Here is a 56,359-nt window from a genome sequence, read left to right as displayed (position 1 = left end):
GGTTCAGAAGGCGATTGACGGCCTACTCGACCAGACAAAGAGCATCCAGCGCGTCATCGCTGCTCTCGATCTCGGCACGATCAAGCTCGAAGGTTCGGACAGCCTGGACAATCCGAACTCCGTCTTCAAGAAGAAGTAATAAGGGAGGGTGGCAGCGCGACAAGGCGTTGCCGCCCCGACACCCATGACACGCATTCCGGCCAATCGCGCCTTTTTGCCCGCCATCGCTGCGGCTTTTTTGGTTTTTTCCATCGCGCTCGCCGCCGCGGACATCCCCGACTTTCCGAGTAACCGCACCGACCTCTCCGCTGAGGAGTTGAAGCGCGTGCGCGACGTGACCCGCGCGACCAGCAATTTTCTCAAGGCCGAACCCTATGAAACGATGCAGGGCGGCGGCCTGACCTCGATCGACAAGGTCACGCGCGATATCTTCTCCCAACCCTCGGCCAAGCTAGACCAGGCGCAGGGGCAGGACTTTCATCTCGGCAATGCGCTTTTCCGCAAGCTCTGGGTCTCCGCCCCCTCCTCCACCCAGGCCTCCGATGGGCTGGGGCCGCTGTTCAATGCCCGCTCCTGCCAAAGCTGCCATATTCGCGACGGGCGCGGCCATCCGCCGGAGGAAGCGGGCGCGGCCGCGACCTCGATGGTCTTGCGCCTGGCAAGGGCCGCCATCACGCCGGAAGAGAAGCAGGTGGTCAGGGACCATCATGCGCTCAATTTCCCGGATTCGACCTATGGGGCACAGCTGCAGGATCTTGCCGTCCCCGGTCTTGCCGCCGAAGGCAAGGTGACTGTGAGTTATAGCGAGGAGACGGTGACGCTTACCGGCGGCGAGACCGTGACCTTGCGCAAGCCGACATACGGGGTGAGCGATCTCGCCTATGGGCCGATGGACGTCAACACCAAGCTTTCAGCGCGCATCGCGCCGCCGATGATCGGCCTCGGCCTGATCGAGGCCATCCCGGATGCCGATATTCTCGCCAATGCCGACCCGGACGATAAGAAGGGCACCGGCATTCGCGGCCGCCCCGCCATCGTCCGCGATCATCGCACGGGTCAACTCGCGCTCGGGCGTTTCGGCTGGAAGGCCCAGAATGCAACCGTGCGCGACCAGGTGGCCGACGCCTTTTCCGCCGATATCGGCATTTCGACGCCAGACCGACCGAACCCGTACGGCGACTGCACCGCCAAAGAACCGCAATGTCTGACCATGCCGACCGGCGTGCAGAAGCGCCTGGGCGACACAGAAGCGCCGGACCCGGTGCTTCCGCTCGTCACCTTCTATTCCGAAAATCTTGCCGTGCCCGCCCGCCGCTCGACGAGCCAGCCCGCCGTGCTGCACGGCAAGGACATGTTCTATCGATCCGGCTGTGCCGCCTGCCACACGCCGAAATTCGTGACACGCGACGGCCTGAAAAGCAGCGACGGTAAGGTTTCGCCGCAGGCGTTCCAGCTGATCTGGCCTTACTCCGATTTCCTGCTGCACGACATGGGCGAAGGCTTGTCGGACGGGCAGCAGGTGGGCGTGGCATCCGGTCGCGATTGGCGCACGCCGCCGCTCTGGGGTATAGGCCTGACACAGACGGTGAGCGGCCGGCAGGCTTATCTGCATGACGGCCGCGCCCGCACATTGACTGAAGCCATCCTCTGGCATGGAGGAGAGGCGGAAAAAGCCCGCAATGCATTCGCCGATCTTTCGAAGGACGATCGGCAAGCCCTCATCAACTTTCTGGAGTCCCTCTGATGCGCCACTGGAAACGCCCGGAGCATTTCCGCTCTAAACAGAGTCACGCAAATGCTCCGTCCCATTGTTTTCACGCAATTCCAGCAAAACCGCTGGGCACTTTTGCTGGAATTGCTCTGGCCGCAAGCCTACTGCTTACCGCTGCCGCCCTGCCTGCCCACGCCGATGATGCGACGACCAATGGCGCCGGTCTGAACGAGGCCGCCGTGCCGGCCGTACTGCAGAAAGCGGTGGATGACGTGATCCGCCCCGGCTACCGCGCCATGCACGACTCCGCCTCGAAACTGAATGTCGCGATGAAGGCGCTTTGCGCCGATCCTACGGACGCCACCCTTTCCGGCGCCAAATCGGCTTTCGGTGACACTGTGAAGAGCTGGTCGCGCATCGAGATCGTCGATACCGGCCCTATCATCGAAAAGAACCGCTTCGAGCACATCCTCTTCTATCCCGACCGCAAGGGTGTCGGCCTCAAGCAGGTGCAGGCGCTGATCGCCAAGGCGGACGAGCAGGACACGACCGTCGAGGCCGTCGCCGGCAAGAGCGTGGCGCTGATGAGCATGACGGCACTGGAATATGTACTCTTCGGCAACGGCTCCAATGTCCTCGGGAAGGATAAACAGAGCTTCCGTTGCCGTTATGGCGCGGCTGTCGCCGGCAATATCGAAAACACCGCCAAGGAAATCGCCGACGAATGGGATGCGCCAGATGGCGTGCAGAAATCCTGGAAGTTTCCCGGCAAGGACAGCAATGACTTCATGGACAACAAGGAGGCCGTCACCGCATTGCTTGGCATCCTCGTACATGGCGCGGCCAATGTTCGCGACCAGCGGCTGGAAACCTTCTACAAAGGCGATCCGGCAACGGCGCGGCCGAAGATGGCGATCTACTGGCGCTCGGCCAATACGTGGACCTCGTTCACGGGCAATATCGAGGGCCTGAAGACGCTCTGGGAAAAAGCCGACATGGCAAGCCTGCTGCCGGTGGACAAGCGCGCGGTTGCCACCAAGATCGACGGCCTGCTGAACGAGCTTGCGACGACGGCACCGACGATCAATCCGGATATCGAGGCGGCCATCGGCAACGACGCTGAGCGCGCCAAGATCGACACGCTGCTCGCCGTCAGCCGCGATCTCGCCACCAGCTTCAGCGATGAGTATGGCGGTGCCATCGGTCTTTCGGCCGGCTTCTCCTTCGCCGACGGAGACTAGAACATGATGCGCAGCGGCTTGATCGATCGCAGGGCCTTCGTCAAGGCAGCGGGACTGACCTTCCTTGCGGCGCTCAAGCCCAGTGCCTTGATGGCGCTGGAGCGGGCCGATGCGGTCTATGCCTCCGGCATCCGCGCCGCCGACGGCTCCTTTGCAGTGGCGACGGTGACCGAACAGGGGCGCATCATCGATCAGGTCGCGCTGCCCGCCCGCGCCCACGGCATGGCCTTTTCGAAGGCGACCGGCAAGACTGTCGCCTTCGCGCGCCGGCCCGGCACTTACGCGATGATTTTCGATCCCTGGAACAAGGCCGAGCCGATCGTCATTTCCGCTAGAGAAGGCCGACATTTCTACGGGCACGGCACGTTTTCGCCAGACGGCAGGCTGCTCTATGCCAGCGAGAACGACTTTGACAACAATCGCGGCATCATCGGGCTCTATGACGGCAGCAACCGCTTCGCCCGCATCGGCGAATACGAGACCTATGGCGTCGGCCCGCATGACATGACGGTTTCGGATGACGGCCGGTTCCTGATCGTCGCCAATGGCGGCATCGAGACCCATCCGGATTTCGGCCGTACCAAGCTCAACCTCGACCATATGGAACCGTCGCTGACGCTGATCGACGCCGCCAGCGGCCAGCTGATCGAGAAGCACACACTGCCGTCGCAATATGCTCAGGTTTCGACACGCCATGTCGATATCGACGCCAGCGGCCGCGTCTGGTTTGCCTGCCAGTACGAAGGTCACCGCAACGACCTGCCGCCGCTTATCGGCCATTTCGCCAGGGGCGAGGACCTGACCTTCATTACCCTGCCCGACGAGACGACGCGGGCGCTCGGCAATTATGTCGGCGCCATCGCAGTCAACCGTGCCGAGAATCTCGTTGGTGTCACATCGCCGGTCGAAGGGACTTCGGTGACGCTGGATGCGAGAACGGGTAAGGTACTGAAGGTGGAGAGCATCGCCGATGCGGCAGGCATCGCACCGGCTCGGCATGGCTTTGCCGTCTCGTCCTATGACGGCAACTTTCTGAGCGAACACAACGATGTCGCCTGGGACCAGCACATCGTCCGCATCGCCCGCGGCTGATCCGGACTTTGGCTGGACTGCTTAAATAAGCTTGCTGGCTTCGATGAAGCGCCGCAACGCCGTCGCTGCATTGAGCATATGTGCTCGCATGCGCCGCGCCGCCATTTCCCCGTCTCCCTCGGCTATCGCCTGCATAATGGCTTCATGCTCCGCCCGCGATCGCTCGAGCCGCTGCTCCTGCTGCAATTGAGCCCGGCGGAAGGCCGCCAGGCGATTGCGGATCATGATCGCCTGCTCTGCAAGAAAGCTGTTGTGGGTGGCGTGATAGATCGCCTCATGGAAGGCGCGATTGAACACATCGTAAGCATCGAAATCGCCTGTTTTCACAAGCGTTTCAGATGAATCGTGCAGTTCGATCAGGTGGCTGCGCTCGAGCGGCGTCATGCGATAAGTGGCGAGCCTTACACACATCGATTCGATTTCGGCAACCGTCTCGAACATATCCATGATGCGTTCAGGCGTCATGCGGGCAACGACCACCCCGCGCCGCGCTCGCATTTCGACCAGACCGCTTACCGACAGCTGCCTCAGTGCCTCGCGAACCGGCGTGCGCGAGGCACCGAAACGATCGGCCAGTTGCTGTTCGTCCAGTGCTGCGCCCGCCTCAAGCTTGCCGGTCGCGATCTCATCTTCCAGCGCGTTGCGAATGCGGTCGGACAACAACTCGCGATCGTCGGCCGCACCATCTAGTCCATCCATCGTTCCCAATTCTCCGACATCCGTTGCGACTTGTATGCAAAATATCACTTCAATCCGATATTTGCATACAATTTATCTATCACACAACCGTTACACATACAATTATTGACGGAATTCGATATGAAGAATACAAAAATAGGCATTGAGCTTGCTTTTGCATACACAAAGCAAGCTTGACGCTGAATCGGGATGCAGAGGGCTTTTGATCCGTAGGATCCGGGCAGGTGCCGTCCCCGAGACATACAAAATTTCAGAAGCTTTACCGTTCCGGCATCCGGCACGACTGCTTTCTGGTGCTAATTTATCTCTAAACGATAGGTATCACGATGATGATGACCAGACGAAATTTCGCGACCGCCATTGTTGCCGGTGCCGCCGCCACCCTCATGTCCACGCGTGGCATGGCCGCCGTCAGCTCGACCACGGGCGCGGCTGCCTCCGCGCCGTTAAAGGTCCGCAACGTCGTTCTTGCGCATGGACTTTTCGCAGACGGCTCCTGCTGGACGGAGGTCATCGCCCGCCTGCAGGCCAAGGGGCTGAACTGCACGGCCGTGCAGAACCCGTTGACGACTCTCCTCGAAGCCGTGGCGGCGGTACAGCGCGTGCTCGACCGCCAGGACGGCCCGACCGTCCTTGTCGGCCACTCCTTCTCCGGCATGTTAGTGACGGAAGCCGGCGTTCATCCGAAGGTTTCGGCGCTCGTCTATGTCGCAGCCCGCGCACCGGATGCCGGCGAAGATTATACGGCGCTCGCCAAGACATATCCGACGCCCCCTGCCTCGGCCGGTATCATCTTCGACGGCGACGAAGGACGACTCACCGAGGAAGCCTTCCTGCGCGACTTCGCCGGCGACCTGCCCAAGGCCAAGGCCGAAGTGCTTTATGCCGTGCAGCAGCCCTTCCAGAAGGCTTTGCTGACCGGAAAGACCACTCAGGCCGCCTGGCGCAGCAAGCCAAGCTGGTATGCCGTTTCCACCGAAGACAGAACGATCAATCCGGATCTGGAACGCTTCATGGCCAAGCGTATGGGCGCGAAGACCATCGAAGTGAAGGCAAGCCACCTCTCGCTGATCTCGCACCCCGATACGATTGCCCATCTGATCTTGGAAGCCGCGGGGCACTGATCGACCAGATCGGCAGCGAGCTGTGTCCGCATCCAGCTCTCATCGGCGGCCGCGAATTGCCCAATCGTGGTCATCTGTGTCCTCACGACAAGCTTCATTGCGTCGGGTAGCACGGCGAGTTGATCGGGGAAATTCGGTGCCGGCGCAGCAGCTTGGGGCGCTTTCCTTTTTCCACCGGATAACCCTTGTCCAAATGGCCTCTCCATGCCAATTTCGCACCCGCGAAAGAAGGGGACGGCATGACAGGGGCAGATGACACGGGGACCGGCGGCGATTTTCGGACCCGCATCAGAACGAGCTTCGCGCGACAGGCGGCGATGGCAACGATCGGTGCGGAACTGACCCGCGTCGAGCATGGTACGGTCGAAATCGAGCTGCCGTTCGATGTGAAGCTGACACAGCAGCACGGCATCCTGCACGCCGGGATCATTGCCGCCGCGCTGGATTCCGCCTGCGGCTTTGCGGCCTACAGCGTCATCGATCCCTCCGCGTCGATCCTCACGATCGAATTCAAGGTCAACCTGATGTCGCCCGGGCGCGGCGAGCGCTTCCTGTTTCGGGGCGATGTCACCAAGCCTGGCACGACGATCATCGTCGCCGACGGCCGCGGCTATGCCATCGGCGACGGACCGGCCAAGCTGATCGCCTCGATGACGGGAACGATGATGGTCATCCGGGGCAGAGAGGGAATTAGCGGATGAAATTCGAACTGAAACGGGTATCGGGCAAATCGATCCTGTTCGTCATGGCCGCCGAGGCCGAATATGGACCCTTCCTACGCTCGCGCATCGATCCACTGATGACAGGCGTCGGCCCCGTGGAGGCCGCGATTGTGCTCACCCGCGCCTTCGCGCAGCTCGAAGCGCAGGGCGACCTTCCCGATCTCGTGGTGTCGCTCGGCTCGGCCGGCTCCGCCAAGCTGGAGCAGACGGAGGTCTACCAGGTCACCTCGGTTTCCTACCGCGACATGGATGCCTCGCCGCTCGGCTTTGAGAAGGGCCGCACGCCCTTCCTCGATCTGCCTGCAACGATCGAATTGCCACTGCGTATTCCTACCATTGCCGAGGGCAGCCTTTCGACGGGCGCCAACATCGTCTCCGGCTCCGAAGCCTATGAACGCATCGGCACCGACATGGTCGACATGGAAACCTTCGCCGTGCTGCGCGCCTGCCAGACCTATGGCCTGCCGCTGATCGGCCTGCGTGGCATTTCCGACGGAAAGGTCGAGCTTCAGCACATTTCCGACTGGACGGAATATCTGCATGTGATCGACCGCAAACTCTCCTACGCGGTCGATGGGCTGTTTACGGCGCTCGAAGACGGCGTATTCTGGTTTTGAGGGACTGGAAACCACTGAAGCAATTCCAGGAAAAGTGCATGGCGGTTTTCCGTCCGGAATTACGAGAAAAGACAGAGAATGTAGGACAATCGGGACAATAAAATCGCCGTTTGTGTGATTTGCCCGATTGCCAGGGAAAGCGCTTTTCATTAAAGGCTCGCCATGACCCAGACAGCACATCCAGATACCGTTCTCATCGTCGATTTTGGCAGCCAGGTGACGCAGCTCATCGCACGGCGTGTGCGCGAAGCGGGCGTCTACTGCGAAATCGTCCCCTTCCAATCCGCCGAAGCCGGCTTCAAGCGGCTGCAGCCGAAGGCCGTGATCCTCTCCGGCAGTCCGGCCTCGACCGTGGACGAAGGCTCGCCGCGGGCGCCGCAGATCATCTTCGACAGCGGCATCCCGGTCTTCGGTATCTGCTACGGCCAGCAGACCATGTGCATGCAGCTCGGCGGCAAGGTCGAGAGCGGCCACCACCGTGAATTCGGCCGCGCCTTCCTGGAAGTCGACAAGAACTGCGCCCTCTTCGAAGGTCTGTGGTCGAACGGTTCGCGCCATCAGGTCTGGATGAGCCACGGCGATCGCGTCACCGCGCTGCCTGATGGCTTCGAGGTGGTCGCCACCTCTTCGAACGCACCTTACGCCTTCATCGCCGACGAGAAGCGCAGATATTACGGCGTGCAGTTCCATCCGGAAGTCGTGCATACGCCCGATGGCGCCAAGCTGATCGGCAACTTCATCCACAACATCGCCGGCATCAAGGGCGACTGGTCGATGTCGGCCTATCGCGCCAAGGCAGTGCAGGCGATCCGCGATCAGGTCGGCGACAAGCGCGTCATCTGCGCTCTGTCAGGCGGCGTCGATTCCTCCGTCGCCGCGCTTTTGATCCACGAGGCTGTCGGCGATCAGCTGACCTGCATCCTCGTCGACCACGGCCTGATGCGCAAGGACGAGGCGGCAAACGTCGTTGCCATGTTCCGCGAGCACTACAATCTGCATCTGATCCATGTCGATGCTTCCGACCGCTTCATCGGCGAGCTCGAGGGTGTTTCCGATCCCGAGACCAAGCGCAAGATCATCGGCCGGCTCTTCATCGAAACCTTCGAGGATGAAGCCAAGAAGCTTGGCGGCGCCGATTTCCTCGGCCAGGGCACGCTTTATCCCGATGTCATCGAGAGCGTTTCCTTCACCGGCGGCCCTTCGGTCACCATCAAGTCGCACCATAATGTCGGCGGCCTGCCGGAACGCATGAAGATGCAGCTCGTCGAGCCGCTGCGCGAACTCTTCAAGGATGAAGTGCGCGCGCTCGGCAAGGAGCTCGGCCTGCCCGACAGCTTCATCGGCCGCCACCCGTTCCCCGGCCCCGGCCTCGCCATCCGCTGCCCAGGCGGCATCACCCGCGAGAAGCTGGAAATCCTGCGCGAAGCCGATGCGATCTATCTTGATGAAATCCGCAAGGCCGGCCTCTATGATGCCATCTGGCAGGCATTCGCCGTGCTTTTGCCGGTCCAGACCGTCGGCGTCATGGGCGATGGCCGCACCTATGAATTCGTCTGCGCGCTGCGCGCCGTCACCTCCGTCGACGGCATGACCGCGGATTTCTATCACTACGACATGGAATTCCTTGGCCGCGCCGCCACCCGCATCATCAACGAAGTCCGCGGCATCAACCGCGTGGTCTACGACGTCACCTCGAAGCCGCCCGGCACGATCGAATGGGAGTGAGGGGGAACGGTGGTGATCGCGCAGTCCAAGCGCCAATTTTCGCTGCCGCGCCTGCTTCGTCCATTTGAGCGGCGCTTGAATGGCGTCGCCCAAAAAAAGCGGGCGTTATTGGTTACGTCACCGTCCTTCACGGCCCGTCTAGGCTATCCCCCCGCGTGGTCGTTGCCCCCGTGCGCGGCGATGAACATGGCGACGGCCGACCGGCAATAGGATTCGATCTCGTTGTCGTCCTCTGCTCTCGCCTCATCGAAGCGTGCGATAATCAGGAGATCGGAGCCTTTGAAAAGCGCGGCAAACAAGCGGGCGGACCGGAGAGGATCGGGCACGTTCAGAACCGCCTTCGCGTGCAACTGACGTAACAGGGCCTCGATTTGGGCGATGATATGGGCGGGGCCGGCTTCGTAATGGAGCTTGCTCAACGACTTTTGACTTGTCATATCGGCCATGACCATGGCTTCGACATTGCGGACGTCAGGGCGCAACAGCGTGCGAAGCAGCGACGATCCCACCGCCATGAGCTGATCTTCCGCCGAACCGTCGACGCCTTCAAAAAGGGCCTGTGGTATTAACTGTTGGCAGCGGGCCGCAAACGCCGCGCCAAACAGCGCCTCCTTGTTCTCGAAGTGCCGATAGATGCTGAGCTTGGATATCTTCGCTCGCTGGGCGACCTTGTCCAATGTCGTCGCTTGAAAACCCAATTCTGCAAAGAGTTCGCCCGCGGCGACGACTATGGTTTGGCCAAGCGTCTCGTTGGCGGGCCGGCCGCGCCGGCCCTGACTGTTTTCGTTCACGACAATTATGGTCCTTGACAGTATCGTAATGGCTGAATTACGATACCATGCAGTATCTAAAATACGCAAGCGCATTTGTCGGACGATCGACGGCCTGAACTGCGAGAGATCCATGCAGCGACGAACCCTGCTGAAGCTGGCCGCGGCGCTTTCCGCCATCGGCATCGCCCGCGCCCCGGCCCCGCCAAGTCCGGCCCATCCTCTTCCATCCACAACAAGGAGCCCATCACCATGGATGACGTCATCATCATCGGCGGCAGCTTTGCTGGCCTCGCAGCCGCCCTTCAGCTCGGCCGTGCCCGCCGCAAGGTCACCGTTCTCGATACCGGCCTGCCGCGTAATCGCTTCGCCGGCCACTCGCATGGTATGCTCGGCCACGATCACAAGCCGCCGCTGGACATCCTGACCGAGGCGCGGCAGCAACTGGCGCGCTATCCCACGATCAAGCTGGTCAATGCCCGGGCCGACGGGGTCTCCGGCACCATCGACGATTTCTCCGTCCTCACTGGCGATGGCGAAAGCCTTGGGGCGCGCCGCCTAATCCTGAGCTATGGCATCACCGACCAGATGCCTGCTGTTCCGGGCTTTTCCGAAGGCTGGGGCACGTCCATCGTGCCCTGCCCCTATTGCGACGGCTTTGAAGTCGCCGGCCAGCATTGGGGCCTCGTCTGGTCCGGCCCGCAGTCGCATAATCAGGTCAGGCTGTTCCACGACTGGACCAACAAGCTGACGGTCTTCGCCGATGGTCACGACATTCCGCCCGATATCCGGGCCGATCTGGAGCGTCGCAACACACCTATCATCGATGGTCGGATCACTGAAATCGCCCGTCACGGGGTCCATGGCGCCACCGTCAAGCTCGATACCGGCCCCGATGTCGCGGTCGACATCCTGTTCGCCCATCCGCGCAACAAGCCGTCTGCAAGCCTGCATGAACCACTAGGCCTCGCCACGGCCGCCACGCCCCTCGGCATCGTCCTCAAGGTCGACGAGCGCCGTGAAACCAGCATGCCCGGCATCTACGCCGCAGGGGACCTCACCAACCCCCTCATCCCCTCGGTCACCACGGCATCATGGCAAGGCACGATGGCGGGGATCTTCGCCCAACAGTCGATGCTGGCTTGAGAGCGTTGATTCCCTAAGACCCGCGGAATGCGATCGACTTCGCCCTCATGGGTAGCTTGCTTCGCAACGAAGGCCTGATCGCCATTCCTGCAGATCAGGCCTTCGGGCAATAATTATCAGAGCTGAACGCGCTCTTATTTCATTGTGACGCTCAGGCCGCTGATATCGGCATTGACCTGCAGGCCGACCTGCCTGCCCGTGAGCTCGAGCTTGGCACCCTTGTCATTGGTCATGACGATCATCTGGGCGCCCTTGCCCACCGCGCCACCGCCACCGGCAGCGCCGTAGACGCCGGCCACATCCCGGGCGCGGCGGATATTGCGCACAGTGCCCTGGAAATAGGTCTTGGAGGCACCGAAGGCGAGACCGCCCGAAATGCCGCCAATCGAGATTGGATAGCGCTTGCCGTGGAAGGTTAAGGTGCCCTCGCCTCCGGAGCCGCCGACGAAGAAAGCCGCCTTGTAGACGGAGAAGCGGATGGTGCCGCTATCGGCATGTGCCGCGCTGGCGAAGCCAATTCCTACAGCGGCGATGGCGGCAACCGCGACCGACCGAAATCCAGATGAAATATTCATGATGAGCTGCTCCTCAAATGCGCCGCTTACCCAGCCGGCCGGGCACGACGTCAGCGTCGTATAAAGTCAAAGACAAACGATCTCGCACGACCTTTGGTTCCAAAGCGCGCAATAACAACGCGTTAGGGCGCGGATCAAATATCTTATTGGATGGGGAGACAGCCGTTTCGCGAAGGATTTCGCAGGTCGATATTAAACCATGAGAACAGATATTCGCTCTCTCTAGTCTACATATGTGGCGCACAAGGGACTTGCGTCAAGACCCGGATCCTCCCGTACAAATGCCGGCGCAAACCGAAAAGCGGGAGCATGGACATGACTGTTACGAAACATGCGGTGGTTATTGCCGGCGCCGGTCCGACAGGGCTCATGCTGGCGGGCGAATTGGCCTTGGCGGGCATAGACGTCGCGATCATCGAGCGGCGTGCCAATCAGGAGCTTGTCGGCTGGCGCGCCGGCGGTCTACATGCGCGCACCATCGAAATTTTCGACCAGCGCGGCATTGCCGATCGATTCCTCTCACAGGGGCAGATAGCGCAGGTGGCAAGTTTCGCCTCGGTGCGCCTCGATATCAGCGATTTTCCCACCAGACACAATTATGGCCTGGGACTGCGCCAGAAACACATCGAGCGCATCCTCGCCGACTGGGTCGGCGAATTCAACGTGCCGGTCCGTTACGGCATGGAGGTTACCGGCTTCGCACAGGACGACGGTGGCGTCGATGTTCAATTGTCCAACGGGACGACGCTGCGAGCGGATTATCTCGTTGGATGCGACGGCGGGCGCAGCCTGATCCGCAAGGCAGCCGGCATCGATTTTCCCGGATGGGATGCGACCATCAGCAATCTGATCGCCGAGGTGGACATGACCGAGGAGCCGGAGTTGGGCATTCGTCATGATGCGCTCGGCATGCATTCCCTCGGCAGGTTCGAATACGAAATCCGCGAGGGGAAGGTCGTCTATCCTAAGACAGGGCCGATCGGCGTGATGCTGACGGAGCGGCAGTTGAGAACCTCGAGCGAACCGAGCTTCAGCGATCTCCGCGACGCTCTTATCGCCGTCTTTGGCACCGATTATGGTGCGCATAACCCCCACTGGATTTCGAGATTTACGGATGCAGTGCGACAGGCAGCATCCTATCGCAAGGGCCGTGTGCTGCTCGTTGGGGACGCCGCGCATATCCATCCCCCGGATGGCGGACAGGGTCTCAATATCGGCGTACAGGATGCCGTAAACCTCGGATGGAAACTGGCCCAGGTGATCAAGGGCATATCGCCGGAAAGCCTGCTCGATACCTATCACGCCGAGCGTCATCCGATCGCTGCCCGGGTGCTGCGCAATATCCTGGTCTCGGTCGCGCTCCGCCGCCCCGACGACCGCACGCAGATCCTCCGAGAGACCATGGCCGAATGCCTCGCCATGGACGAGCCGCGCCGGCGCTACGCCGCGATGATGTCCGGCCTGGATATCCACTACGATCTTGGCGAGGGACATCCGCTGCTCGGCCGCCGCATGCCCGATCTTGACCTCACCGCCGCCCATGGTCCGCTGCGGCTCTTCGACCTGCTGCACGGAGGCCAGCCTTTGCTGCTCAATCTCGGCGTGCCCGAGAGCTTCGATATCGCCCCTTGGGCGGATCAGGTGAAATCGATCGACGCCCAATATGCCGGGCCATGGGAGCTTCCAGCGATCGGCGCGGTTGATGCACCCACTGCGGTATTGATACGGCCGGACGGATATGTTGCCTGGGTTGGAGAGGAGACCCAGTTGGAGCTTCCCGAGGCGCTGACCACGTGGTTCGGCCCGACCACCGTTGTGTGATGCGTGAAGGCCGGCAGGATTCAGGCAGGCAAGGGCGGATCAGGCCTCTTATCCCTTGGCCGGCCGGGTGCTTATCGGCTAGCGTGACGAAGGCGGCGCGCTTGCCGCCGCTTTCGCAGGAAATCCGACATGCAGGATGATGCCTCAACGAAGACCATGAATGAACCGACCGAAACAGCAGAGCAGGTGAGCGGGCTTGCCGAAATCCTGGCACCTCATCTTTCCGTGGTCTTTTGCGGGCTGAACCCCGCGCTTACAGCGCATCGCGACGGGCATAACTTCTCGAGCCGCAGCAACCGCTTCTGGCGGGTCCTGCACCTTGCTGGCTTCACGCCTCGCCTGCTGCGCGCGGAGGAGGAGCGCGAAATGCTGCAATATGGCCTCGGCCTGACATCGGCGGTCTCCCGCCCGACGAAAAGCGCCAGCGAGCTGAAAAGGAGCGATTATATTGCCGCCGCTCCAGTGCTCGAAGAAAAGATCAGGAAGTTTGCGCCGGCTAATCTGGCGTTTCTCGGCAAAGCGGCCTATGTCGCCATCAGCCTCCGGGCCAATGTCGAATGGGGGCGGCAAGCAGAAAAATTTGCGGGCGCTTCGATTTGGGTTGTACCGAACCCGAGCGGCCTCAACAGGGCCTTCGATCTGGCGAAACTGACAGAGCACTATCGCGAGGTGAAATTGGCGATTGAACAGGAGAGCGGTTTCACTCAGTAACCGCCCTCCCGGTCCATCTTGCTTAATCCTCGGGCCGCTTTGTGGCCTAAAACCCCAACGACTGCTGCACCGGTTTTGGCGGCGCGAGCTGAACGCCTTCGAGCTCCAGCATGCGAGCCTTGGAGTTGGAACCGCCCGGCGCGGAAAAGCCGCCGATCTTGCCGCCAGCCGCCAGAACGCGATGGCAGGGAATGATCAACGCCACCGGGTTCTTCGCCATAGCCTGCCCGACATCGCGCGCAGCTTCCGGCCCTGCGCCGAGCTGCTTGGCCAATGTGCCGTAGGTCGTCGTGTGGCCCCAGCCGACCTGCCGGGCGGCATCGTAGATCTGCCTGAAAAAGGCATCCTGCTCGCCGAGATCGAGCGTGACGTCGGAAAAGTCGATCTCCTCGCCCGCGAAATAGCGCTTCACCTTGGCAACCACTGCCGCGATGTCCGCGCTTGGGGTCCCGGGCTGCGCATTCGGCAGGCGGCGCCGAAGCAAACGCTCGGTCGCGCCCGCATCCTTCGTCGGCAATTGAAAGCGCAGCACGCCGACATCATTCCAGGCAATGCCGCAGAAGCCGCCGGCGGTCTCGAAGATCAGGTAATTCTGGCTTGTCTCGTTCATGACGAAACCTCCCGTGTTTCCACTTGCCATGAAAATCGTCCTCGGAAGCGTCGAATTCAACCCGTTTCTTGCGAGGAAGGAGAATTGCCACCGTTTTGATGTCGGCGGCGCGGCTCTGAGACAATCGCGAGCGCGGATATCAATATCCGCCGCCGGTTGGAGGAGCGTTCAGCGTCATGCCGCCACCACTATTGCGCTCGCCGGATGTCGAGCAGGAAGCGATACCAAAGCCGATGAGAGCGAAAACAACGGCCGCAAAGACTGATCTGGTGAACATGATCGTGATTCCTTTGAGTGAAATGGGCACGCATGCCCGAACCTGGAATGAACAGATCAGGCCGTCCTTTTATTCGATCGCTTTTTTGGTAACGCTTGCAACGGAAAGCCTCCAGGATTTGTTCTAGTTTTGTTCTTGAATTAGCAACTGCTTTATCCTATCGTTTTGCGGTCAAAAAGCAGGAGGACAAAGCGATAGGCGCTTTGAAGTGACCATGAAGAACAATGGGCAGCTTTCACTCTATCTTGCGGGCGGAGCGCATACCGAACACCGCCGCCAATCGATCAAGGGCCGATCAATAAATTCTATTTCGCCCTCCTGCCCGATGCGGCAATTGCTGCACGCAGTCATGAGCTTGCAGGACATCTTCGCCGGCAGCACCGCTTTTCCACGAAGCCGCGTCGGGCCGATCTCTTTCATGTGACGCTCTACCCGATCGGCTCGTTTCGCTGCTTGCCCGAGGAAATGGCATTTGCGGCGATGGAAGCTGCCTCTCGGGTGAGGAAGCCGCCCTTTCCCGTCGTCTTCGATCGAGCAGTCAGCTTCGGCAATGGCGACAACCGCCCACTTGTCCTTTGGAGCAAGGACGGAAATGCCGAACTGAAGGCGCTCCATCAGGAACTGGCCGATGCCATGCGGCTCACAGGCATTGCGCCAGCCAAGGAGAGCTCCGTCGAACCGCATATGACGCTGCTCTATCAGGGACATCTCGTTCCCGACATCATGCTCGAAGAACCCGTGAGTTGGACCGCCAGGGACTTCGTCCTCATCAACAGCCTGCAGGGAGAGGCCAGGCACGATCATCTCTGCTATTGGACTTTGCATGATTGAGCGGCCGCTCACGCCTTTGGAGGTTTCCCTTCAGCTATCACCGCCGCGACGGCATCATCGACGCTGAAGCTGCAGCGCTTGTCGACATCGGCGACGCCCGCGACCATCATGAGATCGCGAACCCGGTCATGCACCCGAGCAAACTGTAGGCGGAGGCCGGCTCGCTGCATGGCGCTGTCGAACTCCATCAAGGCGTCCATCGCCGTGCTGTCGATATCGGAGCTTTCCTCCAGGCTGAGAATGACGGCCTGCAATCCGACTTGGCTGCGGCTGCCGGACAATATCTCGCCGAAGATCGTATCGGCATTGCCGAAAAACAGGGTTTCGCCGGGGCGCCAGATGGCGATGCCCGGTATCTCGGCGGCGTCGTCATGCCTGCTGACATCGACGAAGTCATGGCTGTTGTCGAGCCGTCCCAAACGGGCGATATACGGGGATGCCAGGCGATGCATCATGGCAGCGAGCGAAAGGGCGATTGCCAGCAGCATGCCATTGAGCACGCCGAAAGCGAGCACGCCGACGGCGGCGCCCAGTGCCACGTAGAAATCGCGACGCAGGTGGCGCAGCCGCAGGATGGGGCTGGGGTCGAGCGCATGCGTCAGAGCAGCGATCACGACCGCAGCCAGCACCGGCTCCGGTAGAAGCGCCACCAGCGGTCCGGCACAGGCAATCAGGATCGCGAGGCCGATGGCGGCAAAGACGGTCGTCGCCCGCGTCTTTGCCCCCGCCGCCTCGCTGGCGAAGCCTGCGGAAAAACCCGCGCCGACCGGCATGCCCTGAACGACGGCGCTGGCGATATTGGCGGCGCCCAGCGCACCAAGCTCGCGATTGACCTCCAGCGTCTCGCCATAACGCAGGGCGAGTGCACGCATCGTACCCCAGGATTCAGCAAAGAGGATGAGGACAAGGGGCACGGTGAATTGTACCAGCCGGGAATAGGCGGTCCAGTCGGCGTCCGGCAGCGACGGCCATTGCGGCAGTATCTCGATCGGGCCGACCAGCTTGACCCCATGGCCTTCCAGGCCGAACTGATAGGAGGCGAAGATGCCCGCGACCAGCACAAGGAAAGCGCCGGGAATGCCCGGCAATCGCTTCAAGAGCAGCAATGCCACTAGCGCGACCACGCCTACCGCGACACTGATCGGATTCCACTGGAGGATCGCGCCGAAGAGTGCGGCCGCGTAAGCCAGGATATTCGAGCCTTGCACAGGCACACCAACGAAGATCGGCAGCTGATGCAGGATGATGGTGATCGCCAATCCGAGTGCGAAGCCGCGCAGGACCGGCCGCGAGATGAAACCGGTGATGCCGCCAAGGCGCAAGGTACCGGCGATGACGAAAAGAATGCCGGCGAGCGCCACGGCGACCGTTGCAAGCCCCGCCTTGATCGTTGCATCACCCGGCACGACGGCCAATGTGGCGGCGAGAATGGCAGCGGATGAGGATGTGGGGGAGACGATGGCGAAGCGGCTGCGGCCGAATATGGCATAGACGAGACATCCGACGATGCCGGCGAGGATCGCACGATGCGGCGGCAGGCCGACGATGCCGGCGTAAGCGACCGCTTCCGGCAGCATCAGTCCGGCAACCGATATGCCCGCGACCAGATCCGCCCTGTCCACCAGGAACCAACTGCCCAGCTTCGTCATCGATCACCGACCGTAAGTGTGGTCCATCCGTCTATGGATAGAGATTCGCCACGAGGCCGCAACAGAAAAATACGGGTTGGAATCGGCACTTATACGGCGCTGTCCGAGGCGTCCCGCAAGGGGCAGCTTTGACCGACCACATCCGCAACGAAGTCCATAACCGCACGGATGGCAGGCGAGCGACGGAGATCAGGATAGGTGACGAGCCAGAGGTCGCGCGTCGGTGACGGGATCTCCGTGGGCAGGCGCACCAATCCTGCCTCGCGATCGCCTAGAAATCTCGGAAGCGCCACGACCCCCAGTCCGGCACGAGCAGCCTCGAGCTGACCGAAAACATCGGTGGCGCGGAAGACGATCGGACGACCACCCAGCAGACTGCGAAGCCAGGTTTGCTGGGTCAGATGCTCCATCGCCGCATCATAGCCGATGAACACCCAGTCCTCCTCTGGCGTTTGCGCTAAGGGCGGGATCGCATAGAGACCGAAGCGCATGGCGCCGATACGCCGGACCAAGAGATCGCTTTCCTCCGGCCTGATCATGCGCACGGCGATGTCAGCCTCGCCGGAATTGAGCGCGACGCTGCGTGCAATGCCGGCAATGGTCAGCGTGATGTTCGGATGATGGGTATGAAACAGCGCGGCTTTCGGCGCCAGGAGATGGGCAGCGATCGACGGCGGTGCGCTGACCCTGACTGCAGCGGAAAGCCCAGACACGGCACTTTTCGAATAGCGTCTGATCGCCTCGACATTTTCCTCCATACCCGCCACCAGTTCGGCGATGGCACGACCGTCAGCCGTCAGCGGCGAGGTGCGTGGCCGCCGATCGATGAGGCGCAGATCAAGCGCACACTCCAACGCCGCAATACGTCTGCCGACAGTTGCGTGGTCGACACCCAACTCGCGCGCCGCCGCAGAGAGGGAGCCGGTTCGCGCGAGAGCGGCGAAATGGTGAAGGTCCTGCCAGTCGATCATCGGTGCATTATTGCACAGATATGGTGAGTTCATACCGAATTTATTCCCCGAGGAATTTGTGGTCAAAAATCGTCCGAAAGGAGATTTCCCCATGCCCCTAGCGATTGCCATTACCAGCCCCGGCGGCCCCGAAGTCCTGAAAGCCGTCGATCTCCCAGCTAGCGAACCCGGCGCCGGCGAGGCGCTGATCCGCCAAAGTATCTCCGGCGTCAATTTCGTCGACATATACGTACGTTCCGGGCTTTACCCGCTGCAACCCGGCAACAATGTGTTGGGCTTTGAGGGTGCAGGCGTTGTCGAAGCGCTCGGTGCCGATGTCGGCGATCTGAAGGTCGGCGACCGTGTCGCCTATATCGGTCATCCGATCGGCAGCTATGCCGAGATGCGCACGCTGCCTGCAAGCCGGTTGGTGAAATTACCCGATGGTGTCAGCGAACGCGTTGCCGGCAGCACGATGCTGCGCGGACTGACGGCGCAGATGGTGCTGCAAAAGACCTATCCCGTGAAGGCGGGCGAGTGGGTGCTGGTGCACGCGGGAGCCGGCGGGCTCGGCCAACTCGTCACACGCCTTGCCAAGAAGATTGGCGCGAAGGTCATCGCTACCGTGGGATCCGAAGCCAAAGTCGGCATCGCCCATGAAGCAGGTGCGGACGCAGTTCTCCTGCATACATCCGGGAATTGGGTCGAGGAAACGCGCCGCATCGCCGATGGCCGTGGCGTCCATCTTGCCGTCGACGGGATCGGCGGGACCATGTTGTCACAGACGCTTGCTGCGGTGCGTCCCTTCGGCATGGTGGCCAGCCTCGGGCAGGTCAGCGGCCCCATTCCGCCGATCAACATAGAGGAGCTGACCGCGCCCCGTGTGATCGGCTTGTCGCGTCCGAGCGTGTTGGCTTATGCCAACGATCCCGAACTCTACCGCGAAGGCGCCACGGCGCTTATAGCCGCGCTGCAGGCCGGGCTCGTCAACCCGATCGGCGCGGAATACGAGCTGAAGGATGCCGCCCGAGCCCATGTCGACCTCGAAGCAGGAAGAACGACGGCCAGCGTCATACTAACGATGTGATGCCTTCTGCCCATTCTTCCTTCGGGAAGAATGGGTTTACACCGCTGGCACGCCCCATGGACAATCGCCCACGCACAATCAATTCATCCCGTCAATGGGTTTTGCCGCAAGGCAGCAATTCGTTGACCTCACCTGCTGTTGCCTGATAGCCATTACCCATGGCGACGTACGGCCCTCAGGCCTTCGCCGTCAGTGCTATCCGATACGAATCCCGCTTCCTTCGTGGCAAACAGCATGGGCACCGCTGCCGGTGCCCGCAGGCGATATCCCGTGAACACTGCTTCCCAGACCATCCGGTCCACCTCGACCCTGTCTCTCATCTCGATCGTCGCGCTGACATTCTTCGGCTACCTTGCCATCGGATTGCCGCTTGCGGTGTTGCCGACCTATGTCGACAGCAGCCTCGGCTTCGGCGTTGTTTGGGCCGGCATCGCTGTCAGCGCACAATATGTGGCGACCATCGTCAGCCGCGCCCATGTCGGCCGGCTCTGCGATCAATACGGGCCGCGCCGTTCGGTCTTCCTGGGTTTCCTCGCCTACGGTCTGTCGGGCGCACTCACCATCGCTTCTACCTTTACGATCCAAGTCCCGGCGGCAAGCCTTGCCCTTCTGCTTGCAGGGCGGCTGGCGCTCGGCATCGGCGAGAGCTGGGTGAGCACGGCGGCGATCACCTGGGCGATCGGCCTGATGGGATCGCGGGAAACCGTGCGCATCATCTCCTGGAATGGCATCGCCACCTACGGCGGCATTGCGCTCGCCGCCCCGTTCGGCGCCTGGCTGCAGGGGCAATACGGCTTCTTCGCCATCGGCGTCGTCACCATCATCCTTGCGGTTGCCGGCTTCATGCTAGCGCAAACGCGGCCGCCGGTCCCCGGCGTCAAGGAAAAGGGTATCGGCACGGGCCAGGTGCTGAGCCGCGTTGCACCGTACGGCGTTGCGCTTGCGCTTGCCTCGAGCGGTTTCGGCGTCGTCATGGCCTTCGTCGCGCTGTTCTTCCATAGCCGCGGCTGGGAAGGCGCCTCCTTTGCGCTCAGCGCTTTCGGCCTTGCCTTCATGGGTGTGCGCCTGGGTCTTGCGCAGGCAGTCGCCCGTTTCGGCGGCCTGCCGTTGGTGCATATTTCCCTTGTCATCGAGATCGTCGGCCTGGCTGCGCTTGCCTTTGCGCCATCTCCGACCGTTGCCATTATCGGCGCGGCTCTCGCCGGCGCCGGCTTCGCGCCCGTCTTCCCCGCACTTGGCAACGAGGCCATGGAGCGCATCCCGCCGCAGAACCGCGGCGTCGCGCTCGGGCTTTATTCGATCTTTCTCGACGTGTCGCTCGGTTCGACCGGCCCGATCGCCGGCCTGTTCGCGGATCATCTTGGCTATGCGGCACCCTTCACCTTCGGTGTCGGCGCGGTGCTGCTCAGCCTGCTCCTGAGCTTGTGCCTGCGCAGGAATGGCAGCCGCTGAAAGCTATTTTGGCGCTGTTTGTCCCCGGTCCTGATTCTGGCATGTGGTGACAAACGGTTGCGGACCGCCTGCAGGGCTTGATATGAGGCTCTGATTATCATCAGCAGGAGGCCGCCCATGAACGTCACCGAAATCGTCATCGAAGGCGACACCCCGGGGATCGCCTGGCGGCTGCCCGTCCTGCATTTTTCCGGCAACAAGACGGATACCCCGAAGATCTACATCCAGGCTGCATTGCACGCCGGTGAACTGCCGGGCACGGCCTTGGTGCATTTCCTCTGCGAGCGGCTTCGGAAAGCGGAAGCCAAAGGCGCGATCTTCAGCGATATCGTCGTGGTGCCGCATGCCAATCCGATCGGCGCGGCGCAATCGCATTTCGGCGAGATGCAAGGGCGCTTCGACTTGGGCTCGCGCACCAACTTCAACCGCGACTTTCCGCTTATCTCGCTGCGCGACCGCGATCTCCTCATCGAAAATCTGGAACGCTACCCCGCCGTCGACCGGCTGAAGCGCCAGCTGATCCATATGGCGCTCGGTGCCGATCTGGTGATCGATCTGCATTGCGATGACGAATCCCTGCAATATGCCTATATCGACGAGGCATTCTGGCCCGAAGCCGCCGATCTTGCCGCGGCGCTGAAGATGGATGCCGTGCTGCTGTCGGATGGCGAAAGCTCGGCCTTCGAGGAGGCCGTCAGCTTCGCCTGGAAATACGAAGTGCCGGGGGAAAAGAAGGCAAGGCTGCTGGGCAAGCTCTCTGTGACGGTCGAGTTGCGCGGCACCCGCGATGTCTATCCCGAGATGGCAAAGAACGATGCCGAAGGGCTCTGGCGCTTCCTGGCCGCGCGCGGCGCAGTCCGTGATGACAGCGTTGCACTTCCTGCATTCGATGGCCCGGCCGTGCCGCTCGACAATGTCGAGATGATCCGTGCCCCGCAGGCGGGCACCGTGCTCTTCCATCGCAATATCGGCGAGCGCGTCCAAGAGGGCGATCTGCTCGCGACCATCATCACCGCGCCGGGCATGGAGAACGGGACCATCGACGTCCGCGCGCCGCAAGCAGGTCTGATCGTCACCCGCGTATCGGACCGGCTGGTGCGCCGGCGCGGCGACTTAATGAAGATCGGCGCTGATAAGCCGAGTTCCGTCGCCCGCAAGCCGGGAACACTTGAGGATTGATTTTTCTTAGCGGCGATCGATCACCTTGCAGCGCATGGTGAAGGCGATCGCTGCTGATTCCCGTAGAAGAATGCCGAAGCGACCCACGCGATATGATGTGCTTGCAAGAGCAGCACGACAGATACCCATTAGCCGGGCAAGAATTGAACGATTTTCCATCACGATCATGCCTCCGATCGAATTGATGCAGGCAATGTTCAGATCATCGAAGGCGGGAACCATCGCCTTTCGAGATATATGTATGCAGTGTGCATATATATGATAAAAATGTCAAGACCCTACCCGCGCCTATGTCATGAAGGCAATCGGGCAGCGATCCTGGTCGCAGGCGCCCTGATCGCAAACGCGGCAGACCACGTCCTGGTCATCGCCGAGATCGACCAAGGCCGGCAGCAGTTTTTCGACGAGATGGCTGAACTGCACCGTCTCTTCCGGCCCGAGCACTGCGATGGCCCGCTGAATGACCGCACGGCGGGCGGCAAGGCTGCACTTGAAAAGCGCGCGCCCCCTCTCAGTGAGCTGCAGCGAGCGAGCGCGCTTATCGCCGTCGACACCGCCGGCCCGCACGACGAGATCGGATGCGACCAACTGGTCGACGAGGCGCACGGTGGCGGAATGGGAGAGAGCGATCATTCGACGCAAGGTCTCGATTGTCAGGCGAGGCTCAGTGCCGATTTGAACGATGGCGGCGATTGCGCTCGGGCCGAGGCCGGTTTCATCCGTGAAGGCCTTTTCCATCTTGTCCACGAGAGCGAGGCTCATGGCGCCGAAAAGATTCTCCAGCCGTAATATTTCCTTGTCCGTCGCCATGCTCCAACCCGCACCATAAATATGCACACTGCATATTTACAGGATGATGGGTGGCGACTGCAACGGAAGAGAGAACAGCTTCGCCCCGTGATCGGCTTTCATCCGCCTTTGTTCGCATGGTATGCGCTATCAGACAGCAAGAGACGGATTCGACATGACGATCACCATTTACGGCATCAAGAACTGCGACACGATGAAGAAGGCCCGGACCTGGCTCGAGGGCCATGGCATCGCCTATGATTTCCACGACTACAAGACAGCCGGCATCGACCGAGATCATCTGGAGCGCTGGACGAAGGAAGCCGGTTGGGAAGTCGTGCTCAACCGCGCCGGCACGACCTTCAAGGCACTGCCGGATGCGGACAAGGCCGATCTGTCGAAGGAAAAGGCCATTGCGCTGATGATGGCGCAGCCCTCGATGATAAAGCGCCCGGTGCTGGAAGCGGACGGAAAGTTGCTGGTGGGATTCAAGCCGGATATTTATGCGGCTGCATTCGGCAAGACAGCGTAGAGACAAGCCATGTCCAAAACCACCCGCGCCACGCAAGTACTGACCCAGGCGAAGGTCGCCTTCACAGTGCATGCCTATGATTACGATCCGAATGCGGAGCGCGTCGGCCTGCAGGCGGCGGAGGCCTTGGGCGAAGAACCCCATCGCGTGCTGAAGACATTGATGGCTGAGGTGGACGGCAAGCCGGTCTGCGCCGTCGTGCCCTCGGATCACGAGGTCAGCATGAAGAAACTCGCAGCGGCCTTCGGTGGCAAATCGGCCAACATGATGAAGCCTGCCGATGCCGAGCGTCTGACCGGCTATCATGTCGGCGGCATCAGCCCTTTCGGCCAGAAGAAACTTGTACCGACAGCCGTGGAGGCGCAGGCTATGACCGAAGCGTACGTCTATATCAACGGGGGCCAGCGCGGGCTGCAGGTGCGCCTCAGTCCGCAGGATGCCGTGACCACTCTCAAAGCCAAGGCTGCGTCCCTGATTGCCTGACGATCTTCAAGATCGGACATAGCGCCTTCAATTTCGCCGCAAACCGGTCTAAGTCTTCTGACCACTCTTTCGATAGCAAGCACGCAGGTTTTGCCATGACATCAGCCACCCCCAACCATCATCCCGTCGATCACGCCAAGCTGGAAAAGCTTGCAGAAGTAGCCGTAAGGGTCGGGTTGCAGCTACAGGCAGGCCAGGATCTGCTGATGACAGCGCCGGTCGCAGCGATGCCGCTGGTTCGGCTGATCACACGCGAAGCCTACAAGGCCGGCGCCGGCCTCGTCTCAACCTTCTATTCCGACGAAGAAACGACGCTTGCCCGCTATGAATACGGCCATGATGCGAGTTTCGACCGGGCCGCGACATGGCTCTATGAAGGCATGGCCAAGGCCTTCTCCAACAATACGGCACGCCTCGCGATTGCCGGCGACAATCCGATGCTCCTGTCCAACCAGGACCCCAACAAGGTCGCGCGTGCCAACCGCGCCAACTCGGCCGCCTATAAGCCGGCGCTCGAAAAGATCTCGAATTTCGACACCAACTGGAACATCGTCTCCTACCCGAACCCGTCCTGGGCAAAACTGGTTTTCCCGAACGACCCGGAGGCAATCGCAGTCGCCAAGCTCGCCAAGGCGATTTTTTCCGCCTCGCGCGTCGATGTCGAAGATCCGATCGCGGCCTGGGCCGAGCACAATGCCAATCTGCACAAGCGCTCGGCCTGGATGAACGGCCAGCGTTTTTCCGCCCTGCATTTCCAGGGACCGGGTACCGATCTGACAGTCGGTCTGGCAGACGGCCATGAATGGCACGGCGGCGCTTCCACCGCCAAGAACGGCATCACCTGCAACCCGAACATCCCGACGGAAGAGGTCTTCACCACGCCGCATGCGCTGCGCGTCGAAGGCCATGTTTCCTCCACCAAGCCGCTGTCGCATCAGGGCACCCTCATCGACAATATCCAGGTCCGCTTCGAAGGCGGCCGGATCATAGAGGCCAAGGCGACGCGCGGCGAGGAAGTGCTGAACAAGGTGCTCGACACCGACGAAGGCGCACGCCGGCTCGGCGAAGTGGCGCTGGTACCGCATTCCTCGCCAATCTCGGCGAGCGGCATCCTGTTCTACAACACGCTCTTCGACGAAAACGCCTCCTGCCACATCGCGCTTGGCCAGTGCTATTCCAAGTGCTTCATCGATGGCGCCAAGCTCAGCCAGGAACAGATCAAGGCGCAGGGCGGCAATTCCAGCCTGATCCACATCGACTGGATGATCGGCTCCGACAAGGTCGATATCGACGGCATCAATGCCGATGGCTCGCGCGTGCCCGTCATGCGCAAGGGCGAGTGGGCATAACCCAGTTCGGATATTCGAATGCGATCATGCCGCGGTATTTCTGCCGCGGCATCTTCTTTTGCAATGAATCGTGGATCAGATCGTCGCCAGCGCTCGCCTGACGCGTTCGAGATGCGCCTTGCGCCCGGCATCGGTCACGCGGTCCATATCATGCAGCGCCAGCATGCGGAAATTCAGCCGCTTGGCGCAGAAGGCGGCTATGCCGCGCTTCAATAGGCGCCGCACCGGATTGCCCATATAGAAATGCACGATCCACCAGGGCGAGCCAGTCGTCGTCAGCGCCCAGAACAGGCGGATGTTGGTCAGCTTCGGCACGATGCGGCCACCGGCGGGATCGTGGGTGAAAGCAACGCCCGGCGCAAAGGCACGATCGAAGAAGCCTTTGAGGATAGCCGGGAAATTGAACCACCATTGCGGGAAGACGAGGATCAGTCCCTCCGCCGCCTGCAGCCGTGCGACCATGGCATCGACGCCAGAGGTATCATAGGGCTGGTCGAAATAGCCGCGCCGCTCGGCTTCGGATAGACATGGGTCGAAGCCTTCGCGATAGAGATCGAGCAGATCGACCTGGTGACCGCGAGCGACGAGCGTTTCCTGCGCAAGCTTGGCCACAGCGGCGGCAAAACTATCCTCCAGGGGATGAGCCAGCACCAGCAGGATGCGCATCAGAAGAGGCTTCCCTGCTTCGGTGGAGCGGCAGGTTCTGCCGGTTTGGTTGCCCGCTTCTTCGCAGGCGTAGCGCCTGATGACGTGGATGAAGACGAAGGCGGCGTGGCATCGTCGCCGGTGACCGCACCGATCCGGCCATCCGCGAATTCGATCGAAATGGCCGCACCCACCGAAAGTGCTGCCGCCAGCGAAACCGGGCGGTCATCCTCGTCGCGCACAACGGCATAGCCGCGCTTCAGAACATTCTTGTAGGAGAGCGACTGCAGGATGCGCTCCTGCGCCGTAAGTTCGCTGCGGGCGCGGGTCAGCTGATGACGGATGGCCGTATCGGCGTGACGGACGAGATTGCCGAGGCGATCACGCGCCCTGCCCGTCTGCGCTTCGAGGCGCGATGGCAAAGTGGCAAAGACGGCATCGGCTCGCTCGATGCGGGCACGCGACCGGTCGAGCATGCGCTCGATGGTCCGCTCGGCCCGAGTCATCCGTTCGCCCAATTGCTGGCGGCGCTCGGCGATCCGATTCGACAGAATATCGGGTCGGAGATGCGACGCCGTGCGCTCGAAGGAGCGGCGCTTGTTGAGCGTGTTCAGCTCCAGCCCGCGGCCAAGGCCGGCGGCCGCTTCGTCGAAGCGCCGGCGCGGCAGAGCGAGGATCTGATCGAGGGAAGGCAAGGCGCGCAGCAGCGCGCGAACGGCCTGCCGCCGTTGATCCATCTGTCTCGTCATCCCCCCCTGCAGCCGGGCTGCAAGGCTTGCGAGTTGCGCCTCCAATTCGGCCCGAACAGGCACGGCCATTTCCGCCGCACCTGTCGGCGTCGGGGCGCGCACGTCGGCGGCATAGTCGATCAAGGTCCAGTCTGTCTCGTGGCCGACAGCCGAGATCAGCGGGATCTCACTCGCGGCTGCGGCGCGCACCACAGCCTCGTCGTTAAAACTCCAGAGATCCTCGAGGCTACCGCCGCCGCGCGCGACAATCAGCACATCGGGGCGCGGGATCGGGCCGCCAGGCGCAAACTCGTTGAAGCCGCGTATGGCGTTGGCCACTTCATCGCCGGAGCCGTCGCCTTGCACCTTCACCGGCCAGACGAGGACGTGCACGGGGAAACGATCGGAGATGCGATGCAGGATATCGCGAATGACGGCGCCGGTCGGCGACGTCACGACGCCGATCACCTTGGGCATGAAAGGAAGCCTGCGCTTACGCTCGGGATCGAAGAGGCCTTCGGCACCGAGCTTGCGCTTGCGCTCCTCCAGCAATGCCATCAATGCGCCTGCCCCGGCAGGCTCCAAGGTTTCGATGACGATCTGGTATTTCGACGAGCCCGGGAAAGTCGTCACCTTGCCTGTTGCAATGATTTCCATTCCCTCTTCAGGGCGGAATTTCAGCTTGGAAAATGTGCCTTTCCAGATCACCGCATCGATCCGCGCGCGATCATCCTTCAGCGCGAAATAGGCATGGCCCGAGGAATGGGGACCGCGATAGCCGGAAATTTCACCGCGCACACGCACCTGGTCGAACGCATTCTCGACCGTGCGCTTGATCGATCCGGATAGTTCCGAGACGGAGTATTCCGTCAGGTTCGAGGGCGAATCATTCTCAAAAAAGCTGCTCATGTCCTCTTTCTAGCCGATGTCGCGGAAAATGCGGAGCCTTGCGCATACCGCTTAAGTTTGAATCGATCGAACGACAGGATTGTGCGCATACTTGAGGTACTGCCGCCTCCTTTGCATGTCCCACAAAGGGCGTGGAGCCTATTGCTTCATCAAGCGTTAACCTTACCGACAAAGCCTTTCTTAGCCATCCGCGCGTAAACCTGTGCAAACTGGTTCTTAGTAAAAAGGATATGGAGCGATGATATTCGTGACCGCCACGATCATCGGAATTGCCGCCGGCCTGCAGCGCTCGACGATCGGCGCCCTGCTCGGCGTGGCATTGGTGAGCATCGCCTTCATGGCGGCCGTTGCGATATCGATCGTTCCGCCGCCGCTGACGACATTGTTTATCGCGCTCGGCGGCTACAATCTCGGCTTTATCGGCTATCTCATGACCGCCGATATGCTGGAACAGCGCCGGGCTTAGACACAATATCAAAGAGTATTCTGCGGCTTCCCGCTCGTAATGGCGTGGTTTGGAGATTCCGCGCAGAGCTGAACGGCTTCAGCTCAATTCTGCGGCGTGACACGGAAGAACTGCACATCCGATTCCGCCGGCGCCGCAATCGGCTCCAGATAAGCCGGGACATGCCCGGCGCTCAGCTGCGCATAAAGCCCCTTCGGCGCCCGCTCACTCACCAGCTCTACCTGCGGATCTCCCTTGCAGAAGGCGACAATCGTCACCTTTGCCTCACGCAAAAGCGCTTCTGCCTGTTGCGGCTCCGCAAGGCCAATAAGCAGCTCGGCCATCATTCCATCAGGATCGCGGTGATAGGGACCGGAGAGGGTGCGATGGGGGGTGAAGCGCAGAAGCGGCGCTCCCAGGTTGGAGGCCGCCGCGACCACCCCCGGCGCAAGACCCGCGATCGGTCGCAGGGCCTGCTGGGATATACAGTTGGCAGTCTCCTCCGCCTTAACTGGCGCCGCGACCATAAGACCATTGACGACCCCCTTGCTTGCAAGCGCGCCGCCCACGGCCCAAACGGCTGGGACAGAGGCTAATAACGTCCCCGCATAGAGCAGGATCGCACGCAGATTTCTGGGATCGGCCATGTAGTTTTTTCGCAATTCGGCGATCATCAATGCCAGTGGCGGTATGGCCAGGAGATTGGCGAATTCTGTGCCGCGTACTTGCACCAGCGTGATCACCCAATTGATCGCGATCAGCGCCATCAGCATTGCGTGGAGGCTCGATCGGGTGCCTCGCAGGATACGAAAGGCGCAGACGAGCATCGCCAGAAGACCCGTTGCGTAGAAGACGCCGAGCGTATCCGGCTGACGGTGGGCCACGGAGATAATCGATTGTGCCTCGGTCACTCTGCTGAGCCAGAAATCCACCAGCATGGGGTCCAGATCGGAAAGCGGATTGCGCAGGCATTGCGGCGCAAGTGCGACGGTTATCGCAAACACGAATGCGCCGTTGACCGCGAGAATTGCAATACGCCAGGGCCGGGAGAGACGGCTGGCAAAAATGGACGACAGGAGAAGCCCGACGCAGCCTGCGCTGGTGATGCCGTAAAAGCCGAGCGAGAGATTGTCGCATGTGACCATCGAGTAAAGACGCGGCGGCACCAGCGAGAAGAAGGCGGCGCTGACGGCGATCGTCAGGGTCAGGGCAAAGGCCTTGGCAGCGGGTGCGAATATCTCGCCTTTCCAGGCCCACAAACAGGCAACCGACATGCAGGCGACGGCGACAAAGGGCGTTGTCTCCGCGCCGATACCCAGCTGGATGGCAAGGGCAATGGCGGCGATCACAAAGTTGCGAGGTCTGTAACTTTCGTCGACCAGCATTGCGACGGTAAGCGCGACGAGGCCGAGCTGAACATTGTCGTGATCGATGGACCCCGGCACGAAGCGCGGCGAAAGCAGGACGAACAGCGCCGTCAGGATCAGCGAGAAGTGCATGCCTTCCACGCCGGCGATGCGCCGACCTGCAAGACCCATGAAGAACACCAGCGGCAGGACGAGCATGAGGGGCCATACCGTCAGCGCGGCCGCCTCGGCGCCTTCCGGTGAAAGGAACATCCGGAAGAAGAGGATGAGGCTTGCGATCGGCAGATCGATGAAGCGCGACCAGTGCATCAGCGTCCCGCCCGCAAGGCCGAGACGGTACTGCATCATGTCGAACCAGCCCTGGCCGGCGAGAAAATCCCGCACTTCGACAAGGCGCATGGCGTCGTCATTATCAGGCCCGACATAGTCTGCGAGGTTGCGATGAATGATGAGCTGCGCGACGATGACGATGGCGGCATAGACGAGCGCAGCGAGAGCAGGATGAGACCAACGCAGAGGCGCCTTCTTTTCTGCCGTTCCGGCTGCCTCGGGCGGCATTGCCAGCGTTTGCGCCATCTCGATGAACCTCATGTTGGAAGGATAGTCGGGGCGATACGCTAACGGTTGCCGATCAAAAAAAAGTAAAGCCGCTGCCTACAGCCGCTTTTATCACGATAATGTTTTTCGCAGCGCCGGTATCCCGCCTTTTTTATTGGGCAGCCATAGGGTCTTATTAACAGCCAGCGGGATAAGCTCTCGCCCGGATCGTCAATCGGGCCTCGACTTGACTTCACACGCAGCAACCGGCCAAGACCATGTCGAATGAGAAGCTGAATATCGCCGTCCTCCTGCCCTGCTACAATGAAGCCGCAACGATCGGCGAGGTCGTGCGCGGTTTCCGCAAGGCGCTGCCGCAGGCCGCGATCTATGTCTACGACAATAATTCGACGGACGGCACCGCGCTGCATGCCATGCTTGCCGGCGCGACCGTCGTGCGCGAGCGTCGGCAAGGCAAGGGACATGTGGTGCGCCGCATGTTCGCCGATATCGAAGCTGACATCTATCTGATGGCCGATGGCGACGGCACCTATGCGCCCGAAGACGGAGAAGAGCTGATCCGCACATTGCTGACCGAGGGATCCGACATGGTGGTCGGCACCCGCCGCAACGTTCGCAACGACGCAGGCCGGCAGGGCCATGCCTTCGGCAACCGCATTTTCAACTGGCTCTATCGCAGCATCTTCGGCGCCGATTTCACCGATATATTTTCCGGCTACCGCTGCTTCTCGCGCCGCTTCGTCAAGAGCTTTCCTGCCGTGTCTGGCGGTTTCGAGATCGAGACGGAAATGTCGGTTCATGCCTCCAGGCTGAAGCTGCCCGTCAGCGAACTGGAACTCGATTACGGTCGGCGGCCGGAAGGCTCGCATTCGAAACTTTCCACCTTCCGCGACGGTGGTAAGATCCTCTGGATGTTTGCGATGCTGATGAAGGAAACGCGGCCTTTCGCCTTTTTCGGCATCCTGAGCGCCGTCGCCATGGAGCTCAGTATTGGTTTCTCCATTCCGGTCTTCATCGAATATTTCGAAACCGGACAGGTCTTGCGCATGCCGAGTTGGATGCTCTCCCTGGCGCTGACAATGATCGCCTTCATGCTGTTCACAGCCGGTATCATCCTCGATTCCGTGGCGCGCGCCCGTGCCGAACAGTTGCGCATCCACTATATGAGCCTGCTCAGGCCCTCCTCGCGCGAAAGCGAAGATGACAGGTCGGTTTACATAGCTGAGATCGACAAGCCGGCAAGCCGGAAGAAGAGGGCCAAGGCTGCATGAAGAAGCTCTTTCGCTTCCTGATCGCCGGCGGTGTCGGCTTCGTGGTCGATGCGGGCGTGCTGCATCTGTTGCTCTGGTTCACGCCCTTCGGCCCCTTCGTCGGCCGCGCCATATCGATCCCGAGCGCGCTGCTTGCCACCTGGGTACTCAACCGCAACTTCACCTTCGGCCGATCCGACCGCTCGCTTGCGGCGGAGGGCTTCCGCTACGGCTCGGTCGGGCTGACCTCGGCTCTGCTGAACTACGCCCTCTTCAGCTCGCTGCTGATGACCGAGCCGTCATTGCGGCCGATCATCGCGCTGACGCTGGCATCGGCGGCAGCAACGGCATTCAGCTTCTTCGGCTATTCGCGCTTCGTCTTCCGTCACCGGCAAAATTCCTGAAGCAATTCCAGGAAAAGTGTGCAGCGGCTTTCCGTCCGGAATTGCGTCAGGAAATAAGGAAACCCTCAGACCGGTTCCCAGCCGTCCTTCTCGCTGGCGCGGTAGATGGCGTCGATGACCTTCTGGTTGAGCTTCGAGCTTTCCAGCGACACGACCTCGGCGCCTTGACCAAGCGCGGCAGAGGCGAAAGCTTCAGCCTCGCGCCTGTATTGGCGGCTATCGGGGAAACGGAAAATCGTCGATTCCGAATGACCGCGATTGGTCAGCTCCAGCTCTTCCGCTCCATAGCGATCGGCATTGAAGGGCGACTTCACCTCGATGAAACCCTCAGTGCCATGGAAGACCATGACCTGGCGGTTGGCCATCTGCGTCGAGATGTAGAAGCTCAGTTCGAAGTCGCCGAAATCCGCTTTGACGCTGGAATAGATGTCGGTGCCGAATTCCGGGTCACGCTCAGTGACGGCCTGAATGCGCAGGGGTTCGCGGCCGGTGACGAAACGGGTGCTGATCGTCGGATAGACACCGATGTCGGGCAGGCCGCCGCCGCCGAGCGCAGGGATATTGCGCATGTTGCCGGCGTCGCGGTTGAAATAGGTGAAGGCGCCCTGGATGTGGCGCAGGCGGCCAATGGCACCATCGGCGAGCAGCGAGCGAACCTTCCGCCAGACCGGCGCATAGGTAACCATATAGGCTTCCGTCACCAGCACCTTGTTGCGGTCGCGCGCGGCGATCAGGCTGTCGATCTCATCCGCCTTGAGCGCGATCGGCTTTTCGCAGAGCACGTGCTTGCCGGCATCGGCAGCCTTGATCGTCCATTCGACGTGCTGAGAAGTCGGCAACGGGATATAGACGGCGTCGATCGCATCGGAGGCGAGCATCTCCTCATAGGAGCCAAAAGCATGCGGCACGGAGAAGCGGTCTGCCATCTGCCGAGCACGGGCGAGATCGCGGCTGGCGATCGCCGTCACAATGCAGTTTTCCGCATCCTGGATGGCCGGCACCACCAGATCGCGACCGATCTTGGCCGTCGACAGAATTCCGAAACGCAGCATGATCTCTCTCCTTAAGCATCGCATTCCAGACGCTGGCCGCGCCACAGGAACCGGTAAAATCGAAAATCAGAGCTGGCGACTCGACGCCGCAGCAGCGGCGATGACCTTAAGCGGCGGTCGCAACGGGCGCAACGCTGTTCGGCTAAGTGTCTTTCGCCCATAAATAAAGAAATCGTTAGTGGTCTTTGTCGGCAAAGGTCGTTAGCCTGCGCTGTCCCTTCGCGCCGGCGCCTGCTCGCCGAGCTGCCCCTCAAGTGATTTGGAGTGATATCATGGACATGCGCAAGCTTGGACGAACCGATCTGTTTGTCGCCCCCATTGTTTTCGGCGGAAATGTCTTCGGCTGGACGGCCGATGAGAAAACCTCCTACGCACTGCTCGACGCCTTCTTCGATGCCGGCTTCAACACGATCGACACGGCGGATGTCTATTCCCGCTGGGTTCCCGGCAATAAGGGCGGCGATTCCGAAGAGATTATCGGCAAGTGGTTGAAGCAGAGCCGCGTTTCGCGCGACAAGGCCATCATCATCACCAAGGTCGGATCGGAGATGGGGCCGGGCAAGAAGGGCCTCAAGGCCGACTACATCATCGAGGCGGCGGAAGCCTCGCTGAAGCGGCTGCAGACCGATCACATCGACCTTTATCTCTCGCACTGGCCGGATCCCGAGACGCCGCATGAGGAATCGCTTGCCGCCTATGCCAAGCTGAAGGAACAGGGCAAGATCCGCCATGTCGGCTGCTCGAACCTCGACGCGACGCAGCTCCAGGCTTCGCTCGATGCTGCCGCCAAGGCCGGCCTGCCGCGCTACGACGTGCTCCAGCCCGAATATAACCTCTACGCCCGCGACAGCTTCGAGGGGCCGCTGGCGGATCTTTGCGTCAGGGAAGACATCGGCGTCATCACCTATTTCAGCCTCGCGGCCGGCTTCCTGACCGGCAAGTACCGCACCAAGGCGGATACGGAGGGACGGGCACGCGAGAACCGGGTTGCCGCCTATCTCGACGACAAGGGCCTGCGGATTCTCGCAGCGCTCGACAAGGTCACGGCCGAAACCGGCGCGAAGCCCGCCGAGATCGCGCTTGCCTGGCTCTTGCGCAAGCGTGGCGTTACCGCCCCGATCGCCAGTGCGACCAGCCTCAGCCAGCTAGACGCGCTCATCAATTCGGCGAAGCTTTCGCTTTCCGATGACGCCATGCGCCTGCTCGACGCAGCCGGCGAATAAGAGAGACAAGCCAATGACCGTGACGATCCGAGACGCCAGACCCGACGATGAAGCGCGCTGGCGCGCACTATGGAACGGCTATCTGGCCTTCTACGGCGTCACCGTCGCGCCCGACATCACCGATGCGACGTGGCGCCGGGTCTTCGATCCGGCGTCGGCGATCTTCATGCGCGTGGCCGAAGTCGATGGCGAGGTCAAGGGCTTTACCCTCAGCCTCACGCATGAGGGCACGTGGGTGCGCGCGCCCGACTGCTATCTTGAAGACCTGTTTGTCGATGAAAGCGCCAGAGGCCACGGCGTCGGCCGGGCGCTGCTCGACGATCTCGTCGCGCTGTGCAAGAAAAACGGCTGGGCACGGCTTTACTGGCACACAGAAGAAGGCAATGCGACCGCCCGCAAGCTCTATGATAGCTACGTTAAGAGCGACGGGCATATTCGCTATCGCATCAGCTTCTAAGTTTGGGAAAGCCCTCATAGTGGGCGAAATGGTCGCCCTCCCAGTTCGCCATGCCCGGCTTGGTCAGCATGCCACGTGGGCTGACATAGCTCTGGATGGTCCGCTTGGGCCGCTCGTGCCACTGGATGTTGAAGGCCCAGAGCTTCGGGAAGAAGCAGAGCGAGGCATAGGGCAGATGGTCGTGGATCCACCAGGCGAGTTTCTGCCAATCGCCTTCGTGGCTATGGTGATCGATCAGCCAGGGCACGACGATGCAGACGGCCGCCCCCATGCAGCCGTCGAGATCGCGCATATCCCAGATGTGGTGCGCAGCGGTGTGGGGATTGGTCGAGCAGTTCAGCCCGTTCCTGTTGCCGAAGGCATTGACCTCCGGCGAGCGATAGCCCGAGCGGATATGTAGCCGGCCAAAGGTCGCCTCCAGCGGCTCCAGCAATTCCCCGCAAAGATGGCGTCCGGCCTCGATTGCCAGATCGGGATCCTCCGGAATATTGGGGATGCGATAGAAATCTGATATTTCCGAATGCAGGAAATCGCGAAAGAAGAAGTTCTTCGATAGCCTGACGCGGCCGAGATCCTCAAGCCCCTTCATCGATCCCGGTTTTCTCATCGCTTGAAAAGCCTCCTCGCCATCGCTGCATTTCAGCCGACTTTAAACCAGATCGCCACCCGAATCCGTCAGCAACGGGAACAATTCGACCCGCGCCGACTTTCGTAAGGGCCGCTGACTGCGGCAAGCCCTTGAAAATCGGGTTCCCGAATATGGAGAGAAACAATGCCGAAGGAAAAAACGCTGGAAGATCTTTTCTACGACACGCTGAAAGACATCTACTATGCCGAAAGGCAGATCGTGCGGGCATTGCCCAAGATGGCGCGCGAGGCACAATCGCCGGATCTGAAGGCCGGCTTCGAAAAGCATCTGCAGGAAACCGAAGGCCATGTCGAACGCCTGCAGCAGATCTTCGACCTGATCGGCAAGCGCGCCCAGGGCAAGACCTGCGAAGCCATCCAGGGGATCATTGCCGAAGGCGAGGAGATCATCGAGGAATTCAAGGGAACGCCGGCTCTCGATGCCGGATTGATATCGGCGGCGCAGGCCGTCGAGCACTATGAGATCGCCCGCTACGGAACGTTGCGCACCTGGGCGAACACGCTCGGCCAGAAGAAAGTCGTCGAACTGCTCGACCAGACGCTGCAGGAAGAGGGAAATGCCGACAAGAACCTCTCGAAGCTGGCAATGACCGCAGCCAATCAGAAGGCCGCAGCCTGACATCGCTTGCCTGCCCCAAGGATGGGGCGGCGGACCGGTCCCCACCGCCGCCCCTCACGGTCCCGTATATTTGAAGAAGTCGATGAAGGCCCTGAGCGCCGGGCGCATCTGGCGGCGGCTCGGATAATAGATGCAGAAGCCGGGATAGGGCGGGCACCAATCCTCCAACACGCGGATGAGCTTGCCCTCGGCCAGTTCCTGCTGCACGCGGATATCGAACAGATAAGCAAGGCCGGCACCGTTGACAGCCGCCAGAACCCCGAGCCTATCCTCGATGACGATCAGTGGGCCATCGACGGCAACGACAAGCTCGTGGCCATCCTTCTCGAATTCCCAGCGATAGATCGAGCCATCGGTGAACCGCCGCTTGATGCAGCGGTGATGAACGAGGTCGCGGGGATGCAGAGGCTTCGGATTTTTCTCGAAATAGGCCGGCGACCCGGCGATGACGGTGCGGATGTCAGGCGAGACCTTGACCGCGATCATGTCGCCTTCGATGCTCTCCGCCAGCCGGATACCGGCATCATAGCCCTCCTTGACGATATTGCTGAAGCCGTCCTCGTTGGCGATCTCCAGTGTGATGTCCGGGTAGGTATTGAGGAAATCACCCAGCCTTGGCGCCATGAGAAGATCGGAAGCAAAGCGCGGGGCGGTGATGCGCAGCGTCCCCGCCGGGCGGCCGCGGGTCGCAAGCGTATCCTCCAGCGCAATATCGATTTCCTCCAGAGCCGGCGCCAGCCTTTGAAGCAGCGCCTGACCTTCCTCGGTCGGCAATACGCTGCGCGTGGTGCGTGCAAGCAGCCGCACGCCGAGGCTTTCCTCGAGGCTGGACACGGCATGGCTGACCGCAGACGGCGCGATCGACAGTTCCTTGCCGGCAGCGCGGAAGCTGCGATGGGCGGCGACGGCGGCAAAAACCGCGAGTTGGGAGAGCTGTGTCCGGTTCATTGATCTAAATTATAGAACAGCCTGTAAGAATTTGCATGGATTTTCATTCATTATCCAGAGCCCTACCTTGGGCTCGTAGGCAGAGGACACAAACCCTACCGCTCCCATACGTCTCAAGAGGAACACACCATGAAAACCCGCAGGCTTGGCAAGGATCTCACCGTTTCTGCCGTTGGACTTGGCTGCATGGGCATGAGCTTTGCCTATGGCGCCGCTGACGAAGCCGAATCCGTCAAGACGCTCCATCGCGCTGTCGATCTCGGCGTTACCTTTTTCGACACCGCCGAAACCTATGGCCCATTTACCAACGAGGAGCTGCTCGGCCGGGCACTGAAGCCTGTGCGCGACCGCGTTGTCATCGCCACCAAATTCGGTTTCAAGCTCGATCACACGAAATCGGGCCCCGCCGCCATGATCGGCGTCGATAGCCGGCCCGAGCATGTCAAGGAAGTTGCCGAAGCCTCCCTCAAGCGACTTGGCACCGATGTCATCGACCTCTACTACCAGCATCGCGTCGATCCGAATGTGCCGATCGAAGATACGGTCGGCGCCATGGCCGAGCTGGTGCGGGAGGGCAAGGTGCGCGCACTCGGCCTTTCCGAAGCAGGCTCCGCCACCATCCGCCGCGCCCATGCCGTACATCCGATCGCCGCCGTGCAGAGCGAATATTCGCTTTGGAGCCGCGATCCGGAAGAAGAAGTGCTTGCCACCTGCCGCGAACTCGGCATCGGCTTCGTGCCCTATAGCCCACTCGGCCGCGGCTTCCTGACCGGTGCCATCCAAAAGGCGGACGATCTTGCCGCCGACGATTTCCGCCGTTCGCTTCCACGTTTCCAGAGCGAGAATTTCGATGCCAACGCGGCGCTTGTCGCCAGATTGCAGGCGCTCGCCGAGGAAAAGGGCGTCACCGCGGCACAACTGGCGCTCGCATGGGTGCTGCACCAGGGTGACGACATCGTGCCGATCCCCGGCGCCCGCAAGCTGCATCATCTCGAGCAGAACGCCGCGGCTGCCGATATCGTTCTTTCAGCACAGGAGGTGAAGGAACTCGGTGATATCATCACGCCCGAGACCGTCACTGGAAAGCGGTATTCGGATGCCGCATTGGCGATGACGAATATATGACAAATGGGCCGCCTCTTCCGCCCAAGCGACGACATCGGCCATAAAGGCCGATGTTATTTTGGGACCGAAAAGAAAATTGAAGCATCCTCAAGGGAGTGGCCGAACATGCAAATAGCCTGAATTGCGGGCTTTTTCAAACTCCTAAGTTGATCGTCATGGACGCGAAGCTCATTCAGAAGCTCGACGCTCGGTTGACAAACAGGTCCGAAATTTGAAGATTGCCGCCATCAAAAACGGGCAGCGTTGGGAGGACTTATGTCTAAGCGCGCGTTTATCGGCTTCTCTGCTTTTCTTCTCGCCACTTTTGCCTCTCTGACCCCTTCGCTGGCGGCTGACGTCAAGCGCCAGGTGGTTACCACGAAGGATGGCGATTACTTCGGCTTCGATCTGCGCACAGAGCAGAATGTGACGCTGGATCAGTGCTCCGCGTCCTGCATCGGCGACAAGTCCTGCAAGGCCTTCACCTACAATCCCAAGGTGAAGTGGTGCTTCATGAAGTCGGACTTCAACCAGCTAAATAGTTTTCCCGGCGCAATCGCCGGCAAGATCGTCGAGACGGCGGCCACCAGCGAGCCGGATATCGGCGCGGCCCCTGCCCTTTCATTCCTTTCCGACAATTTCGTCCAGAGCGCGCGTGATGCAAAGAACACGCTGACGCTCGGCAACGAGCTGAAGGGCCAGGGCGTTGAAAGCCTTATTGCGCTCGGCCGCATCGAACTGACCTCGGGCAATGTCAACGATGCGCTGAACGCCTTCCAGGGCGCTCTCTCGCTCAATCCCGACAACGGTGATCTGTGGATCGAGATGGCGCGTGCCGCCAACACGATCACGAACGACACGTCTGTCGCTACGCGCGCCGCCTATGCCGCACTCAACGGCTATCAGCTGACCCGTACGACGAGCAGCCGCGCCGATGCGCTCGCCGTTCTCGCCGAGGCGCTGAAGAATGCGCAGAACTATCGTCCGGCGCTCAGCGCCTACAAAGCAAGCCTCGAGCTCACCAGCTCGGCCGCGGTCCAGGCAGCCTATAACGATCTTCTGGCCCGTCAGGGCTTCCGTGTCACGGGTAATACGCTCGACAACGACAATGCCTCGCCCCGCGCCTGCGTGCAGTTCTCCGAAAAGCTGGTAAAGAGCGGCGTCGACTATACCCCCTTCGTCACCCTCAACGGCGCCGCGCCGAAGGGCGTCGATGCCAAGGACAACCAGATCTGCGTCGAAGGGCTGGAATTCGGCCAGCACTACCGCATTTCGCTGCGCGCCGGCCTGCCCTCCTCGGTGGATGAAAGCCTCGCCTCGCAGGTCAATGTCGATATCTACGTCAAGGATCGCACCGCTTCGCTGCGCTTCACGGGCGACAATTTCGTCCTGCCTTCGACCGCGCGCCGCGGCATCCCGATCATTTCGGTTAACGCCAACACAGCCAATCTCAAGCTCTACCGCATCGGCGACCGCAATATCGCGCAGCTTCTGAACAATTCGCAGTTTCTGACGCAGGTGGACAGTTACAGCGCCCAGACCATCCAGGACACCAATGGCGAACTGGTCTGGCAGGGCTCTATCGAGATCAAGCAGGAACTCAACAAGGAAGTCGCAACCAGCTTCCCTGTGGACGAGGCGCTGCCGAAGCGCAAACCGGGCGTCTATGTGCTAACGGCGGTTGCGCCCGAGAGCGGCGGCCATGAATGGGACCCGCAGGCGACACAGTGGTTCGTCGTTTCCGACATCGGCGTCACCACCTATGCCGGCACCGACGGGCTGAATGTCTTCGCCCGCTCGCTCGGCGGCGCCAAGCCGCTCGCAGGCATTCAGCTACAGCTGCTTGCCAAGAACAACGAAATCCTCGGCACGGCCAAAACCGACGATAACGGCCGGGCGGTTTTCAGCGCCGGCCTGATGCGCGGTACGGCGGGCATGACGCCGGCCGTCATCACCGCCCAAAACGGCGATCAGGATTATGTCTTCCTCGACATGACCCGCGCCGGCTTCGATCTTTCCGACCGCGGCGTTGCCGGTAGAACCGCACCGGGCGCGATCGACCTTTTGACCTGGACGGAACGCGGCATCTACCGCGCCGGCGAGACGGTGCATGCTTCCGCCCTTGCCCGCGACGTCAGCTCGACGGCGGTCGAAAACCTGCCGCTCACCTTCGTCTTCCTGCGGCCGGACGGCGTCGAGGACCGCCGCATCGTCACCGACGGCGGCAAGCTCGGCGGCTACAATGTCGACTTGCCGCTGCAGCAGACCTCGATGCGCGGCACCTGGACGATGAACATCTACACCGACCCGAAGGGCTCCTCCATCGGCTCGCAAACCTTCCTCGTCGATGACTTCGTGCCGGATCGCATCGAATTCGACATGAAGAGTGACGCCAAGGAGATCGAAGTCGGTCAGCCGACTCCGGTTAATGTCGATGGACGCTATCTCTATGGTGCGCCGGCCGCCGGCCTCAACCTCGAAGGCGAAGTGACGCTGAAGCCGACGCGCCAGAGCGATGCCTTCAAGGGCTATCAGTTCGGCCTCGCCGATGAGGGTGCAGGCAAGGCAAACGCAAGCAATGATGACGATGACAGCAGCAGCGGTGACAGCAAGGCCGAGAGCACGCAGGTGCCGCTCGAAGACCTGCAGGCGCTGGACGAGAACGGCAAGACGACCTTCAATGTCACGATCAACGACACACCTTCGACCACGCAGCTGCTGAACGCCAATATTACGGTGCGCATGCAGGAAGCCGGCGGCCGCGCTGTCGAGCGCTCGCTGACCCTGCCCGTCAAGGCGGACGGTCCGCGCATCGGCATCAAGCCGGAATTCGACGGCGATCTCGGCGAGAATTCCGTCGGCAACTTCCATGTCATCGTTGTCGATGCCAATGGCCAGAAGCAGGCCATGCAGGGCCTGACCTGGAAGCTGCTCAGCGTCGAACGCAATTATCAATGGTATCGCGACGGCAGCAGCTGGAAGTTCGAGCCGATCATGTCCACCAAGCAGGTGGCGGTCGGCACGGTGAATGCCACGACGGACGGTGCGGCGATTTCCATGCCGGTCACCTGGGGTCGCTACCGCCTCGAAGTCTCCACCGCCGATGCGAACGGCCCGGAATCGAGCGTCGAGTTCAATGCCGGCTGGTATGTCGCCTCCACCTCGACGGAAACGCCGGATGCGCTGGAGATCGCACTCGACAAGGAAAGCTACCATGTCGGCGACACGGCCAAGCTGAAGGTCACCTCGCGCTATGCCGGTCAGTTGATGGTGACGGCCGGGTCGGAAACGCTGATCTCGGTCACCAATGCCGATATCGGCGCGACAGGCGGCGAAGTCGACGTTCCCGTAACGGCGGATTGGGGCGCCGGCACCTATCTGACGGCCACTCTTTTCCGCCCTGGCGACGCCCAGGAAAGCCGCATGCCGATGCGCGCCATCGGCATCAAATGGGCCCCCGTCGATCCCGGCGAGCGCAAGCTGCAGATCAAGATCGACGCGCCGCAGAAGACGCTGCCACGCCAACCGCTCAACATCGCCCTGCAGGTTGCGGGTGCAGGCGCCAATGAGGACGCCTATGTCACGATTGCCGCCGTCGATGTCGGCATCCTCAATCTCACGCGCTACCAGCCGCCGGCACCGGATGACTGGTATTATGGCCAACGCCAGCTCGGCCTCGAAATCCGCGATATTTACGGTCGCCTCATCGATGGCTCACTCGGCGCAACGGGCAAGCTGCGTACCGGCGGCGACGGCGGACAGGCAGCCCTGCAGGCGAGCCCGCCGAAGGAAAAGCTGATCGCCTTCTTCTCCGGTCCGATCAAGCTCGATGCCAATGGCAAGGCGAATGTCAGCTTTGATATTCCGCAGTTCAACGGCACGGCACGGCTGATGGCCGTCGCCTGGTCGAAAGCCGGCGTCGGTCACGCGACACAGGATGTGATCATCCGCGATCCCGTCGTCGTCACCGCCAGCCTGCCGAAATTCCTGGCACCGGGAGACAAGGCGAACCTGCGTCTCGATGTCGCCAACACGGATGCGCCAGCCGGCGAATACACCCTCGCGGTAACGGGCAACAGCGCCGTGACGGTGGATGCAAGCGCCACGCAGCAGAAGATCAACCTGCAGGCCGGCGGCAAATACGCCATCACCCTGCCACTGACCGGCGGACAGCCAGGCGACGGCACGATCGCGATCAAGCTCTCGAATGGATCAGGCATGTCGCTCGACCAATCGGTCGATATCCCCGTTCGCCCGTCGCAGCTGCCGGTCACCGAACGGCGTGTCATCGCGCTTGCGCCAGGCAAGAGCCTGACCGTCAATGCCGACCTTCTCGCCGACAGCGTGCTGCCCGGCGCCTCGGTCAGCGTCAATGTCAGCCGTTCCAGCGCCTTTGACGTGCCGGCGCTTTTGATGAGCCTCAGCCACTATCCCTATGGCTGCGCGGAACAGACGGCGAGCAGCGCCATGCCGTTGCTCTACTTCAGCGACATGGCCATCAAGAACGGCCTGGCCAATGACGCCGAGATCCAGAAGCGCGTGCAGGATTCGATCTATCGCGAACTGTCCTACCAGTCCTCGACCGGCAGCTTCGGCCTCTGGGGTCCGGGCTCCGGCGATCTCTGGCTCGACGCCTATGTGATGGACTTCCTGACCCGCGCCCGCGAGCAGAAGTACAACGTGCCGGATCAGGCCATGGTGCAGGGTCTCGAAAACCTCCAGAATGCGCTCAGCGCCAACACCAACGTCAAGGATAACGGCAACGAGATCGCCTATGCGCTCTATGTGCTGGCGCGCAACAAGAAGGCGTCGATCAGCGATCTGCGCTACTATGCGGACACCATGCTGAACGACTTCCCGACGCCGCTTTCCAAAGCACATCTGGCCGCCGCTCTGGCGCTCTATGGAGATGCTCAGCGCTCGCGCAACATCTTCGTGGATTCGCTGCAGATGTCGCAAAAGGCGGCGGTGACAAAGGTCAGCTTCGTCCGCTCGGACTACGGCTCGTCGCTGCGCGACGGCGCCGCCGTACTGGCGCTTGCCGCCGAAAGCCGCCCCGTGCCGCCGATCATTCCGGAACTCGCAAGCGTCGTCGCCAAGGATTGGCAGAGCCGGAAATATACCAGCACGCAGGAACAGACCTGGATGCTGCTTGCCGCGCGCGCTCTACAGAATGGCGATGACGGCCTGACGCTCGATGTCAACGGCGCCGCCCATAGCGGCACCTACATGGCGCAGATGAGTGGCGATGCGCTGATGGGCCACCCGCTGACCGTCACCAATACGACGCGCCAGCCGCTGTCGGCTGCGGTGACCACGGTCGCGGCTCCGGTGGCACAGCTGCCGGCCGGTGGCAACGGCTTCAAGATCGAGCGCAAGTACTACACACTCGACGGCGAGGAGGCGAATGTCAGCCAGGCACAGCAGAACGAACGCTACGTGGTCGTGCTGCACGTGACCGAAAATAACGACTGGCCGCAGCGCATCCTCGTGACCGATCTCCTGCCGGCAGGCTTTGAGATTGACAATCCGAGCATCGTCAACAGCGCCCAGCTTTCGAACTTCGACTGGCTCAGCGAAGTTCAGCCTGCTCATGTCGAATTCCGCAACGACCGCTTCGTCGCTGCCTTCGATCAGAATTCCGGGGCAGATCGCGACATGACCTTCGCCTATGTCGTGCGTGCCGTGACCCCCGGCGTCTACGATCATCCGGCCGCAAGCGTCGAGGACATGTATCGTCCCCAGTTTTCGGCCCGCACGGCGATGGGTCGCATGGAGGTGCTGGGCGCCCAGCAGTAAGAAGCAGCCATGAAGGCGCGGTGGAAAATTGCGATCGGCTTTGGAGCCACCGTCTTGACGGCGGTGGCTCTGGTCTTTGGCCTGGAAGCCGCAGACCACGCCTATCCGCCGCCGCTCGACAATGCCCGCGTCGTCTCACCCGAGGTGCTCGACGCCAATGGCGATCTGCTGCGCGCCTTCGCTACGCCGGAGGGGCGCTGGCGGCTGAAGACCGAGGTTGCCGATGTCGATCCGCAATTTCTGCGTATGCTGGTCGCCTATGAGGACCGGCGCTTCTACGATCACCATGGCGTCGATCCCATGGCGATCGGCCGCGCCTTCCTCCAACTCCTCACGCATGGCCGCATCGTGTCAGGCGGCTCGACGCTCTCCATGCAGGTGGCACGCCTGATCGAGCCCCGCAGCGAGCGCTCGATGACGGCGAAACTCCTGCAGGTCGTCCGTGCCATCCAGATCGAACGGCGGCTGACGAAGGAACAGATCCTCGATCTCTATCTGACGCATGCCCCCTATGGCGGCAATCTGGAAGGCGTGCGGGCCGCGAGCCTTGCCTATTTCGGCAAGGAGCCGCGACACCTGACCGTCGCGCAGGCAGGCCTTCTCGTCGCCCTGCCGCAGCTGCCGGAAAAGCGACGGCCGGACCGCAATCTCGCCGCCGCACAGGCTGCCCGCCATCGCGTGCTCGAGCGCGCCGCCGTCGCTACCGTGATCGGCGAAGGCGAAGCGGAGCGCGCCTCGCTTTCACCAATTCCTGCTCAGCGCCGGCAACTGCCGGCCTATGCCGCGCATGTCGCCGAATTGGCACTGCGCAAGCAGTCTGGCGTCATCAAGCACAAGACGACGCTGCGGCGCGATGTGCAGCAGGGCCTGGAAGCAGTGGCGGATGCGGCGGCAAAGCGGCTCGGACCAAAAGTGTCTGTCGCCATGATCATGGCCGACGCCAAGACCGGCGAGATCATCGGTGAAGTCGGCTCGGCCAATTATTTCGATTCCTCGCGTGCCGGCTGGGTCGATATGACCCGCGTGCTGCGCTCGCCCGGCTCGACGCTGAAGCCCTTCATCTACGGCCTTGCTTTCGAGCAGGGCTATGTGGCGCAGGAGACGATTATCGAGGATCGCCCCGCCGACTTCTACGGCTATCGCCCACGCAATTTCGACATGAGCTACCAGGGCGATGTCAGCGTGCGCCAGGCGCTGCAGCTGTCGCTCAATGTACCGGCTGTGCGCCTGCTCGACGCGGTCGGGCCGACGCGGCTGCTGGTGCGCTTCCGCCGCGCCGAGGTGAAGCCGAAGTTGCCGCCGAACGAAGCTCCGGGCCTTGCCATCGGCCTCGGCGGCGTCGGCGTGACGCTGAAGGATCTCGTGCAGCTCTATGCCGGGCTTGCCAATCGCGGCAAGGCCATGCGGATCGGCGATGGCGTGCAGGACGAACCGGGACCGATCGACGGCGAGCCACTGATGGAGCCGATCGCGGTGTGGAACATCACCGACATTCTCTCCGACATCATTGCCCCGCGCGGCAGCAAGCAGCTCGGCATCGCTTACAAGACCGGAACCAGCTACGGCAATCGCGATGCCTGGTCGATCGGCTATGACGGCGCGCATGTGCTCGGCGTCTGGGTCGGCCGCCCGGACAATGGCGCCGTACCGGGGCTGGCGGGCTATGTTTCAGCCGCACCCATCCTGTTCGAGGCCTTCGCCAAATCGGGCGTTGCCACAACCCCCTTCCCTGCCGCTCCGATGGGCGCCGTGCGCATCGCGCCGACCGAATTGCCGATCAGCCAGCGGCGTTTTTCCGTGACCGCCGCCGGGCTGCTGGCTGCCTCCAGCCGCGAACCGGCGCCTCAGATCGTCTATCCGCCGGAAGGTGCGCGCGTCGATCTCGGGGCAAGCGGCGGCAACGACCAGATCATGCCGCTGGCGTTGAAGCTGCAGGGTGGCAGGGCGCCGTTCCGCTGGCTCGCCAACGGCAAGCCGCTGCCCGACATGTCGCGCCGCCGCACCAACCAATGGACACCCGATGGCGCCGGCTATTCGACGCTGACCGTCATCGATGCCGCCGGGCGCGCGGCAAGCGTGCGCGTCTTCGTGGAATAGACGTCGTCAAATCATTGCGATCATGGTGCCAGCGTTTTGGCAGTCGGCGGTGTCTATGATATGTTAGACATGACGCAAACGAGGAATGACAAGATGTCGGAAGAGCAGGCAATCCGCGCGGTTGTTCATCTCTACGTCGATGGCATGGCATTCGCGAACGAACCGGCGCTGCGCAAGGCCTTCCATCCGCGAGCAGCGATCATCGGCAATTATCAAGGCGCGGTGGAATGGATGACGCGGGATGAATTCATTGCCGCGATCGTCGAGGAAGGCAGCGCGCCGCCCGGAACCATACCGCTGATGGAGATCGAGTTGATCGACATCGAAGGCGATGCGGCCAGCGTCAAAGTCGTTGACGAATTCGCCGGCATGCGGTTTTCGGATTATCTGTCGTTGGTGAAGATCGATGGCCGGTGGAGTGTGGTGAACAAGGTTTATCATCTGCATCGGTAGGTGAGGCGGCATCGAGGATGCCGTGCCCCTGATACCCCTCTGTCACTTCGTGACATCTCCCCCACAAGGGGGGAGATCGTTGGAAGTATGCCGCACGCTCTTCCAAATCTAAGAGCTTCAGCGTCTGCAGCTTCGATATTTGACTGAGGCAGAGGAGTTCCGCGAGTTACCAATCTCCCCCTTGTGGGGGAGATATCGCGATAGCGACAGAGGGGGTGACAGACCCTCCGCGAACTCGACCGCAGCCGATTACGCTCTCAGCGCCCCACCCGTCGACTTGGTGACGTTCGCCACGATCTTCTGGGTCAGCGCCTCGAAATCCTCGTCGGTCAGCGTGCGCTCTGCTGGCTGGATCTGCACCTCGATGGCGATGGACTTCTTGCCTTCGCCGAGCGACGCACCCTCGAAGATGTCGAAGACGTTGACGCCGGTGATCAGCTTGCGGTCGGCACCGGCGGCGGCGCGGATGATGGCCCCGGCTTCCACCGACCTGTCGACCACGAAGGCGAAGTCGCGCTTGACGGCCTGGAAGGGAGAAAGCTCCAGCGCCGGCTTGGTGCGCGTGGCCTTCTTCTTCGGTTCGGGCATGGCATCGATATAGACTTCAAAGCCGGCAAGAGCGCCGGAGACATCCAGCGCTTCCAGCGTCTTCGGATGGAATTCACCGAAATAGCCGAGCACGACCTTCGGACCCATCTTGATAGTGCCGGAACGACCGGGATGATACCAGGTCGGGCCACCCTGCTCGATCTGGATATTGCCCATCGGCAGGCCGCAGGCCTCGATGACGGCGAGAGCATCGGCCTTGGCGTCGAAAACGTCGACCGGCTTGCCGCCGCCCTTGGTGGCGTTCGACCACATGCGGCCGGCGCCGGCAAGCGATGCCGTGCCGCGGCGAATACCCCCGGCAACGCGTCGCTGTCCCTCAGGCGTGTCGTTCTCATACGTGCCCGAGACTTCGAAGATCGCGACGTCGCCATAGCCCTTGTCGGCATTGCGCTGAGCAGCCGACAGCAGGCCCGGCAGCAGCGAAGGACGCATGTCGGACATATCAGCGGCGATCGGGTTCGCAAGCTTCAACGCGTTGGAGCCGCCGCCGAAGAGCTTGGCCTGATCTTCCGAGATGAAGGACCAGGTGACGGCTTCCAGCATGCCGCGTGATGCCAGCGCGCGCTTGGCGGTGCGCGTGCGGATCTGCAGCGTCGTCAGGATCTTGCCGTTGACGGCGGCGTGGCTGCTAAGCGGCTGCGGCTTGATATTGTCGACGCCATGGATGCGCATGATTTCTTCGACCAGATCGGCCTTGCCATCGACATCCGGACGCCAGGAGGGAACGGCGACCGAGATGCGCTCGCCCGAACCGGAGACCGAGAAGCCGAGCTTCGTGAGGATGGACTTGCTCTCATCGGTCGAGACGTCGAGGCCGGTCAAGCGCTTGACTTCCGACAGCGGGAAATCGACGATCTTCGCCTCATAACCCTTGTAGCCTTCGACGCGGGCTTTGGCAGCCGTGCCGCCGCAGCAGGCAAGCACCAGCTCCGTGGTGCGCTCAAGGCCGGGCACCATATATTCCGGATCTACGCCGCGCTCGAAGCGATAGCGCGCGTCGGTGATGATGCCGAGGCTGCGGCCCGTCTTGGCAATGTTCATCGGGTCCCAAAGTGCCGATTCGATCAGCACGTCGGTCGTATTCTCGTCGCAGCCGGAATGCTCACCGCCCATGATGCCGCCGATCGATTCGACGCCGTTGCCATCGGCGATGACGACGTTGCTGGGGTTGAGCTTGTATTCGCGCTCGTCCAGTGCCAGCACGGTCTCTCCGTCCCTGGCGCGGCGGACGACCAGATTGCCCTCGACCTTGGCGGCGTCGAAGACGTGCATCGGCCGACCCTGGTCGAAAGTCATGTAGTTGGTGATATCGACCAGCGCACTGATCGGACGGAGGCCGATCGCGAGCAGGCGCTGCTGCATCCACTTCGGGCTCGGGCCGTTCTTGACGCCGCGCACGAGGCGAAGGCAAAGCCCGGGCAAAGGCTGATATCGTCGAGCTCGATCTTGAGTTCGGTCGGCGTTTCACCTTGGACAGGAAACGTTGGCGTGAGGCGGGGCTTCAGCGTGCCAAGGCCGGAGGCGGCGAGATCGCGGGCGATGCCATAGACGCCGGTGCAATCCGGGCGGTTCGGTGTCAGGTTGATCTCGATGACCGGATCGTCGAGGCCGGCATAGGCAGCGAAGCTCGTGCCGACGGGCGCATCTTCCGGCAGATCGATGATGCCGTCATGGCTGTCGGAGATTTCCAGTTCCTTTTCCGAGCACATCATGCCACGGCTCTCGACGCCGCGAATGTTGCCGACCGTGAGCGTCACATCGATGCCGGGAACATAGGTGCCGGGGGCCGCGAAGGCACCGACGAGGCCGGCGCGCGCATTGGGGGCGCCACAGACCACCTGAACGGGCGCACCGCTACCGGTGTCGACCATCAGCACCTTCAGGCGATCGGCCTGCGGGTGCTTTTCGGCCGAGAGAACCTTGGCGATGACGAAGGGCTTGAATGCGGCCTTGTCGTCCACTTCTTCCACTTCCAGCCCGATCATCGTCAGGCGGGCGCAGATCTCGTCGAGCGTGGCGTCGGTTTCCAGGTGCTCTTTCAGCCAGGAGAGTGTGAATTTCATGTGCTTTATCCCTTCCTTACGCGCTCAGACCGCCGAACAAAGTCGGCATATCGAGCGGGCGGAAGCCATAGTGGTTCATCCAGCGGACGTCGGCGTTGAAGAAGTCGCGCAGGTCGGGCATGCCGTATTTCAGCATGGCAATGCGGTCGAGGCCCATGCCCCAGGCAAAGCCCTGATACTCGTCGGGATCGAGGCCGCCGTAACGCAGTACGTTCGGATGCACCATGCCGCAGCCGAGGATTTCCATCCAGTCGGTGCCTTCGCCGAACTTGACGATCGGGCCGGAGCGGTCGCACTGGATATCGACTTCGAAGGACGGTTCCGTGAAGGGGAAGAAGGACGGGCGGAAGCGCATCGTCACATTGTCGACCTCGAAGAAGGTCTTGCAGAACTCTTCGAGTACCCAGCGGATATTGGCGACGTTCGCCGTCTTGTCGATGACGAGGCCTTCGACCTGATGGAACATCGGCGAATGCGTTGCATCGCTATCCTGGCGGTAGGTCTTGCCGGGGATGATGATACGGATCGGCGGCTTCTGCGCTTCCATGGTGCGGATCTGCACCGGCGAGGTGTGCGTGCGCAGAACCTTGCGCTCACCCTTTTCATCCGGCTGGAAGAAGAAGGTGTCGTGCATTTCGCGGGCCGGGTGCCCTTCCGGGAAGTTGAGCGCCGTGAAGTTATAATAATCGGTCTCGACATCGGGGCCCTCAGCGATCGAGAAGCCCATATCGCCGAAGATGGCCGTGATTTCGTCGACGATCTGGCTGATCGGATGGATGCGGCCGCGCTCAGTCGGCGAGGAGCGGACCGGCAGGCTGACATCGACGGTCTCGGCCTTCAGCTTCGCCTCGATCGCCGCATCGCGCAGCTCGCTCTTGCGGGCGTTGATCGCGTCGGTGACGGCGTTCTTCAGCGCGTTGATCGCTGCGCCGCGTGTCTGCCGTTCTTCCGGCGACATGGAGCCCAGCGTCTTCAGCAGTTCCGAAACCGAGCCCTTCTTGCCGAGCGCGGCAACCCTGACCGCCTCGATCGCCTGCTCGTCGTTCGCCGCAGCCACCTCGGCCATGAGTTGGGTTTCGAGTGTTACGAGTTCCGTCATCTGATCCTGCCTTGCGGGCGGCGGGCTTGGAACGCCGCTCATTCCGCGGAATAATGGATGAACGCCCACATCAGACTGCTTGTGGCAACGATGAGGCGCTGCAGATCACTACCCATGTGGAAGCGGCCAATCAACCGGGCAAATAACAAAAACACGCCAAGAATACGGTACTTGGTATTTGTCGCCCGACGCGCGACCCATTTTCGAGCCTCGCCCAACAAGACAGCCTGACACGATGGAAAAGCATATGCTGCAAAACACAAAACCCGCGCCGGTTTCGCCAGCGCGGGTTTCATAATGAATTTACGAAAGACGTGCGAGGCAGCGTTAGTTAACGGCTGCTTCGAACTCGTTCTTCGTGCCGGCTTCCTTGAGGTATTCAAGTGCCTTCTTCGAAGCGACGACGAGCGCGCCGAAAGCTTCCTGCTCATGGATTGCCATGTCGGAAAGAACCTTGCGGTCAACTTCGATGCCAGCCTTGGTCAGGCCGTCGATGAAGCGGCCATAGGTCAGGCCATGCTCGCGGACGGCAGCGTTGATGCGCTGGATCCAGAGGGCGCGGAAGTTGCGCTTATTAACCTTTCGGTCGCGATAAGCGTACTGCTTTGCACGATCGACGGCGGCCTTGGCGGTACGGATGGTGTTCTTGCGACGGCCGTAGAAGCCCTTGGCTGCCTTCAGAACCTTCTTGTGCTTGGCGTGGGCGGTAACGCCTCTTTTTACGCGTGCCATTTCATGATCTCCTTAGTCTATAGCGTTACGAATAGTCTTAGAGACCGTTCGGCAAGTAGTTCTTGATAACCTTACGGCCATCCGGTTCTGCGAGAACCATGGTGCCGCGGGCATCGCGAATGAACTTGTTGCTACGCTTGATCATGCCGTGGCGCTTGCCAGCAGCGGCTGCCTTGACCTTGCCGGATGCGGTGATCTTGAACCGCTTCTTGGCAGAGGACTTCGTCTTCATCTTGGGCATTTTGCTACTCCTTCGATGCTTCCTGGCCTGCTTTGCTTAAAAGCCCTTCCCACAGATCCGGAACTGACCGGGCTGCAACAAGGTGCCGGAGCGTTTGTTGTTGAACGGCGGATACGGTGACGAACCGCTCCACCAGCATTCTGAACTGCCACGGCATGCCCTGCCGGTCAGTTCGGACGCGCGCTTATAACCGCACTTGCCTTCGAGTGCAACGGTGCCAATGCGGGAATCTTTGCAGATCGATGACAGGCATGGCCCATGCCGCACAAAAGGAAAAAGCCGTCCAAGGGACGGCTCCGGCCTCTCTACTCCGACTTGCGCCTCACTTGGGCGCAAGCACCATCATCATCTGGCGGCCTTCGAGCTTGGGCTCGGCCTCCACCTTGGCGATCTCGAGCGTATCTTCCTTGACCTGCTGAAGAAGCTTCATACCGAGTTCCTGGTGGGCCATTTCGCGGCCACGGAACTTCAAGGTCACCTTCACCTTGTCGCCTTCCTCAAAGAAACGGCCGATCGCCTTCATCTTCACCTCATAATCATGGGTGTCGATGTTGGGACGCATCTTGATTTCTTTGACTTCGACGATCTTCTGCTTCTTGCGCGCTTCGGCGGCCTTCTTCTGGTTGGCATATTTCAGCTTGCCCAGGTCGAGGATCTTGCACACAGGCGCATCAGCATTGGGGGAAATTTCCACCAGATCGAGACCGGCCTCCTCTGCCATTCTCAATGCTTGGTCGATCGGCACAACGCCCAAATTCTGGCCGTCAGCTGTAATGAGCTGAACTTTGGGAACGCGAATTTCCCTGTTGGAACGTGGCCCGTCCTTTACGGGCGCATCGGTTTTAAAGGGTCTGCGAATGGTCGTATTCTCCACGAATTGTTTCGGATAGCTGCAGCCTCTCGCTCCCCGTCGGCGCAACTGACGGAAATGTCGTAAAAGCTGTGTTGAAGTCAATAGCATGACAGCAGGAAAAAAGCACCTCCCGCGTGTCAATAGAGTGTCGCGGAAGCGCGAGATGCGCGAAGGACACAGTATCCTGCGCATTTATATAGAGAGCCCAGCCAAAAGATCGAGGATTTTTCAGGTCACGCGAGCGCGAATCTGTTTTATAGGGCAGAAAATCCGGGAGCTTTCCATGTCCGAGACCGCAACCATCCGACCGATCTTTCTTCCCGTTGGCACGGGCGACGGCGAGCGCCAGATCGCCGTCATTCAGCGCGCAGCCGGTAAGGGCGACAGGAATGTCAGCTTCGTCTGGTTGTCCGGCTATCGATCCGATATGAGCGGAACCAAGGCACTGGAACTGGATGCGCTTGCCGCGCGGCTCGGTATCGGCTGCATCCGTTTCGATTATTCCGGTCACGGCCAATCCGGCGGCAAGTTTACCAACGGGACGATTTCGCGCTGGCTGGAAGAGACACTTGCCGTCATCGACCATACCAAGCCGAAGAAGATCGTTCTCGTCGGCTCCTCGATGGGCGGCTGGATCGCGCTCAGGGCCATCCAGGAACTGCGCAAGCGCAAGAAAGCACCCACTATTGCAGGCCTCGTGCTGATCGCGCCCGCGCCCGATTTCACCATCGACCTCATCGAACCCAATCTTTCCGACGTCGAGCGGCGCTCACTGGCAGAGCGCGGCTATTTTGACGAGCCTTCGGAATATAGCCCCGAGCCGAATATCTTCACCCGCGCGCTCATCGAGGACGGCCGCGCCAATCGCGTGCTCACCGGCATCATCGAGACCGGCTGCCCTGTGCATATATTGCAGGGCATGGAGGATGCCGACGTGCCTTTTTCGCATTCGTTAAAGCTGGTCGAGCACCTGCCGGCCGACGATGTGGTGTTAACACTTGTGCGCGATGGCGATCACCGCCTGTCGCGGCCGCAGGATCTGGAGCGCATGCTCGCTGTGGCCGAGACATTGGCGCTGCATAACACACCGTAAAAACAAGCAGATACCTGCAGGCCTCTTAGTGCGCGGCCTCCTTTGGCCGCTGCCGCATGCGCGCGCCCGCATAATCACAGGCAGCAGAGGATTATGGCAACTATTCCCTTGATTGTGCCGAAATTAACCATATGAGCCGGTTCCCGCGTTAACACTTAAGTAACGATTGACTTCGCGCACCCCCCTACATTAACAATTTGTTAACAAATGCAGGGACGATACAAGGATAGTGGGCGTGCGTATAAAGGGCTTGTTGATTGCCTTCGCTGCTATAGTTGCGATGTCGTCGGCGGCGATGCCAGCACCTCAGCAGGGCGCTTCGATGACCGTCGGCAACGTGACCTCCCAGCCGATCGGGCACTACGACTTTTGTCAGAGACATACCGACGAGTGCGGCCCGACCCGCAATATCGGCCCTGTCGACATGAACGCCGCCGCCTGGGCGCTGGTCAATCAGGTCAACCTGCGCGTCAACAAGACCATCCATCCGGCGACAGACATGGAAGTCTACGGGCAGGAAGAATATTGGGAATATCCGAAAACGGCCGGTGACTGCGAGGATTTTGCCCTTCTGAAGCGCAGAATGCTGATGCAGAGCGGCATTTCCGCATCCAATCTGCTGATGACGGTCGTACGCAAGCCCGATGGCGAGGGACATGCGGTGCTGACGCTGCGCACCAAGCAGGGCGATTTCATCCTCGACAATCTCGAAGACGAGATCAAGGTCTGGAACCAGACCCCCTATTCGTACCTGAAGCGCCAAGCGAGCTTCAATGCCGGCCGCTGGGTGACCATCGAGAACGGCAACGACGTCCTCGTCGGCGCCGTCAAGTAAGAAAGCCAAACTGTTAAACGCAGATAGGCCGGCCCCTCGGACCGGCCTTTCGTTTTTTCATCATGTATGAAAACGCGCCTTACTTTCATGCAAGGGCGAATTGGTCATCACCACGAACGTCAGCTGTTTTTATGGCTCTGCTGGCCTGCCTTGACGTGTTGCTCGTGCGTGCCGCCGCGCGAGCCGCCAGAGTGCTGCTCGCGGGAGCCGCTGGACGAAGCATTCCTCGTATTGCCGTTGTCCATATTCTTGTGGCTCTGTTGGCCAGCCTTCACATGCTGCTCGTGAGTTCCACCTTGGTTTGCCATTGGATTATCTCCTTTGGTTTGCATACGAGGCCAAGAGCGGCCTCGTATTGCTAACCAATGGCAGTGGAAGGCGTTCCGACTTTTAACATTTCGTGATCTGAGAATGTCCTCGCCCTACCTCACCCATTTCCGATCAGAATGCCGGCACCCAGCACAAGCGAGCCGCCGAGGACGACCTGGAAAGCAGCCCGCAGAAACGGCGTTTCCATATACTTGTTCTGGATGAAGGCGATGGCCCAGAGCTCGAAGAAAACAACCACGGCCGCAGTAATCGTCGCGGTCCAGAAATGCGGAATGAGATAGGGCAAGGCATGCCCGAGGCCGCCAAGCGCCGTCATGATGCCGCAGGCAAGGCCGCGCTTGATCGGCGAACCGCGGCCGGAGATCTTGCCGTCGTCATGGGCCGCCTCGGTGAAACCCATCGAAATGCCGGCGCCAACCGACGCCGACAGGCCGACAAGAAAGGTCTGCCATGTCTGCTGCGTGGCAAAGGCGGCGGCAAAGATCGGTGCGAGCGTCGAGACGGAACCGTCCATCAGCCCGGCGAGACCCGGCTGCACGTAGGTCAGCAAGAACTGGCGGCGTGCCTGTGCATCCTCCTCGTGCTTGACCTCTTCCGGCGTGTGCTTCTCGCCCAGCATGCGGGCGACGTCTTCGTGGCCCTGCTCGGCAAGCGCAAGATCGCCGAGAAGCTGGCGTGTCGAGGCATCGGAGACCTGCTTGGCCGCCTCGACATAGAAATTATAGGCCTGCTGCTCCATCGCCTCGGCTTCGTTGCGCATGGCATCGAGGGAGAGGTTCTTGCGCAGCCAATCCGGCTTGCGCTCGTAAAAGCCATGCACATGCTCGCGCCGGATCAGCGGGATACGCTCGCCAAAGCGGCGGCGATGCATATCGATCAGCGTCTTGCGATGGCTGTCCTCGACCTCGGCCATATCCTCGAAAACCTTGGCGGACTCAGGATAGTGCGGACGGAGCGTATCTGCATAGGCAAGATAGATGCGCGAATCATCCTCTTCCGCCGCAATGGCGATCGCGAGGATCTCCTGTTCGGAAAGCGAGGTGAAAGGACGTTTGGACGGGCGAAACAGGCCGAGCAGCATCGGGGGCAACCTCATGACTTTAGAATTATTCTAAATCTAAAGTCAGTGATTGCGCTGGTCAAGCGCGGATGTGTTGCCGTCTGGGCTGCGCGCCGAAGAATTCACGGTTTATCGCGACAACATCAGCAATCGCGAGATGGTTTGACAGATTGCCACAACATTCCGATGACGCTTGGCGTGGCCGGCAAATTGCTTACATAGATGGGGACAGATGTGGCTTGCGGCGACGCCTAGCCCGAGCCAGGAGACTATTATGGAACAGGAACTACAGGCCCGCGCAGCTCACCTCGCCGGCATTCGCGAGAAAGCCGAGGCGGAAATGGCGCGCATAGGCATCGATGCTACCTTCATCGACAGACTGGTCGATACATTTTATGGACGCGTTCAGTCACATCCCCGGCTCGGGCCAGTCTTCGAGGGACGCCTTGCCGGACGCTGGCCGGATCACATGGAGAAGATGAAACGCTTCTGGTCCTCCGTCGCCTTCAAGAATGGCGCCTATGGCGGTAAACCGGTGCAGGCGCATCTCGGCGTCGGAGGAATGAGCGCCGATCTCTTTCCTGAGTGGCTGACGCTTTTCTCCGAAACGCTGGGCGACATCGCACCTTCCGAGCAGGCCAAGGACTGGTTCATGGCAACGGCCGAGCGCATCGCCAAGAGCCTGACGCTCTCGCTCTTCTATAATCCTGCGCTGGACGATCCCGCGAGGACGACGGCTTAAGGCAGGCCCGCGAAAATACGGAATTCGACAGCAGAGGACGACGGGCACGCGATCGATGAAGTTCAGAACTTCGTCGGCATTAACTGCGGCATGAGTGATCGATACGATTCTCTCGACGGCGGCAAGCCGCTTCAAACCTGCCGCCGCCAGATCAGGCAGCACCTATGCATGTGCTTTGCGATAAGCTGCGACCGCAAGCCAGATTGCAGAAAGCAGGAAGTAGAAGGCTCCGAATGCCGCATAGGGAACGATATCCAGAATTGTCGGCGCGACGGTGCCGAGGGATCGACTGAGCATGAAACCGCCGGCAAGCGCCGACTGCGCACCGCTCAAGATCATTACCCATTGAGCGCCATAGATACGCCAGCGCCTTACGCCGGTGTAGAGTTGCAGCAGGCCCGAGAGGATCGCCCAAGCCCCAAACACGGCCAGAACGGCATAGGTGCTATTGTCGGTGGCTACCACAACGGCGAGCGCCGTGATGATGCTGACGACAACATTCAATGTTTGGGACGGATTGACCTTCAGGCCGCCGTTAACCCGGGCGTCGACCAGATTGGCGAGGGCATCCCACACAGGATAGATAACCAGCAGAAACGCGACGGATGGCGGTTTTGCACTGAGGAGGATCGCGGCTGCAATCCAGGCGATCGAGAACAGGGCACGTGTAAAATAGTAGGACTGCAGCCAGTTGGGCTGGGGTGAAATGCGGCTTTGCATCGGAAGGCTCCTTGTATTTTTCTACCTACTAGTAGGAAGATAAATTCGTCGAGTCAACATTGGCTCGAACACCATTTCGTGAGAGCCGGAAGTGGTGTGGCTATCTTGACAATTCGCCTACTAAAAGGTAGGCA

Annotated in this window: 53 protein-coding genes and 1 pseudogene (1 of these 54 cut by a window edge); 31 read left to right on the top strand and 23 right to left on the bottom strand. The window is 61.1% G+C overall.

Features of this window, described 5'->3' with window-relative positions; all coding sequences use genetic code 11:
* The 4 genes in view from ACK83U_RS18555 to ACK83U_RS18540 are tightly spaced (at most 45 nt apart) and all read left to right on the top strand, a layout consistent with a single transcriptional unit that may run on beyond the window.
* Positions 1–139: the end of an imelysin family protein gene (locus tag ACK83U_RS18555; RefSeq protein ID WP_112609281.1), read on the top strand. 1,151 nt of this gene lie to the left of the window's left edge; only the last 139 of its 1,290 coding nucleotides appear in the window; its start codon lies beyond the left edge, outside the window; its stop codon occupies positions 137–139.
* 45 nt (positions 140–184) lie between these two features.
* Entirely contained in the window at positions 185–1,744 is a 1,560-nt protein-coding gene (locus ACK83U_RS18550; RefSeq protein WP_112609279.1) for a di-heme oxidoredictase family protein, read from the top strand.
* Complete coding sequence (locus tag ACK83U_RS18545; protein WP_412474698.1) at positions 1,744–2,952, top strand: imelysin family protein; 1,209 nt, start codon at positions 1,744–1,746, stop codon at positions 2,950–2,952. Before ACK83U_RS18550 ends, ACK83U_RS18545 begins: the two co-directional genes overlap by 1 nt.
* Before the next feature lie 3 nt (positions 2,953–2,955).
* Positions 2,956–4,044, top strand: coding sequence for a DUF1513 domain-containing protein (locus ACK83U_RS18540; protein WP_412474697.1), 1,089 nt, complete (start codon positions 2,956–2,958; stop codon positions 4,042–4,044).
* 21 nt (positions 4,045–4,065) lie between these two features.
* Here ACK83U_RS18540 and ACK83U_RS18535 read toward each other — a convergent pair whose 3' ends face one another.
* Positions 4,066–4,743 (bottom strand): GntR family transcriptional regulator, encoded by a 678-nt coding sequence (locus ACK83U_RS18535; protein WP_112609277.1) that lies wholly within the window; start codon positions 4,741–4,743, stop codon positions 4,066–4,068.
* 326 nt (positions 4,744–5,069) lie between these two features.
* On the opposite strand from ACK83U_RS18535, the gene ACK83U_RS18530 reads away from it, so the two are divergent.
* The 4 genes from ACK83U_RS18530 (at position 5,070) to guaA (ending at position 8,931) form a co-directional block, all read left to right on the top strand.
* Entirely contained in the window at positions 5,070–5,867 is a 798-nt protein-coding gene (locus tag ACK83U_RS18530) for an alpha/beta hydrolase (protein WP_112609275.1), read from the top strand.
* Positions 5,868–6,106: 239 nt separating this feature from the next.
* Positions 6,107–6,568, top strand: coding sequence for a PaaI family thioesterase (locus tag ACK83U_RS18525; protein ID WP_112336852.1), 462 nt, complete (start codon positions 6,107–6,109; stop codon positions 6,566–6,568).
* Positions 6,565–7,206, top strand: a complete 642-nt coding sequence (locus ACK83U_RS18520) for a 5'-methylthioadenosine/S-adenosylhomocysteine nucleosidase (RefSeq protein WP_112336756.1) — start codon at positions 6,565–6,567, stop codon at positions 7,204–7,206. Before ACK83U_RS18525 ends, ACK83U_RS18520 begins: the two co-directional genes overlap by 4 nt.
* 162 nt (positions 7,207–7,368) lie before the next feature.
* Entirely contained in the window at positions 7,369–8,931 is a 1,563-nt protein-coding gene (guaA, locus tag ACK83U_RS18515) for a glutamine-hydrolyzing GMP synthase (protein ID WP_112609273.1), read from the top strand.
* 143 nt (positions 8,932–9,074) lie between these two features.
* Here the strand turns inward: guaA and ACK83U_RS18510 are convergent, their stop codons facing one another.
* Complete coding sequence (locus ACK83U_RS18510; RefSeq protein WP_112399659.1) at positions 9,075–9,722, bottom strand: TetR/AcrR family transcriptional regulator; 648 nt, start codon at positions 9,720–9,722, stop codon at positions 9,075–9,077.
* 231 nt (positions 9,723–9,953) lie between these two features.
* Between ACK83U_RS18510 and ACK83U_RS18505 the strand changes: the two genes are divergently transcribed.
* The gene (locus ACK83U_RS18505) at positions 9,954–10,847 is read left to right on the top strand and encodes an NAD(P)/FAD-dependent oxidoreductase (RefSeq protein ID WP_112413414.1); all 894 of its coding nucleotides are present in this window, start codon (positions 9,954–9,956) and stop codon (positions 10,845–10,847) included.
* Positions 10,848–10,981: 134 nt separating this feature from the next.
* Here ACK83U_RS18505 and ACK83U_RS18500 read toward each other — a convergent pair whose 3' ends face one another.
* A complete protein-coding gene (locus ACK83U_RS18500; RefSeq protein WP_112609271.1) occupies positions 10,982–11,422 on the bottom strand; it encodes a hypothetical protein in 441 nt (146 codons plus the stop codon).
* Between the two features lie 315 nt (positions 11,423–11,737).
* Between ACK83U_RS18500 and ACK83U_RS18495 the strand changes: the two genes are divergently transcribed.
* Both ACK83U_RS18495 and mug read left to right on the top strand, forming a co-directional pair.
* Positions 11,738–13,243 (top strand): FAD-dependent monooxygenase, encoded by a 1,506-nt coding sequence (locus ACK83U_RS18495; protein ID WP_112609463.1) that lies wholly within the window; start codon positions 11,738–11,740, stop codon positions 13,241–13,243.
* Between the two features lie 129 nt (positions 13,244–13,372).
* Complete coding sequence (gene mug / locus ACK83U_RS18490) at positions 13,373–13,954, top strand: G/U mismatch-specific DNA glycosylase (RefSeq protein ID WP_112609269.1); 582 nt, start codon at positions 13,373–13,375, stop codon at positions 13,952–13,954.
* Between the two features lie 46 nt (positions 13,955–14,000).
* Here the strand turns inward: mug and ACK83U_RS18485 are convergent, their stop codons facing one another.
* Together ACK83U_RS18485 and ACK83U_RS18480 are read right to left on the bottom strand one after the other, a co-directional pair.
* Positions 14,001–14,564 carry a methylated-DNA--[protein]-cysteine S-methyltransferase gene (locus tag ACK83U_RS18485; RefSeq protein ID WP_112609267.1) on the bottom strand — a complete coding sequence of 188 codons (564 nt, stop codon included), beginning with the start codon at positions 14,562–14,564 and terminating at the stop codon, positions 14,001–14,003.
* 139 nt (positions 14,565–14,703) lie between these two features.
* Entirely contained in the window at positions 14,704–14,841 is a 138-nt protein-coding gene (locus tag ACK83U_RS18480; RefSeq protein WP_162700908.1) for a hypothetical protein, read from the bottom strand.
* Positions 14,842–15,120: 279 nt separating this feature from the next.
* Between ACK83U_RS18480 and ACK83U_RS18475 the strand changes: the two genes are divergently transcribed.
* Positions 15,121–15,672 carry a 2'-5' RNA ligase family protein gene (locus ACK83U_RS18475; RefSeq protein ID WP_412474871.1) on the top strand — a complete coding sequence of 184 codons (552 nt, stop codon included), beginning with the start codon at positions 15,121–15,123 and terminating at the stop codon, positions 15,670–15,672.
* 8 nt (positions 15,673–15,680) lie between these two features.
* Here ACK83U_RS18475 and ACK83U_RS18470 read toward each other — a convergent pair whose 3' ends face one another.
* Together ACK83U_RS18470 and ACK83U_RS18465 are read right to left on the bottom strand one after the other, a co-directional pair.
* Positions 15,681–17,321 (bottom strand): SulP family inorganic anion transporter, encoded by a 1,641-nt coding sequence (locus ACK83U_RS18470; RefSeq protein ID WP_112609263.1) that lies wholly within the window; start codon positions 17,319–17,321, stop codon positions 15,681–15,683.
* A gap of 89 nt (positions 17,322–17,410) precedes the next feature.
* On the bottom strand, positions 17,411–18,325 hold the full coding sequence (locus ACK83U_RS18465; protein WP_412474696.1) for a LysR family transcriptional regulator: 915 nt from the start codon (positions 18,323–18,325) through the stop codon (positions 17,411–17,413).
* A gap of 58 nt (positions 18,326–18,383) precedes the next feature.
* On the opposite strand from ACK83U_RS18465, the gene ACK83U_RS18460 reads away from it, so the two are divergent.
* From ACK83U_RS18460 to ACK83U_RS18450, 3 genes are all read left to right on the top strand, one after another.
* Positions 18,384–19,358 (top strand): quinone oxidoreductase family protein, encoded by a 975-nt coding sequence (locus ACK83U_RS18460; RefSeq protein ID WP_112609261.1) that lies wholly within the window; start codon positions 18,384–18,386, stop codon positions 19,356–19,358.
* A 270-nt stretch (positions 19,359–19,628) separates the two neighbouring features.
* Complete coding sequence (locus tag ACK83U_RS18455; RefSeq protein ID WP_112609461.1) at positions 19,629–20,810, top strand: MFS transporter; 1,182 nt, start codon at positions 19,629–19,631, stop codon at positions 20,808–20,810.
* Positions 20,811–20,927: 117 nt separating this feature from the next.
* A complete protein-coding gene (locus ACK83U_RS18450; protein ID WP_112609259.1) occupies positions 20,928–21,989 on the top strand; it encodes a succinylglutamate desuccinylase/aspartoacylase family protein in 1,062 nt (353 codons plus the stop codon).
* 288 nt (positions 21,990–22,277) lie between these two features.
* Here ACK83U_RS18450 and ACK83U_RS18445 read toward each other — a convergent pair whose 3' ends face one another.
* Positions 22,278–22,799: a MarR family winged helix-turn-helix transcriptional regulator gene (locus ACK83U_RS18445; RefSeq protein ID WP_112609255.1), complete on the bottom strand. Its 522-nt coding sequence runs from the start codon at positions 22,797–22,799 to the stop codon at positions 22,278–22,280.
* 154 nt (positions 22,800–22,953) lie between these two features.
* Here ACK83U_RS18445 and ACK83U_RS18440 point away from each other — a divergent pair, with 154 nt between their 5' ends.
* The 3 genes from ACK83U_RS18440 (at position 22,954) to ACK83U_RS18430 (ending at position 25,142) form a co-directional block, all read left to right on the top strand.
* Positions 22,954–23,310 (top strand): ArsC family reductase, encoded by a 357-nt coding sequence (locus ACK83U_RS18440; RefSeq protein ID WP_112609460.1) that lies wholly within the window; start codon positions 22,954–22,956, stop codon positions 23,308–23,310.
* Between the two features lie 9 nt (positions 23,311–23,319).
* A complete protein-coding gene (ybaK, locus tag ACK83U_RS18435) occupies positions 23,320–23,793 on the top strand; it encodes a Cys-tRNA(Pro) deacylase (RefSeq protein WP_112609253.1) in 474 nt (157 codons plus the stop codon).
* Positions 23,794–23,888: 95 nt separating this feature from the next.
* On the top strand, positions 23,889–25,142 hold the full coding sequence (locus ACK83U_RS18430; protein ID WP_112609251.1) for an aminopeptidase: 1,254 nt from the start codon (positions 23,889–23,891) through the stop codon (positions 25,140–25,142).
* Positions 25,143–25,217: 75 nt separating this feature from the next.
* On the opposite strand, the gene ACK83U_RS18425 is transcribed toward ACK83U_RS18430, so the two are convergent.
* A complete protein-coding gene (locus ACK83U_RS18425) occupies positions 25,218–25,808 on the bottom strand; it encodes an NAD(P)H-dependent oxidoreductase (protein WP_112609249.1) in 591 nt (196 codons plus the stop codon).
* Entirely contained in the window at positions 25,808–27,424 is a 1,617-nt protein-coding gene (gene xseA / locus ACK83U_RS18420) for an exodeoxyribonuclease VII large subunit (protein ID WP_112609247.1), read from the bottom strand. The genes ACK83U_RS18425 and xseA overlap by 1 nt, the downstream gene beginning before the upstream one ends.
* Positions 27,425–27,662: 238 nt before the next feature.
* On the opposite strand from xseA, the gene ACK83U_RS18415 reads away from it, so the two are divergent.
* Positions 27,663–27,890 (top strand): homogentisate export protein, encoded by a 228-nt coding sequence (locus tag ACK83U_RS18415; RefSeq protein WP_112609245.1) that lies wholly within the window; start codon positions 27,663–27,665, stop codon positions 27,888–27,890.
* A gap of 83 nt (positions 27,891–27,973) precedes the next feature.
* Here the strand turns inward: ACK83U_RS18415 and ACK83U_RS18410 are convergent, their stop codons facing one another.
* Entirely contained in the window at positions 27,974–29,812 is a 1,839-nt protein-coding gene (locus tag ACK83U_RS18410) for a hypothetical protein (protein WP_112609243.1), read from the bottom strand.
* A 239-nt stretch (positions 29,813–30,051) separates the two neighbouring features.
* On the opposite strand from ACK83U_RS18410, the gene ACK83U_RS18405 reads away from it, so the two are divergent.
* Both ACK83U_RS18405 and ACK83U_RS18400 read left to right on the top strand, forming a co-directional pair.
* Complete coding sequence (locus ACK83U_RS18405) at positions 30,052–31,065, top strand: glycosyltransferase (protein WP_112609241.1); 1,014 nt, start codon at positions 30,052–30,054, stop codon at positions 31,063–31,065.
* Positions 31,062–31,448, top strand: coding sequence for a GtrA family protein (locus ACK83U_RS18400; protein WP_069611041.1), 387 nt, complete (start codon positions 31,062–31,064; stop codon positions 31,446–31,448). Before ACK83U_RS18405 ends, ACK83U_RS18400 begins: the two co-directional genes overlap by 4 nt.
* A gap of 65 nt (positions 31,449–31,513) precedes the next feature.
* Here the strand turns inward: ACK83U_RS18400 and ACK83U_RS18395 are convergent, their stop codons facing one another.
* On the bottom strand, positions 31,514–32,500 hold the full coding sequence (locus ACK83U_RS18395) for a Gfo/Idh/MocA family protein (RefSeq protein WP_112609239.1): 987 nt from the start codon (positions 32,498–32,500) through the stop codon (positions 31,514–31,516).
* 272 nt (positions 32,501–32,772) lie between these two features.
* Between ACK83U_RS18395 and ACK83U_RS18390 the strand changes: the two genes are divergently transcribed.
* Positions 32,773–33,723: an aldo/keto reductase gene (locus ACK83U_RS18390; RefSeq protein ID WP_112609237.1), complete on the top strand. Its 951-nt coding sequence runs from the start codon at positions 32,773–32,775 to the stop codon at positions 33,721–33,723.
* Positions 33,724–33,736: 13 nt separating this feature from the next.
* Positions 33,737–34,180, top strand: a complete 444-nt coding sequence (locus ACK83U_RS18385; protein ID WP_112609235.1) for a GNAT family N-acetyltransferase — start codon at positions 33,737–33,739, stop codon at positions 34,178–34,180.
* On the opposite strand, the gene ACK83U_RS18380 is transcribed toward ACK83U_RS18385, so the two are convergent.
* A complete protein-coding gene (locus ACK83U_RS18380; RefSeq protein ID WP_112609233.1) occupies positions 34,170–34,787 on the bottom strand; it encodes a hypothetical protein in 618 nt (205 codons plus the stop codon). The genes ACK83U_RS18385 and ACK83U_RS18380 overlap by 11 nt on opposite strands.
* A gap of 165 nt (positions 34,788–34,952) precedes the next feature.
* On the opposite strand from ACK83U_RS18380, the gene ACK83U_RS18375 reads away from it, so the two are divergent.
* Positions 34,953–35,447, top strand: a complete 495-nt coding sequence (locus tag ACK83U_RS18375) for a ferritin-like domain-containing protein (protein ID WP_112336778.1) — start codon at positions 34,953–34,955, stop codon at positions 35,445–35,447.
* 54 nt (positions 35,448–35,501) lie between these two features.
* Here ACK83U_RS18375 and ACK83U_RS18370 read toward each other — a convergent pair whose 3' ends face one another.
* On the bottom strand, positions 35,502–36,395 hold the full coding sequence (locus ACK83U_RS18370) for a LysR family transcriptional regulator (protein ID WP_112609231.1): 894 nt from the start codon (positions 36,393–36,395) through the stop codon (positions 35,502–35,504).
* A gap of 129 nt (positions 36,396–36,524) precedes the next feature.
* Between ACK83U_RS18370 and ACK83U_RS18365 the strand changes: the two genes are divergently transcribed.
* From ACK83U_RS18365 to ACK83U_RS18350, 4 genes are all read left to right on the top strand, one after another.
* Positions 36,525–37,520, top strand: coding sequence for an aldo/keto reductase (locus ACK83U_RS18365; RefSeq protein ID WP_112609229.1), 996 nt, complete (start codon positions 36,525–36,527; stop codon positions 37,518–37,520).
* A gap of 255 nt (positions 37,521–37,775) precedes the next feature.
* Positions 37,776–43,298: an MG2 domain-containing protein gene (locus tag ACK83U_RS18360; protein WP_412474695.1), complete on the top strand. Its 5,523-nt coding sequence runs from the start codon at positions 37,776–37,778 to the stop codon at positions 43,296–43,298.
* A 9-nt stretch (positions 43,299–43,307) separates the two neighbouring features.
* Positions 43,308–45,395, top strand: a complete 2,088-nt coding sequence (gene pbpC, locus ACK83U_RS18355; protein ID WP_112609225.1) for a penicillin-binding protein 1C — start codon at positions 43,308–43,310, stop codon at positions 45,393–45,395.
* Positions 45,396–45,488: 93 nt separating this feature from the next.
* Positions 45,489–45,848 carry a nuclear transport factor 2 family protein gene (locus tag ACK83U_RS18350; protein WP_015338486.1) on the top strand — a complete coding sequence of 120 codons (360 nt, stop codon included), beginning with the start codon at positions 45,489–45,491 and terminating at the stop codon, positions 45,846–45,848.
* A gap of 249 nt (positions 45,849–46,097) precedes the next feature.
* Here the strand turns inward: ACK83U_RS18350 and pheT are convergent.
* From pheT to infC, 6 genes and pseudogenes are all read right to left on the bottom strand, one after another.
* Positions 46,098–48,520 (bottom strand): annotated as a pseudogene (gene pheT / locus ACK83U_RS18345) (phenylalanine--tRNA ligase subunit beta).
* Positions 48,521–48,536: 16 nt separating this feature from the next.
* On the bottom strand, positions 48,537–49,619 hold the full coding sequence (gene pheS / locus ACK83U_RS18340; RefSeq protein WP_112336784.1) for a phenylalanine--tRNA ligase subunit alpha: 1,083 nt from the start codon (positions 49,617–49,619) through the stop codon (positions 48,537–48,539).
* Between the two features lie 38 nt (positions 49,620–49,657).
* Entirely contained in the window at positions 49,658–49,915 is a 258-nt protein-coding gene (locus ACK83U_RS18335) for a hypothetical protein (protein WP_412474694.1), read from the bottom strand.
* Positions 49,916–49,946: 31 nt separating this feature from the next.
* Complete coding sequence (gene rplT, locus ACK83U_RS18330) at positions 49,947–50,351, bottom strand: 50S ribosomal protein L20 (RefSeq protein ID WP_112336785.1); 405 nt, start codon at positions 50,349–50,351, stop codon at positions 49,947–49,949.
* A gap of 37 nt (positions 50,352–50,388) precedes the next feature.
* Complete coding sequence (rpmI, locus tag ACK83U_RS18325) at positions 50,389–50,592, bottom strand: 50S ribosomal protein L35 (protein ID WP_012759782.1); 204 nt, start codon at positions 50,590–50,592, stop codon at positions 50,389–50,391.
* A gap of 322 nt (positions 50,593–50,914) precedes the next feature.
* On the bottom strand, positions 50,915–51,451 hold the full coding sequence (gene infC / locus ACK83U_RS18320) for a translation initiation factor IF-3 (protein WP_181476247.1): 537 nt from the start codon (positions 51,449–51,451) through the stop codon (positions 50,915–50,917).
* Positions 51,452–51,728: 277 nt separating this feature from the next.
* On the opposite strand from infC, the gene ACK83U_RS18315 reads away from it, so the two are divergent.
* Positions 51,729–52,538 carry an alpha/beta hydrolase gene (locus ACK83U_RS18315; RefSeq protein ID WP_015338479.1) on the top strand — a complete coding sequence of 270 codons (810 nt, stop codon included), beginning with the start codon at positions 51,729–51,731 and terminating at the stop codon, positions 52,536–52,538.
* Between the two features lie 235 nt (positions 52,539–52,773).
* Positions 52,774–53,373, top strand: coding sequence for a transglutaminase-like cysteine peptidase (locus ACK83U_RS18310; protein WP_015338478.1), 600 nt, complete (start codon positions 52,774–52,776; stop codon positions 53,371–53,373).
* 119 nt (positions 53,374–53,492) lie between these two features.
* Here the strand turns inward: ACK83U_RS18310 and ACK83U_RS18305 are convergent, their stop codons facing one another.
* Together ACK83U_RS18305 and mbfA are read right to left on the bottom strand one after the other, a co-directional pair.
* On the bottom strand, positions 53,493–53,681 hold the full coding sequence (locus ACK83U_RS18305; RefSeq protein ID WP_112336788.1) for a hypothetical protein: 189 nt from the start codon (positions 53,679–53,681) through the stop codon (positions 53,493–53,495).
* 119 nt (positions 53,682–53,800) lie between these two features.
* Positions 53,801–54,784, bottom strand: coding sequence for an iron exporter MbfA (gene mbfA / locus ACK83U_RS18300; RefSeq protein WP_412474870.1), 984 nt, complete (start codon positions 54,782–54,784; stop codon positions 53,801–53,803).
* A 253-nt stretch (positions 54,785–55,037) separates the two neighbouring features.
* On the opposite strand from mbfA, the gene ACK83U_RS18295 reads away from it, so the two are divergent.
* Positions 55,038–55,505 (top strand): group III truncated hemoglobin, encoded by a 468-nt coding sequence (locus tag ACK83U_RS18295; RefSeq protein ID WP_112609221.1) that lies wholly within the window; start codon positions 55,038–55,040, stop codon positions 55,503–55,505.
* Between the two features lie 162 nt (positions 55,506–55,667).
* On the opposite strand, the gene ACK83U_RS18290 is transcribed toward ACK83U_RS18295, so the two are convergent.
* Complete coding sequence (locus ACK83U_RS18290) at positions 55,668–56,225, bottom strand: DUF308 domain-containing protein (protein WP_112609219.1); 558 nt, start codon at positions 56,223–56,225, stop codon at positions 55,668–55,670.
* Positions 56,226–56,359: the final 134 nt, after the last annotated feature.

Source organism: Rhizobium sp. WW22 (genome assembly GCF_047041135.1).
Lineage (GTDB): Bacteria > Pseudomonadota > Alphaproteobacteria > Rhizobiales > Rhizobiaceae > Rhizobium.
The sequence above is the reverse complement of the archived record's forward strand: the minus strand, read 5'-3'. Positions and strand labels throughout refer to the sequence as shown.

Excerpts from the sequence above, each read along its gene's own strand:
- ACK83U_RS18550 (WP_112609279.1), top strand. The coding sequence starts at position 185 with ATGACACGCATTCCGGCCAATCGCGCCTTTTTGCCCGCCATCGCTGCG.
- ACK83U_RS18545 (WP_412474698.1), top strand. The coding sequence starts at position 1,744 with ATGCGCCACTGGAAACGCCCGGAGCATTTCCGCTCTAAACAGAGTCAC.
- ACK83U_RS18540 (WP_412474697.1), top strand. The coding sequence starts at position 2,956 with ATGATGCGCAGCGGCTTGATCGATCGCAGGGCCTTCGTCAAGGCAGCG.
- ACK83U_RS18535 (WP_112609277.1), bottom strand. The coding sequence starts at position 4,743 with ATGGATGGACTAGATGGTGCGGCCGACGATCGCGAGTTGTTGTCCGAC.
- ACK83U_RS18530 (WP_112609275.1), top strand. The coding sequence starts at position 5,070 with ATGATGATGACCAGACGAAATTTCGCGACCGCCATTGTTGCCGGTGCC.
- ACK83U_RS18525 (WP_112336852.1), top strand. The coding sequence starts at position 6,107 with ATGACAGGGGCAGATGACACGGGGACCGGCGGCGATTTTCGGACCCGC.
- ACK83U_RS18520 (WP_112336756.1), top strand. The coding sequence starts at position 6,565 with ATGAAATTCGAACTGAAACGGGTATCGGGCAAATCGATCCTGTTCGTC.
- guaA (WP_112609273.1), top strand. The coding sequence starts at position 7,369 with ATGACCCAGACAGCACATCCAGATACCGTTCTCATCGTCGATTTTGGC.
- ACK83U_RS18505 (WP_112413414.1), top strand. The coding sequence starts at position 9,954 with ATGGATGACGTCATCATCATCGGCGGCAGCTTTGCTGGCCTCGCAGCC.
- ACK83U_RS18500 (WP_112609271.1), bottom strand. The coding sequence starts at position 11,422 with ATGAATATTTCATCTGGATTTCGGTCGGTCGCGGTTGCCGCCATCGCC.
- ACK83U_RS18495 (WP_112609463.1), top strand. The coding sequence starts at position 11,738 with ATGACTGTTACGAAACATGCGGTGGTTATTGCCGGCGCCGGTCCGACA.
- mug (WP_112609269.1), top strand. The coding sequence starts at position 13,373 with ATGCAGGATGATGCCTCAACGAAGACCATGAATGAACCGACCGAAACA.
- ACK83U_RS18485 (WP_112609267.1), bottom strand. The coding sequence starts at position 14,564 with ATGAACGAGACAAGCCAGAATTACCTGATCTTCGAGACCGCCGGCGGC.
- ACK83U_RS18480 (WP_162700908.1), bottom strand. The coding sequence starts at position 14,841 with ATGTTCACCAGATCAGTCTTTGCGGCCGTTGTTTTCGCTCTCATCGGC.
- ACK83U_RS18470 (WP_112609263.1), bottom strand. The coding sequence starts at position 17,321 with ATGACGAAGCTGGGCAGTTGGTTCCTGGTGGACAGGGCGGATCTGGTC.
- ACK83U_RS18465 (WP_412474696.1), bottom strand. The coding sequence starts at position 18,325 with ATGAACTCACCATATCTGTGCAATAATGCACCGATGATCGACTGGCAG.
- ACK83U_RS18460 (WP_112609261.1), top strand. The coding sequence starts at position 18,384 with ATGCCCCTAGCGATTGCCATTACCAGCCCCGGCGGCCCCGAAGTCCTG.
- ACK83U_RS18450 (WP_112609259.1), top strand. The coding sequence starts at position 20,928 with ATGAACGTCACCGAAATCGTCATCGAAGGCGACACCCCGGGGATCGCC.
- ACK83U_RS18445 (WP_112609255.1), bottom strand. The coding sequence starts at position 22,799 with ATGGCGACGGACAAGGAAATATTACGGCTGGAGAATCTTTTCGGCGCC.
- ACK83U_RS18440 (WP_112609460.1), top strand. The coding sequence starts at position 22,954 with ATGACGATCACCATTTACGGCATCAAGAACTGCGACACGATGAAGAAG.
- ybaK (WP_112609253.1), top strand. The coding sequence starts at position 23,320 with ATGTCCAAAACCACCCGCGCCACGCAAGTACTGACCCAGGCGAAGGTC.
- ACK83U_RS18430 (WP_112609251.1), top strand. The coding sequence starts at position 23,889 with ATGACATCAGCCACCCCCAACCATCATCCCGTCGATCACGCCAAGCTG.
- ACK83U_RS18425 (WP_112609249.1), bottom strand. The coding sequence starts at position 25,808 with ATGCGCATCCTGCTGGTGCTGGCTCATCCCCTGGAGGATAGTTTTGCC.
- xseA (WP_112609247.1), bottom strand. The coding sequence starts at position 27,424 with ATGAGCAGCTTTTTTGAGAATGATTCGCCCTCGAACCTGACGGAATAC.
- ACK83U_RS18415 (WP_112609245.1), top strand. The coding sequence starts at position 27,663 with ATGATATTCGTGACCGCCACGATCATCGGAATTGCCGCCGGCCTGCAG.
- ACK83U_RS18410 (WP_112609243.1), bottom strand. The coding sequence starts at position 29,812 with ATGGCGCAAACGCTGGCAATGCCGCCCGAGGCAGCCGGAACGGCAGAA.
- ACK83U_RS18405 (WP_112609241.1), top strand. The coding sequence starts at position 30,052 with ATGTCGAATGAGAAGCTGAATATCGCCGTCCTCCTGCCCTGCTACAAT.
- ACK83U_RS18400 (WP_069611041.1), top strand. The coding sequence starts at position 31,062 with ATGAAGAAGCTCTTTCGCTTCCTGATCGCCGGCGGTGTCGGCTTCGTG.
- ACK83U_RS18395 (WP_112609239.1), bottom strand. The coding sequence starts at position 32,500 with ATGCTGCGTTTCGGAATTCTGTCGACGGCCAAGATCGGTCGCGATCTG.
- ACK83U_RS18390 (WP_112609237.1), top strand. The coding sequence starts at position 32,773 with ATGGACATGCGCAAGCTTGGACGAACCGATCTGTTTGTCGCCCCCATT.
- ACK83U_RS18385 (WP_112609235.1), top strand. The coding sequence starts at position 33,737 with ATGACCGTGACGATCCGAGACGCCAGACCCGACGATGAAGCGCGCTGG.
- ACK83U_RS18380 (WP_112609233.1), bottom strand. The coding sequence starts at position 34,787 with ATGAGAAAACCGGGATCGATGAAGGGGCTTGAGGATCTCGGCCGCGTC.
- ACK83U_RS18375 (WP_112336778.1), top strand. The coding sequence starts at position 34,953 with ATGCCGAAGGAAAAAACGCTGGAAGATCTTTTCTACGACACGCTGAAA.
- ACK83U_RS18370 (WP_112609231.1), bottom strand. The coding sequence starts at position 36,395 with ATGAACCGGACACAGCTCTCCCAACTCGCGGTTTTTGCCGCCGTCGCC.
- ACK83U_RS18365 (WP_112609229.1), top strand. The coding sequence starts at position 36,525 with ATGAAAACCCGCAGGCTTGGCAAGGATCTCACCGTTTCTGCCGTTGGA.
- ACK83U_RS18360 (WP_412474695.1), top strand. The coding sequence starts at position 37,776 with ATGTCTAAGCGCGCGTTTATCGGCTTCTCTGCTTTTCTTCTCGCCACT.
- pbpC (WP_112609225.1), top strand. The coding sequence starts at position 43,308 with ATGAAGGCGCGGTGGAAAATTGCGATCGGCTTTGGAGCCACCGTCTTG.
- ACK83U_RS18350 (WP_015338486.1), top strand. The coding sequence starts at position 45,489 with ATGTCGGAAGAGCAGGCAATCCGCGCGGTTGTTCATCTCTACGTCGAT.
- pheS (WP_112336784.1), bottom strand. The coding sequence starts at position 49,619 with ATGACGGAACTCGTAACACTCGAAACCCAACTCATGGCCGAGGTGGCT.
- ACK83U_RS18335 (WP_412474694.1), bottom strand. The coding sequence starts at position 49,915 with ATGAAACCCGCGCTGGCGAAACCGGCGCGGGTTTTGTGTTTTGCAGCA.
- rplT (WP_112336785.1), bottom strand. The coding sequence starts at position 50,351 with ATGGCACGCGTAAAAAGAGGCGTTACCGCCCACGCCAAGCACAAGAAG.
- rpmI (WP_012759782.1), bottom strand. The coding sequence starts at position 50,592 with ATGCCCAAGATGAAGACGAAGTCCTCTGCCAAGAAGCGGTTCAAGATC.
- ACK83U_RS18315 (WP_015338479.1), top strand. The coding sequence starts at position 51,729 with ATGTCCGAGACCGCAACCATCCGACCGATCTTTCTTCCCGTTGGCACG.
- ACK83U_RS18305 (WP_112336788.1), bottom strand. The coding sequence starts at position 53,681 with ATGGCAAACCAAGGTGGAACTCACGAGCAGCATGTGAAGGCTGGCCAA.
- mbfA (WP_412474870.1), bottom strand. The coding sequence starts at position 54,784 with ATGCTGCTCGGCCTGTTTCGCCCGTCCAAACGTCCTTTCACCTCGCTT.
- ACK83U_RS18295 (WP_112609221.1), top strand. The coding sequence starts at position 55,038 with ATGGAACAGGAACTACAGGCCCGCGCAGCTCACCTCGCCGGCATTCGC.
- ACK83U_RS18290 (WP_112609219.1), bottom strand. The coding sequence starts at position 56,225 with ATGCAAAGCCGCATTTCACCCCAGCCCAACTGGCTGCAGTCCTACTAT.